This window comes from Faecalimonas sp. (genome assembly GCA_029264305.1).
Classification (GTDB): domain Bacteria; phylum Bacillota; class Clostridia; order Lachnospirales; family Lachnospiraceae; genus Faecalimonas.
Window position 1 is genome coordinate 1 of record JARICA010000011.1, and the last position, 40,702, is coordinate 40,702.

Consider the following 40,702-nt stretch of genomic DNA (forward strand, 5'->3'; position numbering starts at 1 on the left):
GATTAGATATGTATGACTCAGTTCCACCTTTTTCTACATTTGGTAAAAACTATACACGTCGTTTTAAAGATACAGATTTATTTGAACAAATCTTTGGACATATATTAGAGCAGTGCATGAAATATAAACTTGTTGATACATCAACCATTTTTATAGATGCTACACATGTTAAAGCTGTAGCTAATAGCAAAAAAATGCGAAAACCAAAAAAGCAAGTGTTACTGATCCAGAAAGTGGATGGTTTCAGATATACTCAGTATAAAGGAAAAGCGCTAATGAACATGAAAGCAGTGCTTACATTTGCATGCATGAATTTAAAGAAGTTAGCAAAAATGATGAATAGAATGGACTTGAATAGTCAGTTTTTATTCAATGTTAAAAGTTTGTATGTGCAATTTTTCAAAAAACTAAAAATTTATCCCCCAAAAGAAAAGTGGTGTTGGAGCTAACGCTCCAACACCAACTTTGTCTACGCTCTGAATGGAGGAGATATCATATCTCCTCCATTAGTATTATCTCATAAATTCGTTAATAACATGCAAAATTCCATCTGCATCATTAGATTTTGTAATATAGTCAGCGCTCTCTTTTACAAGAGGTTGAGCATTTTCCATGGCAACACCAAGTCCAGCATATTCAATCATTGTCAAATCATTGTAACCGTCTCCACAACAAATCATAGAATCGGCAGTAAGACCGATACTGTTTAGCAATTTTTGTAGAGAATGGGCTTTATCTATACGTTGTGGCATGATTTCTAAGAAAAAAGGCTCTGATAAATAAATATTTAATTGAGAGTGAAAATGTGATTTCACTGTTTCTAAAGCTTTTGCCACTATTTCGTTGTTACCGGTTCCAAGTAATTTGTTTACCGGAAAAGTCACTTCTGATAAAAAATTTGTCGTCTGTCGAATAGGCATTTTATTGATGTTAGACTCCAATTCAGTGAATTGGTTTGTTTTTATACCTGATAAAATATGAGAATCTGTATAAGTAAGTAAATCCATGTCGTAACCTTTGAGTATTTCATAAATAGGCTGTATAGTTTCGACAGGAATTGTCCGGTTGTACAGAATTTTTTTGCTACGACAATCGATAATTTTAGCTCCGTTAAAGGATAAAATATAACTACCGTATTTTTCCAATTGTAGTTCTTTTGCCAGTGGCAAAATGCCGGGGGTTGGGCGGCCAGAGGCAAGAACAACTTTTTTTCCTTTTTCTTGAATATCAATTAAAGCTTGTTTTGTTGGCTCTGTAATTTCTTTTTTTGAATTTGTTAATGTTCCGTCTAAATCTAGAACAAGAATCTGATAGTCCATAATTTCTCCTAGTATAATTTTTGTAAAGCGTCTACAATTTTAGGAAAATCCATACTGTGAGAAGCTTTTACTAATATGGTGTCATCTTTTTTTACGATGCTATGTAATTGTGAAAGAAATTCTTCTTTTGTTGCAAAATAAAGCACTTCACTGTTGGAAGGAACAGATTTTGCACCATGAACAAATTCTTGCGCAAGTGTTCCGATACAACAAATTAGATCAATTCCTTTTTGGGAAGCATATGCGCCAACACCATAATGCAAGGCCTTTTCATCTTCACCAAGTTCACCCATATCACCTAAAATAGCAACTTTACGTCCGAGGCCGTTTGAAAGAACGTCTAAAGAGGCTTTCATAGATACAGGATTAGCATTATAACAATCGTCAATAATAAGAAGATTATCTGTTTCAATTAAATTGTTTCTTCCGGAAACAGGTAGAAGACTTTCAATTCCTTTTTGAATTTCTGTAGTTGTTAACCCAAGAGAATATCCTACACATGCGCCAGCAAGGGCGTTGTAAACCATGTGTTTCCCAGGAAGATGAATAGTTGCTTCTACCGTTCCATTTGGAAGGTGTAATGTACATGAAGTTCCTTTTAAGCCAAGAGACTGTATGTTGTCGGCATAATAAGAATGTTGTTCTGCCAAACCAAAAAATACAGGGTTAACTCCATGTACATTTTCAACTGTAATTAATTTATCATCATCACCATTTAAGAAAATTTGTCCACCATCACGCATAAAATCAAACATTTCTGTTTTGGCACGAAGAACACCGTCACGATCGATTAAATTTTCTAAATGACAAATACCAATATTTGTAATTACACAGATATCTGGACGAGCAACTTTTGCAAGGCGATGCATTTCTCCAAATTCATTGATTCCCATTTCCAAAACAGCAACTTCGTGTTCTTTACGAATATTAAAAATAGTTAGAGGAAGACCGATTTCGTTATTGAAATTTCCTTCTGTTTTTAAAACCGAATATTTTTGCTCGAGCACAGAAGCAATCATTTCTTTTGTACTTGTTTTACCTACACTACCAGTAATTCCAACTACTTTAATATCAAGGGCAAGTCGATAGTATTCAGCAATATCTTTTAATGCCTGTTCACAAGATTCGACTAAAATATAAGAAAAAGGAACATTGCCTAAATCTTTTTCTGATAAAGCACATAGAGCACCATTTTCCATAACTTGTGGAATGAAATTATGTCCATCTACTCTTGCACCTTTTATAGCAATAAAGAGGAAATCTTTTTCAACTTTACGGCTGTCAATAGCAACTCCGTTTACTTCTAAAGAAAGTTTGTTTTTATCTCCGAAATATGTACCGCCACAGGCTGTAGCAATTTCTTGTAAAGACATATATTTCATAGATAGACTCCTTTCTAGTTGTATTTTTCCAATGATTTTTGAATAATAAGTTCGCAAAGATCTCCATAAGAAATACCAGCAGCTTGAGCTTCTTTTGGTAAAAGACTTGCAGAAGTCATTCCAGGAAGACTATTTACTTCAAGACAATATATTTCTCCGTCTTCTGTTAAAAGGAAATCTGCACGGGAATAAACGTCTAATTTTAAGGCAGAAAAAGCTCTTTCAGTTGCTTCCTGCATTCTTTTAGCAACCGTGTCATCAATATGTGCAGGACAGATTTCTTCTGTGCAATCTGCTTGATATTTATTTTTGTAATCGAAGAAATTTGATTTTGGAATAATTTCAATTACTGGAAGTGCTTTTCCATCGATAATTCCTACAGCAAACTCACGTCCTTTGATATATGGTTCGATAATAATTTCATCTTCATATTTAAAAGATTCCTCAACAGCAGTTTTATATTCTGCATCTGTTTGTGGAATGTATACCCCAATACTTGATCCACCTGAACAAGGTTTTACAACAACTGGAAGAGAGAGACCTAGCTCGCAAAGAGATTTATTTTTATTCTCTTTTTTCAACCATGTTCCAGAAGGAGTAGGAACACCAGACATTTTGAAAATCTGCTTTGTGATTCCTTTATCCATTGCTAATGCACTTCCAAGAGAGTTAGGTCCAGTATACTTTATACCAAGGATATCAAAAGTTGCTTGTAATTTTCCGTTTTCACCTATATCGCCATGTAAGCCCATAAATACAATATCTGCCATACGACAAAGTTCTATAACATTTGGTCCTAATAATGATGGAGATTGGTCTGGTCTAGAGGCTTTGATTGCCTGTAAGTCAGGTTCGGTTGTTTTGATACCTTCAGCGATTTCAAGGCCACTGTTTTCTAAAGTAAATACTTCTTCTAATTTATCGGAATCATATTCTAATCCCATAAACGCATCTAAAAGGAACACGTCGTGTCCTCTTTCTTTTAATGTACGGCAGATTCCTGCTCCAGAAGAAAGAGAAACATCTCTTTCTGTACTAAGTCCGCCTGCTAATACGATGATTTTCATAGTGTAATCTCCTTTATTGCTCTTTTAAACTCATTTGATTTAATAAATCTTTTTTCACTGTATATAATTTTTCTGATAAATCCACATAAACGCGATGTGGATAGAAAAGACGTTTGGTTTCATCCCAAAGGGTTTCTTTTTCTTTGCGACAATAGTCAGCAATTTCAATAACAGATGGTGTGTCGTATACACAAGCACCATTAATAAAAATAGGTTTTAACAATTCGCGTACTTCATAGGTACCACCTTTTAATAATGTTTTCTTCCATGTATCTACAGGATCAAAGAGAAGTAAGTCTTCTTGGCAGTCAATTACTTCATCTGCAAAACAGATTAGATCTGCCTTGATTTTTCCAGTTTCTTTTTCATAAATTCGGAAAATAGTTTTATTTCCAGGATTTGTGATTTTCTCTGTATTTTCTGAAAGTTTGATTTTAGGAATAAATTCACCGTCTTTATTACAAATGGCGGCAAGTTTGTAAACTCCACCAAAAGATGGGCAATCTTTTGAAGTAATGAGATGTGTTCCAACACCCCATGAGGTGATTGTTGCACCTTGCATTTTCAAATCATGAATTAAATATTCGTCTAAGTCATTGGAAGCAGAAATATAAGCGTCCTCAAAACCGGCATTATCCAACATTTTTCTTGCCTTTTTAGAAAGGTAGGCAAGATCACCGCTATCTAGACGAATTCCATAATTTTTCAATTCTATACCAGATTCACGCATTTCCTTAAACACACGAATAGCATTTGGAACACCAGATTTCAATGTATCGTAAGTGTCTACAAGAAGACAGCATGTGTTTGGATAAAGATCCGCATATTTCTTAAATGCAGTATATTCATCAGGAAAACTCATAATCCAACTGTGTGCATGAGTTCCACTAATAGCTACGCCAAACTCTTTACCAGCAAGAACATTTGATGTAGCAGAACAACCTCCAATCATTGCAGCTCTTGCACCATAAAGTCCAGCATCAGGGCCTTGCGCACGTCTTAGGCCAAACTCAAGAACTCGGTCAGTCCCAGCAGCAAAAGCCACACGGGCAGTTTTTGTTGCAATAAGAGACTGATGGTTAATAATATTTAAGATAGCTGTTTCAACCAATTGTGCCTCCATGATTGGTGCAATTACTTTGATTAATGGTTCTTTTGGGAAAATGACAGTTCCTTCTGGAATGGCATAGATATTCCCGCTAAAATGAAATCCACTTAGATAATGTAAGAAGTCCTCGCTGAATATATTTAAACTACGGAGATATTCTACATCTTCATAAGAAAAATTCAAGTCTTTGATATATTCGATTACTTGTTCAAGTCCAGCGGCAATAGAGTATCCGTTGTTGCATGGGTTTGAACGGAAAAACATATCAAAAACAACAACGTCATTCGCCCCGCTCTCGAAATATCCTTGCATCATTGTTAATTCATATAAATCAGTTAATAGGGTAAGGTTTCTTGTATTCATTTTTTCTTCCTTTTACCTTCAATCTTATTTTTACAAGTTATTCTATGTATGACAAAGCATACTTGTTTTATTATACCATTAAATAAGTAAAAATGTAATGTTAAATAAAAAAATGCAATACGATGATTGTATTGCATTTTAAAGATAAAGACTTATCGTGCGTGGAAGTGACCCGTTTGTAAGCCTACATAAAACAAATATGAAATTGTAGAAAAGAAAATCATAAATAGAGAAAATAAAGCAAAAATCAATAAGGTTCCAGAACCAAATAATATATTAGAAGTTTCTTTCCCTTTTTCCGCTAAGATACGTTTGAGTATCGGTAAAAGAAAAGAAATAGCTATACAGATAAACCATAGGATGTAAAATGCGGATAGAATAAATAAAGGAATAGAATCTGTATTAATGAACGATATAGGTAATAATGATAAACCAGATAATGTTGAAAAAATCAAACAAAGTGTTAGTGCTACATATAAAATAGCTGAAGTTGTTTTTAGATATTTACGTTGTTTCATTTTATCCCTCCTATTCTTGATTTTTGAATTATATCATAGTTGCATGATTTATGTAATGCTACAATAACATAGCATTTTTTTGGATTGTTTCTTGTATAATATTTTGGCAATATGCTCCGAAATGTTTTTGATCTTCTTTTTCTAAAGACTTGTAGTCAATTGGTTTTCCGTATTCAAGGATAACGTGTGTTTTTTTGATTTTGGGGAATTGGTTTTCAAAAATTGCAGCAGTATTATTCATGGAAATCGGAATTACTGGGCACCCAGTCTTTGTGGCTATTTTTAACGCACCATCTTTAAATGGAAGGATGCTTAATTCTTCTCCTTTGTTTCTTGTTCCCTCAGGGAAAATACAGATGGAAATACCCTGTTTTACATAATCAATAGCAGTAAGAATTGTTTTTAATCCTTCTTTTGGATTATCACGATCAAGAAATAGACAATAAAGATTCTTCATCCAGTTTCTTAAAAGTGGGAATTTTAACATTTCTTTTTTGGCTACATATCCTGTTAAACGTTTACAGCGAGAATAGGTTAATAATATATCGAAAAAGCTTCTATGATTTCCAATAAAAAGTACTGGTTCGTCAGGAATATTTTCTTCTCCGATTACAGTTACCTTAACTCCGGTAATCCAAAGAATGAATTTAAAGGCACCTTGAACAATGCGAAGAGAACTAAAATCTTTGGCTTTTTGATTAAATTTACCAATAATCCATTCTACAATGAGAACAGGAATAAAGAGAACTAAAAATAAAATGACGGTTGTAGAAACCAATAAAAAACGTATCATAACGTAAATCCTTTCTAATATCTTCCATATAAATGGGTTAATTCTAATAATTTTTTAGCAAGTTCATCTGTCAACAGTTCTTTACGATAGCGCCAAGTCCAGTTGTCACTTGCTACACCAGGACAATTCATGCGACCAGATTCGCCGATACCAAGAACGTCTTGTAAAGGAAAAACGGCATAAGCAGAAATTGTTCCAAGACAAGTTCGGATAAAATCAAAGTGAACAGAATTTCCATCTGTATTCATGTAACGACGTACTTTGTCACGCGATACCTCATTGGCTGTTTCGTACCAACCTTTTGTTGTGTTGTTATCATGAGTACCCGTATAACAGATACAGTTTGTTGTAGTAAATTGATGTGGAAGGAAACTACTTTCGGTTTCTGATTCAAAGGCAAATTGTAACACTTTCATTCCCGGAAAATGGAAACGATCACGTAGTCGTTCCACTTCAGGTGTAATCACACCCAAATCTTCTGCGATAATTGGCAAATCTTTTCCAAGTGCTTTTTCTATAGCAAGGAAAAAGTCTTCTTTTGGTCCAGTTTTCCATTTGCCATTGACTGCTGTTTCTTCTCCATAAGGAACTGCCCAATATGCTTCAAATCCACGAAAATGATCGATTCGCAAATAATCAGAAAGTCCGAGTTGATTTTGCACACGGGAAATCCACCATTGAAATCCTGTTTTTTTATGTGCATCCCAGTTATATAGAGGATTCCCCCAAAGTTGTCCTGTCTCTGAAAAATAATCAGGGGGAACTCCAGCAACTTCAGTTGGAAATCCTTTGCTGTCTAATTGAAATAATTCTTGATTCGACCAAACATCAGCACTATCTAGAGAAACAAAAATGGGAATATCTCCGATAATCTTTATTTCTTTTTTATTGGCGTATTCCTTTAATGCATACCATTCTTTGAAGAAAACAAATTGTACAAAACGGTGATAGTTAATTTCTTTTTCAAGAGTAGTTTCTAATTTTGTTAAAAAGAATTTCGAAGGAGAACGATAATCTTCTCCCCAGTCAAGCCAGCACTGTCCGTTGTGAACTTCTTTACAAGCCATGAAAAGTGCGTAATCATCAAGCCAAAAACGATTACTTTTGTAAAAAGAGTCGTATTCTTCCAACAACATTTTATCTGCAGTACAACGATAGTTTGTATAAGCTTGGTGTAAAATTTCTGTTTTCCATAAAATAACATCACCATAATTCACTTTATCAACGTTATTACAAGGACAATTTACTAAATCTTCTTCTGTTAAAAGTCCAAGTTCTTTTAAATGATCTGGACTAATTAACAATGGTTGTCCTGCAAAAGCTGAGAAACTTTGATACGGAGAATCTCCGAATCCGGTTGGCCCAAGTGGAAGTGTTTGCCAAAGATGTTGACCTGATTTCTCTAAAAAATCTATAAAATGATATGCTTCTTCACCTAAATCTCCTATACCATAAGGGGAAGGAAGCGAAGTAGGATGCAATAAAATTCCAGATATACGTGAAGGTGGTTCATATGCTTTTTCCGCTGTTTTAAAAATCATAGTCGATTCCTTTCTATGCTTTTATGTGTTAAAGAATATTATACTAGAGGGCACATAAAAAGACAAGAAAGATAATAAGATATAGAGAGAACGCAAGGAGAGAAGCGGATGAAAAAAGTATTTTTTGGTTTCATCTGTATCTGTATATTCCTTTCATTTACAGGTTGCTGCATACATAAAAGTCAGAGAGAAAATGGAAAGGAAATAAAATTTACTGTTGTAAAAGAAGAAATGATACCGAAAGAATTAAAAACAAAAATAGAGAGGGAAAAAGAAAAGGCATTTAGACTTACATATGAAGATGATGGATTTTTGTATATTGCACAAGGGTATGGGGAAAAACAAACTACTGGCTATAGTGTAAAAGTAAAAAAATGTGAGGAAACAGAAAAAGAAATTTATTTTCACACGAATTTAATTGGACCATCCAAAAAAGAAAAAGTAATAAAAAAGGCAAACAATCCGTATATAGTTGTTCAACTGCAGGTTTCTGGAAAAACGGTTATATTTGAATAGGAGGGATTTTATGGAATTTATGAAAAAGCAGATGCGTATAAACTGCATGGAAAGAGGGATTACTAATCAGTTTTTTGTAGATGATGATTACAATGTTCCTGATGCAAAAAGAGATGTCGCTAAAATTGTGATGAGTAAAGGGGAAGCGAGAGTAGAGAAGATAGAACCACTTGAAAATTATGTTCGTGTAGTGGGAAATGTATATTTTCAAGTGTTATATGTGACTGAAGAAGGGGAAACTAAGTTGACTTCTTTGGATGGAAAATGTCCCTTTGAAGAAATGATATATGTGGAAGAAGAAATGGGAGAGGGAAGATATGCTGTTAGAAATTTGCGAACAGAATTTACGGTATCTATGATTCATTCTCGTAAATTAAGTATTAAAGCTGTGGTAGAATTAGAAATCGGAAAAGAAGTGGAGGAGAACATTTCGTTAACAACGGGAATTGAAAGTGAAGAACCTTTATATAAGAAGAAAAAGAAATATCAATTATTGCAATTACATACAGGCAAACGAGATACATATAGAATTAAAGAAGAAGTGACTCTGCCAGGAACAAAGGAAAATATAGGGGAAATTTTATGGACAGATGTGTCTAATCGAAAATTAGATACGAAGTTGGAGGAAGATGCACTTTGCTTGTTAGGTGAATTAAGTATATTTTGTTTATATGAATCTCCAGAAGGGAAAATGGATTGGATAGAACAGGAAGTTTCTTATGAGGGACGGATAAATAGTCCCGGTGTTGAAATGAATATGTATCACTATATTACTGCAAATTTAGATGAGGTACATATAGAAATGCGAGCAGATGAAGACGGAGAGATGCGTTCCATAGGTGTAGAGGGTACATTAAATTTGAACATTTCTGTTTATGAAGAAGAAGAGGTGGATGTAATTGAAGATGTGTATTCGTTACAGCATGAGTGTGATTTAAAGAGGCAAAAGGTAAGAAGCGAGGAATTAGTTCTTCAAAATCATTCAAAATGTAAATTATCAGAACAATTATCTGTACCAGAATTGCGAGAAGATGTTTTGCAAATTTGTTATAATAGAGGAGAAGTACAGGTCGAAAAAATAGAGAAAGAAGAAAAAGGAATCCAAATAGAAGGAATTTTACATTTGCAATTTTTATATGTGAAAGAAAGTGATGATGTTCCATTTGATACATGGCAAGGAATGATACCATTTTCTTATCTTATTGAATGCGATGATATGAGTGAGGAAACAATATTTGATGTAAATTACGGATTAGAACAGCTATCGGTTTCTATGCTTGGAAGTGGAGAAGTAGAAGTGAAAGCAGTTTTAGCATTTCATAGTTTTATCCGTCATCAATTATGGCAAAATATCATCACAAATATAGAAGAAACTCCATTCGATTTAGAAAAAATCGGAAAAGAACCAGGGATTATTGGATATATCGTTAAAGAGGGAGACGAACTGTGGGATTTGGCAAAGAAATATAGAACGACTGTAGAACGTATTCAGATCGCAAATGGACTGAATGGAAATGAAATAAAAGAGGGAGATAAGATATTGATTTTTAAAGAAAACATGAGTATACTTTAGGTATAATGTATACAAGATACAAAAGCGAATGGAAAGGAGTAGCGCATGGATAAATTGGAATTAAAGGCATTAGCGAAAATAAATTTAGGTCTAGATGTTTTGGGGAAAAGAGAAAATGGTTACCATGATGTACGCATGGTTATGCAGACGATTTATTTGTATGATGATGTTTTTATGCAGAAGACAGAGGAGGAAGGGATTCATTTAGAAACGAATCTTTTTTATCTACCTGTAAATGAAAATAATATTGCATATAAAGCGGCGAAACTACTTATGGATGAATTTAATATTGAAGGAGGCATATCCATTCGATTAAATAAATTTATTCCGGTGTCAGCTGGAATGGCAGGGGGAAGTTCCAACGCAGCGGCAGTTTTATTTGGGATGAACAAAATGTATCAACTTGGACTTTCGCAACAAGAACTTATGGAGCGAGGAGTTAAGTTAGGAGCAGATGTTCCATATTGCATTATGCGTGGAACAGTCTTGGCAGAGGGGATCGGTGAAGAATTAACGCCTCTGCCAGCACTTCCCAAATGCTACGTTTTAATTGCAAAGCCATCTGTTAGTGTTTCAACAAAGACCGTATATGAGAAATTGGATGCACTCAATATTGTGGAGCATCCAAATATCGATGGAATTATAGAAGGTTTAGAGGAACAGGATTTAGATAAGATCGCTTCTAATATGGGAAATGTACTTGAAGAAGTGACAATTGGTGATTATCCGATTATTGAGAAAATTAAAAAAGTAATGAAAGATGCCGGAGCATTAAATGCCATGATGAGTGGAAGTGGACCTACTGTTTTCGGTATTTTCAAAGAAAGAAAGGATGCAAAACAGGCATATATAGAAATTAAAAAGAGAAGGTTGTCAAAACAGGTTTATGTAACTAATGTGCATAATACGAGAGGAAGATAAATAATATGGAAACAAATTTTCAAGTAAATATGAATGAATATTTGCCACTTCGTGATGTGGTGTTTAATACACTGCGTCAGGCAATTTTAAGAGGAGAATTGAAACCAGGAGAAAGACTGATGGAAATTCAGTTAGCAAATAAACTTGGAGTTAGTCGTACTCCAATTCGTGAGGCAATTAGAAAACTAGAATTGGAAGGTCTTGTTTTAATGATTCCAAGAAAAGGTGCGGAAGTTGCTGAAATCACGGAAAAGAGTCTTCGTGATGTTTTGGAAGTGAGAAAAGCACTAGAAGAACTTGCTGTAAAACTTGCATGTGATCGAATGACAAAACAACAGATAGTACAATTAAAGGAAGCGGCAAAAGAGTTTGAACAAACATTAAAAACAAATGATGTAACGAAATTTGCTGAAGCTGACGTAAAGTTTCATGATGTTATTTTTATGGCAACAGATAACCAGCGTTTAATTCAATTGTTAAATAATTTTAGAGAACAAATGTATCGTTTCCGTGTAGAATATTTAAAAAAGAAAAATTTTCATGCTGCTTTAGTTGCGGAGCATGAAGAAATCATTAATCATATTGAACAACATCAAAAAGAAGAGGCTGCAGAAGTTGTATGTCGTCATATTGATAATCAGGTAGAGGCAGTTATTGATACAATACGTACAAAGCAATAAAAATGAATAACTTTTTCTAAAATGGTAACACTCTGTCTAGAAAGAGAGGTTACATAAAATGGAAAAAGAAAGAAAATGGATTTGTGTTGCGATTGCCATGTTGATTGCAGGTATATTAACGGGAATGCTTTTCTATAGACGATGTGTTTTAGTAGAAGCAAAAGTTGAAAAGACACAAGAAAAATTGGCGGAAGAAGTATTGCGATTTCATGTTCTTGCAAATAGTGATAGTAAAGAAGATCAAAAATTGAAGCTGAAAGTAAAAGAAGATATTCTTGTATATTTAAAACAGAAATTGCCAAATGCAAGAAGTGTAGAAGAAGCAAAAAAGTGGACAGGCAGTCACGAAAAAGATTTAGAACAAGTTGCAGAAAAGAGAATTCGAGAAGAAGGTTATTTTTATTCAGTAAAAGCGAAATTAACAGAAAGCTATTTTCCACAAAAAACATATGGGGATGTAACTTTCCCAGCAGGAAAATATGAGGCCCTTCGAATAAAAATAGGAAGAGCAAAAGGACATAATTGGTGGTGTGTACTTTATCCGAATCTTTGTTTTATTGATGCAACAAATGCGATAGTCCCGAAAAAAAGTAAACTGAAATTGAAATCGGTATTAGATGAAGAAGAGTACGAAATGGTAACAGCAACATCAAAGTTTAAGATGAAGTGGTTCTTTTTTGGAAAAAAATAAAAAAGAATAGAGGAGAAATATGACAAAATTTTTGGTAGAACATTTTGTGAAAAGGTACGAGCATGTAGAGGAAATAGAAGTAAGAACAGCATATGGTGTATTATCAAGTATTGTAGGAATTGTATGTAATATTCTTCTGTTTATTGGAAAAGGAAGTATTGGTTTAATGATGCATAGTGTTTCTATTTTAGCCGATGCATTCAATAATCTGTCGGATGCTGGATCGTCTATTATTAGTTTGGTGGGAGTAAAAATGGCAAGTAAACCAGCAGATGAAGAGCATCCATTTGGACATGGTAGAATAGAATATATATCGGCCTTAATTGTATCTTTTCTTGTTGTTCAGGTTGGCTTGACTTTTTTAAAAGATTCTGTTGGAAAGATAATGAATCCAGAACAGCTGAAATTTCAATGGATTTCTATTATTATACTACTTTTCTCGATTGGAATGAAATTGTGGCTTGGAGGATTTAATAGAAAATTAGGTAAAAAGATTAATTCTAAGGTTCTTCAAGCGACAGCTACAGATTCCATGGGGGATGCAATTACAACGTCGGTTACAGTTTTCTCTATTTTCTTTTGGAAAATAACCGGAATAAATATAGATGGAATTGTAGGTTTGCTTGTATCAGGAATTGTTGTTTGGGCAGGTATCAGTATTGCGAAAGATACAGTGGAAGCATTGATTGGACCTGCACCGGATAAAGAAGTATATCGAAAGATCATAGAGTTTGTAGAAGAGTATGAAGGAATTGAGGGGACACATGATTTAATTGTACATAATTATGGACCAGGGAAAAGTATGGCATCTATTCATGCAGAAGTTCCTAATACCGCGGATATTGAGGTTTCCCATGAAGTTGTAGATAAAATTGAGAGAGATGCGCAAAAATATTTGGGTATATTTTTGGTTATTCATATGGATCCAATAGAAATTCGAGACGAAAGTATTTTAGAGATAAAGGAAATGGCAAATACTAAAATAAATGAAATTGATAGTAAAGTATCTATTCATGATTTTCGTGTCGTGGAAGGAAAGCAAAGGATTAATTTGATTTTTGATATGGTTGTTCCGTATGAGTACGATAAAGAAAAACAAAATGAAGTAAGTAATACTTTGAGAAAAGAGTTGCAGAAGGTTGACAATAGATACCAGTGTGTGATACATGTAGAGAAAAGTTATGGAGGAATGTAAAATATTCTCTTCAAGGATAGGTAAAGTATATAACTTTTTTTGGTTGTGGAATTCATAGGAGAAAAGAAATGATGAAATTAGGGAAAAAACAAGTATTGACAGTAGTAAAGAAAGTAGATTTTGGAGTATATTTAGGAGGAGAGGATGAGAGAGTTCTTCTTCCCAAAAAACAAGTTCCAGAAGGAATTGATTTGGGGGATCCGATAGAGGTATTCTTGTATAAAGATTCGGATGACCGTCTTATTGCGACAACAAATGAACCTAAATTGATGCTTGGGGAGCTTGCTGTTTTAACTGTAGTAGATGTGGGAAAATTTGGTGCATTCTTAGACTGGGGCTTAGAAAAAGATTTGTTTTTACCGTTCAAACAACAGACGGCAAAAGTACAAAAAGGAGACAAATGTCTTGTTACATTATATATTGATAAGAGTGAGAGACTTTGTGCGACAATGAAAGTATATGATTTGTTACAAAAAGATTCCCCTTATCAGAAAGATGATATGGTCGAAGGAATTATTTATGATAGAAGTGATGAATTTGGTCTTTTTGTGGCAGTAGATAATTTGTATTCAGCGCGTATTCCAAAGAAAGAAGTGTATGGAAAATTGTCAGTTGGAATGGAAATTAAAGCTCGTGTAACAGCGGTAAAAGCGGACGGAAAACTTGATTTAAGTGTCCGTGAAAAGATTCCAGCACAGATGGATAAAGACGCAGACTTAGTGTGGAAAACGATTTGTTCGTATAATGGAGAACTTCCATTTACAGATAAAGCGGATCCAGAAATTATAAAACGAGAATTGAACTTAAGTAAGAATGCATTCAAGCGTGCAGTTGGACGTCTTTTAAAAGAAGGAAAAATTGAGATTAAAGAAAAAACCATTGCAATTAAAGAAAGATAATGTATAATGAAAACAGACAAGATTGAAAATGAAAGGAGTTTTCGATATGAGAATGAAAATACAGAATATTACAAACATTGAAAAGTTTTTTAGTGTTGTTGATCAGTGTAAAGGTAAAGTAGAATTGGTTACAGGCGAAGGAGATAGACTTAACTTGAAATCAAAACTTTCTCAATATGTTTCTATGGCAAATGTTTTTTCAAACGGAGAGATTCCAGAGTTAGAATTGATTTCATATGAAACAGAAGATACAGATAAATTACTTGACTTCATGATGAAGGGCTAAAAAAGAGCGAATGCTCTTTTTTTTTCTTCTCATATAGGCAAAGAGGTTTTACCAAGAAAGAGGAGAGATATGAAATTTGCACATTTGCATGTCCACACAGAATATAGTTTGTTGGATGGTTCAAATAAAATAAAAGAATATGTAGCTCGGGTGAAAGAACTTGGCATGGACAGTGCGGCAATTACAGACCATGGAGTTATGTTTGGAGTGATTGATTTTTATCGTGCTGCGAAAGCGGAGGGAATTAAGCCTATTTTAGGGTGTGAAGTGTATGTAGCACCACAGTCCAGATTTGATAAAGAGATAGGAACAAGGGAAGATAGGTATTATCATCTTGTATTGCTTGCAGAAAATAACAAAGGATATGAAAATTTAACGAAAATTGTTTCTAAAGCCTTTGTGGAAGGATATTATTATAAGCCACGAGTAGATTATGAACTTTTAGAACAATATCATGAAGGTATTATTGCTTTAAGTGCATGTTTGGCAGGTGAAGTACAGAAAAATTTGTTGCGTGGCATGTATGAGGAAGCTATAAAATCAGCAAAAAGATATGAAAAAATTTTTGGAAAAGGAAATTTCTTTTTAGAATTACAAGATCACGGAATACCAGAACAGGCAACTGTAAATCAAAGATTATTGCGACTTTCTCAAGATACTGGAATTGAATTGGTTGCAACAAATGATGTACATTATACATATGCAGCAGATGAAAAGCCACATGATATTTTACTTTGTATTCAAACAGGGAAAAGGATCCAAGATGAGAAGCGTATGCGCTATGAAGGGGGGCAATATTATGTTAAATCACCAGAAGAGATGGAGAAATTGTTCCCGTATGCTTTAGAAGCGTTAGAAAATACCCAAAAGATTGCAGATAGGTGTAATGTAGAAATAGAATTTGGGGTAACAAAACTTCCAAGGTATGATGTTCCACAAGGATATACTTCATGGGAATATTTAAACAAGTTATGTTTTGAAGGATTAGAGAATCGCTATCAGACAGTGACGGACGAGTTAAAAGAGCGTTTAACATATGAGTTGGGTGTTATTCAGAAAATGGGATATGTAGATTATTTCCTTATTGTGTGGGACTTTATAAAATATGCTAGAGATAATGATATTATGGTCGGTCCAGGTCGAGGCTCTGCAGCAGGAAGTATAGTGTCTTACTGTTTAGGGATAACAGATATTGATCCAATTCGCTATCAATTATTATTTGAGCGTTTTCTTAATCCAGAGCGTGTTTCTATGCCAGATATTGATATTGACTTTTGCTTTGAAAGAAGGCAAGAAGTTATAGATTATGTGGTAAGAAAATATGGAGCAGATCGGGTGGTACAAATTGTCACATTTGGTACAATGGCTGCAAGAGGAGTAATACGTGATGTGGGTAGAGTTATGGATTTACCTTATGCTCTTGTAGATAGTATTGCAAAAATGATACCAACGGAGTTGAATATGACTCTGACAAAGGCACTTTCTGTGAATCCAGAGTTAAAGAAGATTTATGAAGAAGACGTTCAAGTAAAAGAATTAATTGATATGTCCCTTCGTCTTGAAGGACTTCCACGTCACACGTCTATGCATGCAGCAGGAGTAGTAATTAGTCAAAAGCCAGTAGAAGAATATGTTCCTTTATCACTTGGAGCAGACGGTGCTGTTACAACTCAGTTTACTATGACAACTTTAGAAGAATTAGGGTTATTAAAAATGGATTTTTTGGGTCTTCGAACACTTACTGTAATTCAAAATGCAGTAAAACTTGCAGAAAAAAGTAGTGGACACAAAATTGATATGCATAAAATTGATTATAATGATAAAGATGTGTTGGACTCCATTGGTACAGGAAAAACAGATGGTGTGTTCCAATTGGAAAGTGCTGGAATGAAAAACTTTATGAAGGAATTGAAACCACAGAATTTAGAAGATATTATTGCGGGGATTTCTTTATATCGCCCAGGTCCCATGGATTTTATTCCACAATATATTAAAGGGAAAAATGATAAGGATTCTATCACATATGACTGTCCACAGTTGGAACCGATTTTGAAATCTACATATGGATGTATTGTTTATCAGGAACAGGTTATGCAGATTGTTAGAGATCTAGCTGGATATACGTTAGGACGAAGTGACTTGCTTCGACGTGCTATGTCAAAGAAAAAGGCAGATGTTATGGAGAAAGAACGTCAAAATTTCGTTTATGGCAATAAAGAAGAGGGGGTTCCAGGATGTGTAGCAAATGGTATTTCAGAGGAGACAGCAAATAAAATTTATGATGAAATGATAGATTTTGCAAAATATGCGTTTAATAAATCACATGCGGCAGCTTATGCAGTTGTAGCATACCAGACAGCATATTTGAAATATTATTACCCTGTAGAATTTATGGCAGCTTTGATGACTTCGGTTATTGATAATCCAGGGAAAGTTTCAGAATATATTTATGCTAGTAGACAAATGGGAATCCATATTCTACCTCCAGATATTAATGAAGGAGAAGGGGACTTCTCTGTCGATAACGGAAATATTCGATATGGTTTAACTGCTATTAAAAGTATAGGGAGATCGGTTATAGATGCGATTATTAAGGAACGTGAAATTGGAGGACAATATCAAAATTTAAAAAACTTTATTGAGCGTCTTTCTGGAAAAGAAGTGAATAAACGTACGATTGAAAATTTCATTAAAGCAGGAGCGTTTGATAGTTTACCAGGGACAAGAAAGCAGTTGATGATGATTTATATTCAAATTTTAGATCAAGTCAATAAGGATAGAAAATATTCTATGAGTGGACAAATTTCTCTTTTTGACTTAGTTGGGGAAGAAGAAAAAAAGGAATTTGATATTCCACTTCCAGATGTGGATGAATATGAAAAAGAAACCATGCTTGCTTTTGAAAAAGAAGTGTTAGGAGTATATGTAAGTGGACATCCAATGGAAGAATATGAATCGTTATGGAAGAAAAATATTTCTGCTACGACAATGGATTTTCAAGCGAGTGAAGAAACAGGACATTCTAAAGTAAGAGATGGTGCAAAAGAAATTATTGGTGGATTGATTGTTAATAAAACAATTAAATATACAAAAAACAATAAAGTTATGGCTTTTCTTACAATAGAAGATTTACTTGGTACAGTTGAAGTTGTTATTTTCCCAAAAGATTATGAGAAAAATAAATTGTATTTGGAAGAAGATAGCAAAGTTTTTGTAAAAGGAAGAGTTTCTGAAGAAGATGAGAGAGCAAGTAAATTAATTTGTGAGTCTATTGTTCCATTTCAAGAAATAAAAAAAGAATTATGGATTCAATTTCCAAATAAGGAGAACTTTATGCAAGAAGAAGAACAGTTGTATCGTATGATAAATAGCTCAGAAGGGAATGATACAGTTGTAATTTATTGTCAGGCAGAAAAAGCAATTAAAAAACTTCCAATAAACAGAAATGTAGGCATAGATTCTATACTTCTAAGTAGACTGACGAATTATTTTGGAGAAAAAAGGGTAAAAGTGGTAGAAAAAGCCATTGAAAAAACGATATAGGTATTGTAGAATAAAAAAGATAGGAATATCGGATTCGATGAATAAAGTAAAAAACAGATAGATGGAGGAATTGAAGATGGCAAATCACATTAAAACAATCGGAGTTTTAACAAGTGGTGGAGATGCACCGGGAATGAATGCAGCAATTCGTGCGGTTGTAAGAACAGCATTAGGAAAAGGACTTAACGTACAGGGAATCAGACGTGGTTATCACGGACTTTTGAATGAAGAAATCATTAATATGACAGCTCGTGATGTATCGGATATTATTCAGAGAGGTGGAACAGTTCTTCAAACAGCTCGTTGTGCAGAAATGCGTACAGAAGAAGGTCAAAGAAAGGCGGCCGGAATTCTTAAAAAATATGGAATCGAAGGACTTGTTGTTATCGGAGGAGATGGTTCTTTCGCAGGAGCGCAAAAGCTTTCTAACTTAGGAATTAATACAATCGGTATTCCAGGAACAATTGACCTTGATATTGACTGTACAGAATACACAATCGGATTTGATACTGCCGTAAATACAGCTATGGAAGCAATTGATAAGGTACGTGATACATCTACATCACATGAAAGATGTAGCGTTATTGAAGTTATGGGAAGAGATGCAGGTTATCTTGCTTTATGGTGTGGTATTGCTAATGGTGCAGAACAGATTCTTCTTCCAGAAGAACATGACTATGACGAGCAAAAAATCATTGATAACATTGTTGAAAATAGAAAACGTGGGAAAAAACATTATATCATTATTAATGCAGAAGGTATTGGTGATTCTATTAATATGGCGAAGAGAATTGAAGAAGCGACAGGTATGGAAACAAGAGCAACAATTCTTGGACATATGCAACGTGGAGGAAGCCCAACTTGTAAAGATAGAGTGTTTGCTTCTATTATGGGTGCAAAAGCAGTTGATCTTTTATGTGAAGGAAAGACAAATCGTGTTGTAGGATTTAGCCATGGGGAATACATTGATTTTGATATTGATGAAGCATTAAACATGAAAAAAGAAATTCCAGAATATCAATATAAAATTGCAAAAGATTTATCAATTTAAGGAACAGTTAGAAAAGATTGCACTTGGAAAAGGTGCAGTCTTTTTTTCTCCCTTGCAATATGGAGAAAGAATGAGTACAATAAAAAGTAATGACGAAATTTCTGAAAGGGGATTATAAAGTTGGATATAGATTACAGAAAGGATGCACCGATAGGGGTATTTGATTCGGGAGTAGGAGGTCTTACTGTAGTGAGAGAAATCATGCAAAATCTTCCGAATGAAAATTTAGTATATTTTGGGGATACAGCAAGAGTTCCTTATGGAAGTAAATCTGTGGATACAATTATCCGTTTTTCGAAGCAGATTGTTCGATTTTTACAAACGAAGAATGTGAAAGCGATTGTTATTGCCTGTAATACAGTGAGTGCGCTTGCATTAGATATTCTTAGAAAAGAAACAGAAATTCCCATTATTGGTGTAGTGAAACCGGGAGCTAAGGTAGCAGCGAAAGTTACTAAGAATAAGAAAGTTGGAATTATAGGGACAGAAGCCACAGTAAAGAGTGGTGTATATACAAAATTTATACAACAATATCATTCGGATATTGATGTGCTTGCAAAGGCTTGTCCACTATTTGTTCCTCTGGTAGAAGAAGGATTTGTAGATAATCGTATTACATCAGAAGCGATAGATTATTATTTGCATGAGATGAAACAATCGGAAATTGATACATTGATTTTAGGATGTACACATTATCCATTGTTATATAATCGAGTTAAGGCATATATGGGAGAGGATATTTATCTTGTCAATCCAGCTCATGAGACTGCACTGGAACTAAAACAATTATTGAAGGAAAAGAATTTGGATAATACACCAAAAAAAGAAGGCGAAATTCCAATTTACGATTTCTATTCCAGCGATGCTCCCGTACGTTTTAAAGCATTTGCTAATTCGGTTTTACCATATAGTGTGGATTGGATTGAACACATTAATATAGAAGAGTTTTAGGAGAAATTATGACAAAAGAGGTATTGATTAATATAACTGGTATACATACAGATATGATAGAGAGAGGGGAAGAAGATGAACCAATTGCAATCATTACTCCTGCTAACTATTTCAAAAAAAATGGAAAACATTATATCTTATATGATGAAGTTGCAGAGGGTATGCCGGGAGTTACAAAAAATAAAATAAAAATTTCTGGCGAGCATATGATAGAAATTATGAAAAATGGACTTACCAATACACATATGGTATTTGAAAAAGGAAAAAGACATATCACAGGTTATGGAACACCTTTTGGACAACTTGTTATGGGAATTCATACGAAAGATTTGCAAATTTCTGAAACAGAAGAAGAAATCAAAGCAACTATACTTTATCATTTAGAAGTGAATGAAGAGGCGGTTGCTGAATGTAAAATAAAAATAAGTATCACTCCGAAAAGTATGGGAATGAAGGTATAAAAAAATAGATTGCAACACGCAATCTATTTTTCTTTTTTAAATCTTGAGAAAAATCCTTTTTTCTTAACAGGCACTTCAAGACCACCTCTAGCCCCTTTTACTTCAGTAATGTAGATACCACTTACCACAACTTTTACTTCTTTTTTAATCGGTAAAATTGGGAATACAGTTGCATCACACATTAAAGTCATAATTCTTGGTCCGATTTTTGCTTTGACAACCGGAACTTTGGAGCGACGAAGATATTTTGGTGTGTTTTCTAGAACAACTGCTGGGAAACCGGCTTCTTTCAACTTCATTCGTTTTTTGTCAATAATTAGCATGGAAACAGTCTGTGCAGCTGCATCGAGTTTTTCCTGTTGCTCTGCTTGACGTTTTTCTGCTTTTTTACCAAGAAAGTATAACACGACCAAAACGATTGCTAATACAATGATAATACCTAAAAGTATTTTAACTGTTAAACTCACAATAGCCCTCCTGATAATAATTTCTATGTAATTACCTATTTACACTTGTAATATTGTAACATTGATTTTCTTTAAGTGCAAGTCATCTTTAGGGAAAACGGTGAAAAAATAGGGGCTAAAAATAAAAAGATTATGAAGTTATAGAGAAACTCTTTAAAAGAACTAGGATTTGTGGTATAACGAGAAAGTGTAGGTTTTATAGAGCACAAAAATAGAGATGAAGAGGTATGACAATGAAAAAGCAAAGAGTAATTGCGACAATGCTTACACTGTGTCTTGCAGTTTCAGTAGTAGGTTGCGGTAAGAAAGAAATTTCAAATGAATACGTGAAAATTTCACAGTATAAAGGTGTAGAAGTAGAGAAAGTTGCTGTGAAAAAAGCAACAGATGAGGACGTTACAAATTATATTCAAGCAAAGATGGCAGAACAGACAAAAGATGTGACGGGCAGAGAATTAAGAAAAGGTGATTTAGCACAAGTTGAATATACTGGAAAGTTAAAATCTACAGGAAAAGTATTTGACCAAGGGACTCTTACTTTAGGAAACGGTGAACAATATGTAGATGGTTTTGAAGAAGGAATTTATGGACATAAGTTAAATGAGACATTTGATTTACCAATTAAATTTCCAGAAGGATATGGTGGACCACAACAGCCAGAACTTTCAGGTGCAGATGTAATTTTTACAATTAAAATTACAGCAATCAAAGAGAAGGCATACACAGAACTCAATGATGCCTTCGTGAAAGCAGTTTCTAAAAAATCAAAAACAGTTGAAGAATATAAAAAAGAAGTAAAAAAAGAAATAGAGAAATTAAATCAAAAACAGGCAGATGCAGAACTTCGTGATAAAGCATGGAATGAAGTTATGGATAAAGCAGAAATTAAAAAATATCCAGAGAAAAGATTAAAAGAAAAAGAAAAGACAATTGAAGAACAATTTAAGAAACTTGTAAAACAATCATATGGTATTTCATATGAAGATTATTTAAAACAAAGTGGACAGACAGAAGCAGATTTTAAAAAGCAAGTAAAGAGTATGGCAAAAGAATCTTTGAAACCTGCTTTAGTAGCAGAATTAATTGCAAAGGAAGAAGGTCTTGAAATTTCTGATAAAAAAATGAAAGAAGAAATGAAAACTTTTGCGAAAGATAATGGTTATCCTGATGTAGATACTCTTGTTGAGTTAAATGGAAAAGATATGGTAACAGAAGCTATTCTTCAGAATAAAATAATGGAATGGCTTGCTGATAATTGTAAACAAGTTGAAAGTAAAAAAGAAGACAAAAAAGATAAAGAAGATAAGAAAGAAAATAAAAAAGACGAAGAAAAGAAAACAGATAAAAAAAGTAAATAGTCATAATCATAAAAAGCGTAGCGATGTATTGCTACGCTTTTTATATGCGGAAAATATTTGAATAATATGTACTGGAATCGTTTTAATTCTGAAAATAATGTGATATTCTTTTAGTAGAATATATTATTAAGATTGTGGATGATTATAGAAAATAAGTGATTTATCTGAAAAATCATAAAAAATAAAAACCTGTATGAAACAGGTTTTTATCCACACACTGTGGGTCACAAAAAGTGACGATTTGAATAAATTCTTATTTGAACTTATGATGTAAAATTTAGTATGGTACTAAACTTATATTCATATTAAGAGTAAATAATAAAAAAGTCAATAAAAAAATGCGAAAAGGAGAAGAAAATGGAGCAAAAATATTTTTTGGGTTTAGACATGGGGACAGGCTCTCTGGGGTGGGCGGTAACAAATGAAAAGTATGAGGTTTTGAGAAAACATGGAAAAGCTCTTTGGGGAGTTCGATTATTTGAAAGTGCTAATACAGCGGAAGAAAGAAGAGGATTTAGGACGGCACGGAGAAGATTGGATAGGAGAAATTGGAGATTACAGATTCTGCAGGAATTATTTGCAGAGGAGATTACGAAGGTCGATCCAGGATTTTATTTGCGGATGAAAGAAAGCAAATATTATCCAGAAGATAAAAGAGAATTAAACGGAGAATGTCCAGAGCTACCGTATGCGCTGTTTGTTGACGAAAATTTTACAGATAAAGAGTATCATCAGCAATTTCCTACGATTTATCATTTAAGAAAAATGCTGATGACAACGAATGATGTACCAGATATCCGTTTGGTTTATCTGGCATTTCATCATATGATGAAACATAGAGGACACTTTTTACTGCATGGAAATATGAATGAAATTAGAGAATTTCGGACTACATTTTCTCAATTAATAGAAAACATAAAAAACGAGGAGTTAGACTTTGATTTATCTGTAAATGATGAAATCTATTTGGAGATAGAAAGAATTTTAAAGGATAAAAATATTACAAAAAGTACAAAAAAGTCTAAATTGTGGAAAATTCTTGGTGCAAACAAAGCATGTGAAAAGGGAATTTTAAACTTAATAGTTGGAGGAAAAGTAAAATTATCCGATATCTTTCATAATAAAGAATTAGATGATAGCGAAAGACCGTCCATATCATTTGCGGATAGTGGATATGAGGATTATATCGGGATGCTTGAAGCTGAGTTAGGGGAACAATACTATATTATTGAGTCGGCAAAAGCAGTATACGATTGGGCAGTATTGGCTGACATTTTGAAGGATAGTCAGTCGATTTCAGATGCAAAGGTGAAAATCTATGAAAAACATAAAAAAGATCTTGGTTATCTAAAAACGCTTGTGAAGAAGCATATGACAAAAGAGGAATATAATCAGATATTTGTAAAAACAGATGGAAAGCTCAGTAATTATTGTAGTTATGTTGGAATGACAAAGAAAAATGGAGAGAAAATAGATTTAGAGAGTAAACGCTGTAGTAAAGAAGAATTTTATGATTTTCTTAAAAAAACAGTTTTAAAAAGATTAGAGAATGTAGAAGAGAGTATTTATCTAAAAGAGGAGTTAGAAAAAGGCACCTTTCTTCCAAAGCAAGTAAATAAAGACAATGGAGTAATTCCATATCAAATTCATCAATATGAGTTAGAAAAAATTATAGAGAATCTTTCAGATAAAATGTCGATTTTGCGAGAAAAAGGAGAAAAAATCAAGCAATTATTTACGTTTAGAGTTCCTTATTATGTTGGACCGTTAAATGGTGAAAAGTTTTCTTGGGTAGTTAAAAGAAATGATCAAAAAATATATCCATGGAATTTTAGCGAAGTGATAGATATTGAAGAAAGTGCAGAGAAATTTATTCGTCGGATGACAAATAAGTGCACATATTTGTATGGCGAAGATGTTATGCCGAAAGATTCTCTATTATATAGTAAATTTATGGTGTTAAATGAACTTAATAATCTGCGTTTAAATGGAGAAAAAATTTCAACAGAATTAAAGCAAAAAATTTACAAGGAAGTATTTTGTAGATATCGAAAAGTGACACAGAAAAAATTGAAAAAATATTTGTGTATAGAAGGGATCGCGAGTAAAGGAGTAGAAATTTCTGGAATAGACGGAGAATTTAAATCTTCGCTGACAGCTTATCATGATTTTAAAGAAAAATTAACAGGGGTGGAATTAAGTCAACAAGATAAAGAAAATATTATCTTAGATATTGTTTTGTTTGGTGATGATAAAAAACTTCTGAAGAAAAGAATAGAGAAGAAGTTTCCGCATTTGACAGAGACACAGAAAAAATCTATATGTTCCTTGTCATACAAAGGCTGGGGAAGGTTATCTAAGAAATTTTTGGAGGAGATAGAAGCGCCGGCACCAGAAACAGGAGAAGCATGGAATCTTATTACGGCACTATGGGAAACAAACGATAATTTAATGGAACTTCTGAGTAAAAAGTATATATTTGGGGAAGCAATCGAAGCGTTTAATGGTAAGAATGAAAAGACGAAATTAAATTATAAAACAGTGGAAGAATTGTGTGTATCACCAGCGGTAAAACGTCAGATTTGGCAGACATTAAGAGTAGTTAAAGAGATAGAAAAGGTTATGGGAGGAAAGCCACAAAGGGTATTTGTGGAAATGGCAAGAGATAAGCAAGAAAGTAAGCGAACAGAATCGCGTAAGAAACAATTACAAGATTTATACAAGGCTTGTAAAAATGAGGAAAGAGATTGGATTGCAGAACTAGGGAAATATGAAGATCACCAACTTAGAAGTGATAAATTATATTTATATTATACGCAAAAAGGGAAGTGTATGTATTCAGGGGAAGTTATTCCACTAGAAGAGTTGTGGGATAACACAAAATACGATATCGATCATATTTATCCGCAGTCTAAGACAATGGATGACAGTTTAAATAACCGTGTGTTAGTAAAGAAAGAATACAATGCAAATAAGTCAGATGTCTATCCAATTGCTAAGGAAATTAGGGAAGCGAGGTCCTCTTTTTGGAAAAGTCTTTTGGAAGGAGGATTTATTAGTAAAGAGAAATATGATCGTTTAACTCGTAAGGATGACTTTAGTGAAGGAGAGTTGGCAGGGTTTATTGAAAGGCAAATTGTAGAAACACGACAGGGAACAAAAGCGGTGGCGGAGATTTTGAAACAGGCTTTACCAGAAACGGAGATTGTATATGTAAAAGCAAAAACAGTGTCTCAATTTAGGCAATCTTACCAAGAGGATGAGGCGTTTATTAAAGTGCGTGAAATGAATGACTTTCATCATGCAAAGGATGCTTACTTAAATATCGTTGTGGGCAATACATACTTTGTGAAGTTTACAAAAGATGCTGCTTGGTTTATAAGAAAAAATCCAGGACGTACCTATAGTTTGAAGGAAATGTTCACAGGAAAATATGATGTGGAAAGAAATGGGGAAGTTGCATGGAAAGCAGGAAATAAAGGAACCATTGTTACTGTAAAAAAACAGTTGATGAAAAATAATATTCTTGTGACAAGAAAATCCTATGAGGTAAAAGGTGGTTTGTTTGATCAGCAGATCATGAAGAAAGGCAAGGGGCAAATTCCAATCAAAGGAAATGATGATAGGTTATCTAATATAGAAAAATATGGTGGATATAATAAGGCAACAGGAGCCTATTATATGCTAGTAAAATCAAAAGATAAAAAGGAGAATGAAATAAGAACAATAGAGTTTGTTCCGTTGTATATGAAGAATGTGATTGAACAAAGTGACGAAGCAGCTTTAGAATATCTGAGAAAAGAAAGAAATTTGAAAGATCCAGAAATTCTTATAAACAAAATAAAAACAGATACCTTGTTTAAAGTAGATGGATTTCAAATGTGGTTATCAGGACGAACAGGCAAACAACTGATTTTTAAAGGGGCAAATCAGTTGATTTTATCTGGGCAAGATAGCAGGACTTTGAAAAAAGTTGTGAAGTTTAATTTGCGAAGAAAAGAGAATAAGGAGGTAAACATAACGGAAAAAGATGAAATCAATGCAGAGATACTGTTACAGTTGTATGATACATTCTTGTGGAAAATTCAAAATACTATATATGGAAGCAAATTATCTGCACAAGAAAAGACATTGAAAGAAAAGCGTGAGGTATTTCAAAATCTTTCCTTGGAAGAGAAAACATTTGTTCTGTATGAGATTTTACATATGTTCCAGTGCCAAAGCGTTTCATCAAACTTGAAAGCTATAGGAGGTCCAGGTAATGCAGGAATTTTAGTTATGAACAATAACATTACAAAATGCAAACAGATTTCTATTATAAATCAATCCCTAACAGGAATTTATGAACAAGAGATTGATTTATTAAAGGTATAAGTATGAGTTGGCGGACAATTGTTATCTCCAAGCGGGCAAAATTAGACTTACAACTAGGGTATATGGTTGTGCGAAGTGAGGAGATAACAAAAATTGTATTAAGCGAGATTTCAACCATAGTAATCGAATCTACGGCAGTTTCTTTGACAACAAGTTTGTTAGCGGAATTGTCTAAAAGGAAAATAAAAGTTATCTTTTGTGATGAGAAGAGAAATCCATCAGCAGAATTGGTTAGTTATTATGGGAGTCATGATACAAGTTATAAAATACGGAATCAAATTGCTTGGAAAAAATGTACAAAAGAGGCAGTTTGGACAGAAATTGTAACTGATAAAATTAGAAAGCAGAAAGAGTTCCTTGAGGTGCTCGGAAAGGAAGAATCAGAACTATTATCATCATATTTAAAGGAAATAGATTGGAATGATGTCACGAATAGAGAAGGACATGCGGCGAAAGTATATTTTAATGCGGTATTTGGTATGGATTTCACAAGAACAGAAGACAATTTTATCAATGCTGCATTGAATTATGGTTATACCATTATTTTGTCAGCTTTTACAAGAGAAATTGTAGCGAATGGATATTTGACGCAGCTTGGAATTTTTCATGATAATATGTTTAATCAATTTAATTTAGCGTCAGATTTGATGGAACCATTCAGAGTATTAGTTGATCGCGAAGTCCTAAAAATGGATCTCATTCAGTTTGAACATGAGGAAAAAATGCAGTTGGTTAATATCTTAAATCATGAAGTGAAAATAGATAGTAAAATACAATATGTAAATAATGCAATAAAAATCTATTGTAAAAGCATTTTTAATGCCTTAGATGAAAATGATATTTCTTTGATTCGATTTTATAAGGATGAGCTATAGATTTATGAGAGTATTGGTATTTTTTGATTTGCCGGTTGTGAAAAGTGAACATAGGAGAGCTTATGCAAGATTTAGAAAGTTTTTGTTGAAAAATGGATTTATGATGTTACAAGAGTCTGTTTATTGTAAACTTGCTTTAAATGGGACGGCAGCAAGTGCAATCATTAGCAATGTACATAAAAATAAACCAGAGGAAGGAATTATACAATTATTGACAGTAACGGAGAAGCAATATGCTAAGATGGATATCATTGTAGGAGATATTAAAAAAGAAGTTTTAGATAGTGATGAAAGGTTGGTGATTCTATGAAATTAGTTTCTGTTGAGTTAACAGGTGTAGTCTTATCAGATCAATATCAAGTGACAGAATGAATTATAGAATCTCCAGAACTTTTCACACGGTATGTTCAAGAATTGACAGGGCAATGCAATGGAGAGAATGGCAGTTTTGTTTTGTCACAAAATGATAGAATTGTAGAAATGTCAAAGTACATGGAAATTATTTTTAACCCATTAGGTATTGATATTAACAGTAAAAAAATAGTCAATAGATTATATTTGGATTTGGATAAATTGGCAAAGCAAGAAGAGATATATTTTCAAACACAACAAATGAGGAAAGAGCTTGTTGAGTATTTGCTGGAGTTAGAACAAAGAAGTGAGTATATTTTAGAAATTCCACAAGACATCGATATGACGGCAATATTCAAAGCGGTTGGAATTAAACACGAGATAATCGAAGAAAATTACTTGGAAAAATTGATTCGTTATATGAAAGTTGTAGCGCAAGTTTTAGGAATAAAAGTTATAACATTTATTAATCTTAGGAGTTATTTGAATGATGAGCAAATGGAACAATTGTTAAAGGAAGCTATTTACCAAGAAATACAAATTCTTCTTGTGGAAAATCAAGAAAGGACTTGTTTAAAAGATATATTTCGTTATATTATAGATAATGATAAATGTGAAATTTTTTAAATGTTTGAGTACCACATTTTATGGAGATGATGCCATTTCATTTTTGGATTTGAGGTTTGAGAATGATGTAAAAATGTATGGTACTCAAGCAGAAAAAGAATTGCTAAGGTCAATGGTATTGTTTGAGAATGATGTAAAAATGTATGGTACTCAAGCTCAAATCCGTAAGTGTCTATCAGATACCGGTTTGAGAATGATGTAAAAATGTATGGTACTCAAGCTTATAGAACTAAGAATAATATATGTACGGGGTTTGAGAATGATGTAAAAATGTATGGTACTCAAGCGTGCTTCTTAATTCCGTCGAAACCGATGGAGTTTGAGAATGATGTAAAAATGTATGGTACTCAAGCAGATTACCGCTAGGGTCTGCCATTAAGTAGGTTTGAGAATGATGTAAAAATGTATGGTACTCAAGCTAAATTTTCAAGTCTATCTATTATTCCTTAGTTTGAGAATGATGTAAAAATGTATGGTACTCAAGCTATAAGTGTTATTCCTAGTTTAGGAAGTTTGTTTGAGAATGATGTAAAAATGTATGGTACTCAAGCAAAAATAAATGTAGTAAGTGATGCGGCATCGTTTGAGAATGATGTAAAAATGTATGGTACTCAAGCAAAAATGATGTCTGATACAGCACATCAACGGTTTGAGAATGATGTAAAAATGTATGGTACTCAAGCAATTACACGGGAAGCAAGAGAAACCGGCGGTTTGAGAATGATGTAAAAATGTATGGTACTCAAGCTTGATGAGGAATTACCATTTAGTTAGGAGTGTTTGAGAATGATGTAAAAATGTATGGTACTCAAGCATATTTTTTTGCGGCCATTTAATATATCAGGTTTGAGAATGATGTAAAAATGTATGGTACTCAAGCAAGATATCAAGAAGAAGTTCGATAAAAAATTTCGAAATAAAATATATTTTAAAATAGAAGATTTGCAAAAATAATACAAGTATCTGACGAAAGTTGGATACTTGTATTTTATACTTGAATAATATTCTCATAAAGTTATTACCATTTCGTATGTAGGATATAATATGATTTCGCTTGAAGATAATGATATGAAAGATAAGAAAGATAGTAGAATAAAGAAAACAAGGTATCATTTTCAAAATATAGAAAAGTTGTTTTTTGAGAGATGTTGCCGAAATGATATGATATAATTAATTTATATTACGGATTAGTAAATATATAGGAGGTAATGATGGAGTCCAAAAGAGTAGTTCACGATTTTGATTTTATTGGTAGAATTTTAGAAATTCTCCGAATATTACAAGAAGAAACAGATGAGCATACAACAATATCTCAATCTGAAATTCTTAGACTTATGAAGAAACATGATTATCCATGTTCCGCACGAACATTGGCGGATTATCTTAAGGTGATTATGAAGGAATTAAACCCAGAAGATGAAGATGGGTATGTAGATAAAAGATATACTGTCTCTGACTATAGGATTATCCCAAAGGGATTAGAAGAAAAACTACATGCTAGAGATCTTGGCTTAGTTCATGAAGGTTCTAAAAAGCTTCAGTTAAGAGACCTTAGATATAATCAATTGTTTTCTTTTGATGAGATGAATCAAATTGTGGAAGCTATATTATTTGTTAAAAATATTGATTCAGCAAAGAAGGAAGCGTTAATCCAAAAATTGCAAACATTGTCGAGTGTAAATTACCCAAAGTATTCGCCATTTATTAGCGAAACAACAGGAAAAATCAGCAATAGTCTTACTAGTGTTTTTGAGGATTCTAGAATAGATGAAGTAGTTGTGAGAAATAATTTAGAGCTTATTAGGAATGCTATAAAAGCAAATAATGGTAGTGGGAAAAAGATTGCATTTAATTTCAATGGATATGATGAAAATAAAAAGTTGATACCAAGAAAAAATAGAGACGGAAATGATAAGGTGTATATTGTCAGTCCATACCATGTAATTCTTTATAATGGAAAATATTATTTGATTTGTGCTATGGACTTAAACGATAATGTGGCAATTTATCGTATTGATCTTATGTCAAATATTACAGATAAAATAAAACAGATCAAGTTTGACAATCAGAAAATGACATGTGAACCAAGAAAACCGAAGAGACAATTAAGAGATATTCCTTTAGAGTGGAACGATGAAAGCGCATCTGCTTTTCAAACAGAACATTTATATATGTTTTACGGAGAACCTTGTAAGATTCGCTTAAAGATTGATCGAGATAGATATACTTTACTACATGATTATTTCGGAAACAGATATGAGTTTAAAAATCATATTGATGAACAATGGGATGAAGTTGAAGTCAAATGTGTTCCTAAGGCTATGGAATCCTGGGCTATGCAGTGTTCAGATTACGTAGAGGTATTAGGTCCAGAACAATTAAGAAAAGATATTATTGAAAAATGTCAGAGATTGTTGCGTGGATATAATCGAAGTTTGTAATTTTTATGATAGATAAAAGAAAAGATTGGAGAATTAGAATATGATAAAAGAAGATATTTTGAAATGTTATCAACAAAGCAGCTTTTATGATAAGTATAAGGATACCTATGTCTCAGATAAAATACTAAAAGAGTGTTTTGGATGTGAATTAAAATTGCACAGGGTGTATGGATTAAAAACATACGAACAGGTTCTGCAATTAAATAGCAACGTTATGTCAGATGTGTTGAACTTATTTTCCAATCCATTAAACATAAAAGATGAAAAAACATTATGTGATATGATTTATGCTTTCTATATAGATCCTGATGGTTATGATGTTAGAACAATAGGAGGGGTATCTTGTTCAGCTGATGGTTTAATTTCAATAAAGAGAATCTGTAGAAAATATGGTGTATCAGAGGAGGCAATTAGAGAATATAAAAGATATCGGAAAATTCCCATCTTTTTTTTCCCGCAAGAAAGAAATGGAATTAATATGACAAGAGCTTCGGTTTTTGGAGATAAAATTGATGCGACGTTGTTTGACTTAAAAAGAAGATTTGAAGGGCGTTCTTGCAGATTAGATAGCGCATATGATTTGCCAAAAACAAAAAAATGGATAGAAGAAATTGGATCATTTGAGAATTTAGTAAATATTTACGGAATAAAAGGAACTTTTGTTAATGACAATTATGAGGTGTTTGATTTAGAAGAAAGTGATGACAGAGTCATAATGGAATATGCCAATGATTATAGTTGGAATTGGAGTGATGCATATTATCAACATCTAAAATCTAAAATTGATGAATTTATGGAATAAAAAATTAAATATAAAAACATTATCTTTATATGGAAACCGAGGGGGATAAAAATGAAATTTACCTATTAATTTTTATTTTGGCAATATATTGCTGGTTTGCACTTGTATAATACAAAGAGTAAACAAAAGAAATGGAAAATTGTAGGAGGAATTTATAATGGATAATGAAATTAGAAGCTCAATCAAAACAGTTTATGGAATGATTTGGAACGTATTAGCGCTCTATGAAGAAACGAATGGTTATAATTTTATTCCTGGGGAAAAAGATTTTGATATCCAGGATTATATGGAGAAAAAGTTACTAGAAATCCGAGAAACAATCATTATACTTTTGGGGGAGAAAGAAAGAATAAAGAATACATTGTTACGCATCGTTTATGAAACAGAACAGTTTGTTAAATCTTATGAGATACCAGGAGTTGTTACTCGCTGGAAACGAATTAATCCTCAAATTTTATTCTTTGAAGGTGCATTTGATTTGATGGAAACTTGTCCAGATATCTATAAAGAAATCAGTTTGGGGCTTACAGATTTGAGAATGTCATGTTATCCAGATGAGACAATTATTGCTGCGAGAAAGAGATATTTTGCACAAGCAAAAAAATTTTTTGAAGATAAAAACATTCAGTATAGTGAGGCACGCGTGTTTCAGAATGAGTTATTAAGAACGATAACTCTTGTATTCAAAAATGATTTTAAAAAGTATCTTTAAAAGCTGAAGAGGTATAGAAAATATAAGAAAAACAACCGTGTGCTCACAAAAGAGAAAGGCCTAGCATTGGGAAAAGGAGGAAGAGCATGATATATGCAATGTCAGATGTTCATGGTCAGTATGAATTATTTGCTAATAGAGTGAAACAGATAAGACCATTATTACAAGGCAATGATGATAAATTAATTCTTCTAGGAGATTACATTGATCAAGGAAATAAAAGTTTTGCTTGTCTTAAGTTGGCGTTTCAGCTTGAGCAAGAATTTGGGAAAGAGAAAGTAATCGTTCTCAAAGGAAATCATGAAGTTTGGTTTGAAGAATTCCTTTTCCTAAATGAAGATGTATGGCTTGCAGAGGATCAAGATTTTTTAACATCCAAGACTTTTCTGACAAAAGAGCAATTTGAAGAACTTCATGCTTTATCTAATCAAGGGGAACGTATCAGGTATTTAAAAACACGCATCAAAGAAAATCATAAAGAACTTTTATCATGGATGAGAAAACTTAGATTATTTTACGAAACGGATACGCAAATATTTGTTCATGCAGGAGTTGAGGAGGAACTTCCAGAGGAAGAAGTAGAATGGTGCACATTCGGAACCCCTGATTACGTTATGACAGGAAAATTTCCACCTGCAATCGGGCGTTTTTATAAGGATATCATTGCAGGACATGTTTCGGTTTCTTCTTTGGCAAGGGACAAGAACTTTCGGGATATATTTTTTGATGGAGAAAGCCATTATTATATTGATGGTACAGTAGCAAAATTTAAGAGAATTCTTTGTTTGGCATTTGATGAGAATACAAAGAAATACTATCAATTTGAAGAAGATGGCAAGTTTAAAGAAATTTATCTTAACTTAAAAAATAACAGACTTTTCAACAAATAATTACGAACAAACAGAATAAGCCTATATACTCTTGCATAGATTGTAAAAAACAGTTATTTCAAAGGAAATACAGCATATGAAAGAGTATATAGAAAAGCGTGCAGTGGAAATAGCAACGTATATTATTGAACATCAGGCTACAGTAAGACAGACGGCAAAAGAGTTCGGAGTGTCTAAAAGCACTATACAAATAGATGTAACAAAAGATGTGTTTTTGTGAAGGTTGTTTATGAAGTGAGGTAAGATCTTTATGTGCAACATCATGTGTTCAAAAGTTAGGACTTAAGTGAAAAACTTGTGATTATGAGGAAATATAAAAGTAAAAAGTATTCTATGATAAAGTATAAAGGCTTAGAGGAGAATGTCTCTTCTAAGTTTTTTTAATAAGAGAAAAAGTAGTTTAGGAGTTTGTTTTTGAAGTTATAATGAGTATCGTAAAATTTACACCGGAGGGCTATACTTTTATAGGACGATAAAAATCGTCCTTTTAAATTGCAAAAAGGCTATCAAAGAAAGCTAAAAAAATTTTTGATATTTTTTGAAAAACAGTTCCGCTTTACACCCCTGTTTTCTCCTATTAGTGAGGAAGTAATATTTTTATTCACAAACAGATTACATAAGGAAAGGAGGAGAGAAGAATGTCAAGGACTTCAAGAATTACAGCACTTTATGAGCGTTTATCAAGAGATGATGACCTTACTGGCGAGTCGAATTCCATAACCAATCAAAAGAAATACTTGGAAGATTATGCCCGTAGGAACGGTTTCGGTAACATTCGCCATTTTACTGATGATGGTTTTTCGAGTGTAAATTTCAATCGCCCTGGCTTTCAGTCGTTGATTAAAGAAGTAGAAGCTGGCAATGTTGCAACGATCATTGTTAAGGATATGAGCCGCTTAGGGAGAAACTATCTGCAAGTCGGCTTTTATACGGAGGTTCTGTTTCCAGAGAAAGATGTCCGTTTTCTTGCGATAAACAACAGTATTGACAGTGAGAATGCTTCGGATAATGACTTTGCTCCATTCTTGAATATTATGAACGAATGGTATGCGAAAGATACAAGCAATAAAATCAAGGCTGTATTTGATGCTCGTATGAAAGACGGAAAGCGTTGCAGCGGTTCAATCCCTTATGGATATAACCGATTACCAACCGACAAACAGACGCTTGTAGTTGACCCTGTGGCTTCTGAGGTGGTAAAGCGTATCTTTCTGTTTGCTAACGAGGGTAAAAGTCCACGGGAAATTGCAGAAATATTGACCGAAGAAAAGGTTTTGATACCGGCAGCACACGCAAAGAAATATCACCCTGAACAGTATAATGGAATAAAGTTTACAGATCCATATCTTTGGGGCGTATCGTGCATTAGAACCATTTTAAGCAGGCAGGAATATCTTGGACATACTGTTTTAAAAAAGTCCGTCAGTACCAATTTCAAACTACACAAGAGAAAGACTACTGACGAAGATGAGCAGTATGTGTTTTATAACACCCACGAGCCTATCATCTCGCAGGAACTTTGGGACAGCGTTCAGAAGCGAAAGAAACGAGCAAACAGAACAACGGTAAAAGGTACGCATAGCAATCGTTTAAGCGGTTATCTGTACTGTGCGGATTGTGGCAGAAGAATGACCTTGCAAACGCATTACAGTAAAAAAGACCGTTCGGTGCAGTATTCTTACCGTTGCGGTGGGTATGCAAGCAGAGTAAACTCCTGCACTGCCCATTCGATTAGTGCTGATAATGTGGAAGCCTTGATATTATCGGCTGTAAAACGATTATCAAAATTCGTTCTGAATGACGAAGAAGCCTTTGCAAAGGAACTGCAAGCACTTTGGAATGAAAAACAGGAAGAAAAGCCGAAACAAAACCAATCAGAGTTAAAACGCTGTCAGAAACGATATGATGAGCTAACTGCACTTATTCGTGGTTTGTATGAAAATCTTGTGTCAGGATTACTGCCCGAAAGGCAGTACAAGCAACTGATGAAACAGTATGATGATGAACAGGCAGAACTGGAAACGAAGATTGCGGAAATGAAAAACCTACTTACCGAGGAAAAAGTGAATACGGCTGATATTAAGCATTTTATTTCTCTGATACGCAAGTGCAAAGAGCCGACAGAAATCTCGGATTTGATGTTACACGAACTCATAGACAAGATTGTTGTTTATGAAGCTGATGGAGCCGGAAAGGCTCGAACACAAAAGGTTGATATTTATTTTAACTATGTCGGACAGGTCGATATTGCCTATACGGAAGAAGAACTTGCTGAGATAAAGGTACAGGAAGAACAGCAAGAAATGGAACGGTTGGCAAGGCAGCGTAAGCGTGAAAAAGCGTACCGAGAAAATAGAAAAGCTCAAAAAATCGCTGAAAATGGTGGAGAAATCATCAAAACAAAAGTATGTCCTCATTGTGGGAAAGAGTTTACCCCTACAAGCAACCGACAGATTTTCTGCACAAAGGAGTGTTGTAAACAGGCAAGACAGGATAAAGCGAAAGCAGACAGAGAAGCAGAAAAAGGCGATCACTATTACCGTCAGCGTAAATGCGAGGTGTGTGGCAGTCTTTACTGGCCAACACACAGTCAGCAGAAATTCTGTTCCGAGGAATGTCAAAAGGCAAACCACAATAAGAAAACTTTGGAGTTTTACCACAAGAAGCAAAAGGAGAAAGCACTATGCAAAGATTTATCACAGACGAAAGAACAGGTATCCGGTACGAACTTATCGGAGATTATTACTACCCCTGCCTGATAGTAGAAGAACCGCCCAATCTCTCAAAATACGGAAGAATGAGAGCGAAATATTTAATGGAACACAAGGAAGTCTTGTATTTCAATCTGCTGACAAGCGGTAAGTTAAATGAACACCTTGTAGAAATTGATACTTCAGCGTGTAATATGGCGGAGTATCTTACAAAGGAAATGGCAAAAAGACAAGGTGTAACCGAGCAATTAAAAGCAACGGATATGATGAAATGGGTCGGAATGATGAATAATATCCGAGCCTGTGTTGATGAAATTGTACTGAATGATATTGTGTATTCTTAACAGGATACCAGCCGAAAGAGAACTGCTGTCTTAGCTGATGGCAGTTCTTCTTTTTCGGGAAGTATTCAAGAAGTCATAAAGTTGTGAGTATAGTCGAAGTAGTTTGAAGTATTGAAAAAAATGATGACTTTTGTTACAATGTTTAATGGAAGGTTGTATTTTATTAGGAATAACGAAATGAATTTGTAGGTGAGAGTATGAAGAAGAATAGAAAATACAAAAAGATAAAGATAATAATGGTTTTTACAACAGTCTTGTTTATAGCGTTTGTTGCAGTAATTGGATTATATAAAACAGGGATTTATCGTTTTGATTTTTTTAAGGATGTGTATAAAAAAATCGATTTTCAACTGACTACAAATGAGCTTAACATTCCTCAGGACGCTCTTTCGTTTTCTGTTTATGATATTGAACAGGGTGAATATTTATTTTACGAGGGAGATAGCCAATTGCCCACAGTAGCAAGTTTGGCAAAACTATTTGTCATTGACTATGCCTTGACAAAAGTTGACTTGGAAGATGTTATTGAAGTAAATCAAGAGGTATTGGATCTTGTGCCGGCTGGGTCATCTTTAGCAAATCTAAAAGTTGGGAAGTACACAGTAAAAGAAATAATGGAAGCTATGCTTGTTCCTTCGGGAAACGATGCTGCCTATTCGTTGGCATATTATATTGCTAAAAATGAATTAGGAGAGGGCTATACAGCAACGGAATATATAAATTATTTTACGACAGAGCTAAGTGAGTATTTAATTGAAGAAGGCTATTCTAAAACAAATTTGTATAATGATCCGAGCGGGGCATCTATGTCAGCCGATACACATTTGGATGATATTAATCGTGTAGCCTTGAAGCTTTATAATTATGATTTTGTTAAAGAATGTGTAGGGAAAAGCACTTTCTCAATTCAAACTCCACAAGGTGAATTTACTTGGAAAAATACCAATAAGTTTTTAGATAAAAAGTCACCGTACTATAATGAAAATGTAAAAGGAATAAAAACAGGAACTATGGCATCTTCCTATAATATTGTTGTTCTTTATGAAAAAGATGGCAAGGAATATTTGATTACCTGTTTGGCATCGTTATCAGATGAAGGAAGATATAAAGCAGTGCAGTCCGCTATAAATACAATTATTAAATGATGTCGAAATATCTTTTAAGTAAGGCGTTAAAGTGTCGTGGACAAGATAAAGATTAGTTTGGTGAAACAACAATAGTTGAAGTACGAAAAACATCGTAGCAATACGGTGTTTTTTGTTACCCAACCCCCACAATTTCATACATAACCACAGGTTAGTACAAATACCTTGCGTAATTTTTTGAAAGGCTTAGAAAGGAAATTTTTCCTGTTTTTCGCCCCAAGAAATGGCAAAAGCAAGGTTCACTGTATCTTTCCTGTGGTTTTTTATTTTCAGCAGAAAAGGAGCACACAGAACTATGAAAATGACAGAAAATGAAACAAATGTAAATGTACCTCTTGAAATTATTAAGGCAAGCGAAATCGAACCAAAAGAAGTGAAGTGGCTTTGGTATCCGTATATTCCATTCGGTAAGGTAACTTTACTGCAAGGCGATCCGGGCGATGGCAAAAGCAAGTTTATGCTATCGCTCGCTGCCTTGCTCTCAAAGGGAGAACCTCTCCCCTTTTCTGATGAAGAAGAACGAGAGCCGATAACAATCATTTATCAGACAACAGAAGATGACGCAGACGATACGGTAGTCCCCCGATTTAATTCGGCAGGTGGTAACGGAGATAACCTTATCTTTATCAAGGAGGATATGAAGTCTTTGTCCTTTGGGGACAATCGTATTCGTGAAGCGATTGAAAACTACAATGCAAAACTTTTAATTCTCGACCCGATGAGTTCCTATATCGGAGAAAGCTGTTCAATGAACAATGCCAACGAAACACGAGCCGAGTTTAATCATCTGATAGCGGTTGCCAAAGATACAAGCTGTGCAATCGTGATTATCGCCCATATGAACAAGATGAGAGATACAAACCCTCTTTACCGCACCAACGGTTCGATTGACATTGCAGGAGCTGCAAGAAGTATTCTTGCAATCACAAGGACAGCAAACAAGGAAGCACCTGCCGAAAGATATTTGGTGCAGGTAAAATCAAACCTTGCCCCGACAGGTTCGGCAATTCTTTTTGAGGTATCGGAAAGCGGAGTGAATTTTGTTTCGGAACTGGAAATGACGGCGGAAGAAGCTTTTTCTTCTCTTGCCCCTAAAATGGGCAGACCGAGTGAAAAGGAACTCAAGGCAAAGGAGTTTATCTTGGAAATGCTCAAAGACGGAGAAATGCTTGCCAACGATTGCGAAGCAAAACTTGAAGAAGCAGGCTTCAAGAAATCGACTATCAAAAAGGCAAAGAAGAAAGCAGGAGTTGTGTCGCACAAGAAAGGCTTTCTGTGGTATTGGTCTTTGCCGATGGGCGATATGCCGAGAGCATAAAAACAGGTTGTCTGATGAATAGACAGCCTGTTTTTTGTTTGAGGCATGAAAGGGAGGTCAAGGGAGGAAAGCCCTTGCCCACGACATCTTTGCAGACGCAGTCTGAAAGTGTCATAGTGGGTTACACACATTCAAAGAATGTTGTGTAATGGCTTCGCCCTCTCTTTCTCTGCTCTTGGAAAGGAGAATGGAAATGGCAAAAAACACAAAACCCGATATGTCCTGTGCCAGAGTAAAGCAGTATCAATCCTCTGATATTGGCTCGTGCGAAAGGCACAATGAACGAATGAATGAGTCTTATGACAATATCAATGTTGTGCCTGAGCGGATTGATATGAATGTTCATTATAAATCACCTGACGGTAAAAGTTATATGGATATTCTAAGGCAGATGGAAGCCGACGGAAAGGTATCCACAAGAGGACTAAGGCAAGATGCTACTCTCTTTGATGAAATCATCATTGATGTGAATACGATGTACTTTGAGCGAAAAGGCGGTTATGAATATGCAAAAGAGTTTTATGCAGAAGCCTATCGTTTCATTGAAGAAAAGTTTGGGGCAGACAATGTTATCTCTGCTGTAATGCACGCTGATGAAATTAACCGAGCCGCAAGTGATTACTTGGGAAAAGATGTTTACCATTATCATCTGCACGCTGTTGTATTGCCTGTTGTAGAAAAAGAAATCTTATGGAGCAAGCGATGTAAAACTCCCGAACTTCGTGGAACGGTCAAGGAAGTTATCAATCAGATCAGCCACTCAAAGAAGTGGGCATCTGATATTCCCCTTACCGATGATAACGGAAATGCAATTCTACGCAAGAACGGAAAGCCGAAGTATCGTGCTTCATACAGCATACTGCAAGACGAATTGTTTGAGCATATGAGCGAGCGAGGGTTCAAAGGTTTTCAGCGTGGCGAACTTGGCAGCACTTCCGAAAATCTAACTTCCTTGCAGTATCAGATTATGAAAGATAAGGAGCGATTGTCAGCCATTCAAGAAAAAATACAGAGTGAGCAGATAAAGTACAAGCCTGCACACAATGTCTTTCAAACCGTCAATGAGATTGATGAGATGGGGCAAAAAACCATTACAGGCAAAATAGCAATGTCTAAAGATGATTACTCAAAGCTGACCGCTCTTGCAAAAGAAGGGGTAACAAGCCGAGGGGAAATCAGAAACTTGCAGGATAGTGTCAAATACTATCGAGAGCGATATTATGACAGTACGACTGCTTTGGAAACAATGAAAAATCGATATAACGAGCTGAAAGAAAAGTGTAAGCCTTATCTTGAAGCTATGGAGCATTTCCCTGAACTTGTCAAAAGTTTTGTTGATAAGGTCAGGGAACTTTTTATTGTCAAAGAAGCACAGAAACAAGCCGAAAAAGAAGCAACGGAAAAAGCAAGACAGGAGCGTATCAAGGCT

The 40,702-nt window shown here is 34.1% G+C and carries 34 protein-coding genes, 2 pseudogenes and 1 CRISPR repeat array; of the genes and pseudogenes, 28 read left to right on the top strand and 8 right to left on the bottom strand.

Annotated elements, in window-relative coordinates; genetic code table 11:
- Window positions 1–203, top strand: a pseudogene (locus ACY2U7_RS03215) (transposase); the annotation flags it as partial.
- A gap of 309 nt (window positions 204–512) precedes the next feature.
- Here the strand turns inward: ACY2U7_RS03215 and ACY2U7_RS03220 are convergent.
- The 7 genes from ACY2U7_RS03220 to malQ all read right to left on the bottom strand — a co-directional run bounded on the left by ACY2U7_RS03220 (window position 513) and on the right by malQ (window position 8,091).
- A complete protein-coding gene (locus ACY2U7_RS03220; protein ID WP_461811752.1) occupies window positions 513–1,319 on the bottom strand; it encodes a Cof-type HAD-IIB family hydrolase in 807 nt (268 codons plus the stop codon).
- A gap of 8 nt (window positions 1,320–1,327) precedes the next feature.
- A complete protein-coding gene (locus ACY2U7_RS03225; protein WP_461811751.1) occupies window positions 1,328–2,701 on the bottom strand; it encodes a UDP-N-acetylmuramoyl-tripeptide--D-alanyl-D-alanine ligase in 1,374 nt (457 codons plus the stop codon).
- A gap of 14 nt (window positions 2,702–2,715) precedes the next feature.
- Window positions 2,716–3,768 carry a D-alanine--D-alanine ligase family protein gene (locus ACY2U7_RS03230; RefSeq protein WP_461811750.1) on the bottom strand — a complete coding sequence of 351 codons (1,053 nt, stop codon included), beginning with the start codon at window positions 3,766–3,768 and terminating at the stop codon, window positions 2,716–2,718.
- A gap of 13 nt (window positions 3,769–3,781) precedes the next feature.
- Complete coding sequence (locus tag ACY2U7_RS03235) at window positions 3,782–5,239, bottom strand: nicotinate phosphoribosyltransferase (RefSeq protein ID WP_461811749.1); 1,458 nt, start codon at window positions 5,237–5,239, stop codon at window positions 3,782–3,784.
- Window positions 5,240–5,391: 152 nt separating this feature from the next.
- Complete coding sequence (locus ACY2U7_RS03240; RefSeq protein WP_461811748.1) at window positions 5,392–5,757, bottom strand: hypothetical protein; 366 nt, start codon at window positions 5,755–5,757, stop codon at window positions 5,392–5,394.
- Between the two features lie 58 nt (window positions 5,758–5,815).
- A complete protein-coding gene (locus tag ACY2U7_RS03245) occupies window positions 5,816–6,550 on the bottom strand; it encodes a lysophospholipid acyltransferase family protein (RefSeq protein WP_461815840.1) in 735 nt (244 codons plus the stop codon).
- 14 nt (window positions 6,551–6,564) lie between these two features.
- Window positions 6,565–8,091 carry a 4-alpha-glucanotransferase gene (malQ, locus tag ACY2U7_RS03250; protein WP_461815841.1) on the bottom strand — a complete coding sequence of 509 codons (1,527 nt, stop codon included), beginning with the start codon at window positions 8,089–8,091 and terminating at the stop codon, window positions 6,565–6,567.
- A 108-nt stretch (window positions 8,092–8,199) separates the two neighbouring features.
- Here malQ and ACY2U7_RS03255 point away from each other — a divergent pair, with 108 nt between their 5' ends.
- The 12 genes from ACY2U7_RS03255 (at window position 8,200) to ACY2U7_RS03310 (ending at window position 20,858) form a co-directional block, all read left to right on the top strand.
- Complete coding sequence (locus tag ACY2U7_RS03255; protein ID WP_461811745.1) at window positions 8,200–8,607, top strand: protease complex subunit PrcB family protein; 408 nt, start codon at window positions 8,200–8,202, stop codon at window positions 8,605–8,607.
- A 10-nt stretch (window positions 8,608–8,617) separates the two neighbouring features.
- Window positions 8,618–10,180, top strand: coding sequence for a DUF3794 and LysM peptidoglycan-binding domain-containing protein (locus ACY2U7_RS03260; protein WP_461815842.1), 1,563 nt, complete (start codon window positions 8,618–8,620; stop codon window positions 10,178–10,180).
- A 45-nt stretch (window positions 10,181–10,225) separates the two neighbouring features.
- Window positions 10,226–11,101: a 4-(cytidine 5'-diphospho)-2-C-methyl-D-erythritol kinase gene (gene ispE / locus ACY2U7_RS03265; protein WP_461811743.1), complete on the top strand. Its 876-nt coding sequence runs from the start codon at window positions 10,226–10,228 to the stop codon at window positions 11,099–11,101.
- A 5-nt stretch (window positions 11,102–11,106) separates the two neighbouring features.
- Window positions 11,107–11,781 carry a GntR family transcriptional regulator gene (locus ACY2U7_RS03270; protein WP_461811742.1) on the top strand — a complete coding sequence of 225 codons (675 nt, stop codon included), beginning with the start codon at window positions 11,107–11,109 and terminating at the stop codon, window positions 11,779–11,781.
- 58 nt (window positions 11,782–11,839) lie between these two features.
- Entirely contained in the window at window positions 11,840–12,472 is a 633-nt protein-coding gene (gene spoIIR / locus ACY2U7_RS03275; protein ID WP_461811741.1) for a stage II sporulation protein R, read from the top strand.
- Between the two features lie 19 nt (window positions 12,473–12,491).
- Window positions 12,492–13,667 carry a cation diffusion facilitator family transporter gene (locus ACY2U7_RS03280; protein ID WP_461811740.1) on the top strand — a complete coding sequence of 392 codons (1,176 nt, stop codon included), beginning with the start codon at window positions 12,492–12,494 and terminating at the stop codon, window positions 13,665–13,667.
- Between the two features lie 71 nt (window positions 13,668–13,738).
- Window positions 13,739–14,566, top strand: coding sequence for a CvfB family protein (locus ACY2U7_RS03285; protein WP_461815855.1), 828 nt, complete (start codon window positions 13,739–13,741; stop codon window positions 14,564–14,566).
- Between the two features lie 52 nt (window positions 14,567–14,618).
- Window positions 14,619–14,852, top strand: a complete 234-nt coding sequence (locus tag ACY2U7_RS03290) for a polya polymerase (protein ID WP_461811765.1) — start codon at window positions 14,619–14,621, stop codon at window positions 14,850–14,852.
- Between the two features lie 69 nt (window positions 14,853–14,921).
- Window positions 14,922–18,395, top strand: a complete 3,474-nt coding sequence (locus ACY2U7_RS03295; protein WP_461811739.1) for a DNA polymerase III subunit alpha — start codon at window positions 14,922–14,924, stop codon at window positions 18,393–18,395.
- A gap of 76 nt (window positions 18,396–18,471) precedes the next feature.
- The gene (gene pfkA / locus ACY2U7_RS03300; RefSeq protein WP_459638968.1) at window positions 18,472–19,446 is read left to right on the top strand and encodes a 6-phosphofructokinase; all 975 of its coding nucleotides are present in this window, start codon (window positions 18,472–18,474) and stop codon (window positions 19,444–19,446) included.
- A 120-nt stretch (window positions 19,447–19,566) separates the two neighbouring features.
- A complete protein-coding gene (gene murI / locus ACY2U7_RS03305) occupies window positions 19,567–20,397 on the top strand; it encodes a glutamate racemase (RefSeq protein WP_461811738.1) in 831 nt (276 codons plus the stop codon).
- Window positions 20,398–20,405: 8 nt separating this feature from the next.
- On the top strand, window positions 20,406–20,858 hold the full coding sequence (locus ACY2U7_RS03310; protein ID WP_461811737.1) for a YwiB family protein: 453 nt from the start codon (window positions 20,406–20,408) through the stop codon (window positions 20,856–20,858).
- 23 nt (window positions 20,859–20,881) lie between these two features.
- On the opposite strand, the gene ACY2U7_RS03315 is transcribed toward ACY2U7_RS03310, so the two are convergent.
- On the bottom strand, window positions 20,882–21,325 hold the full coding sequence (locus ACY2U7_RS03315; protein WP_461811736.1) for a hypothetical protein: 444 nt from the start codon (window positions 21,323–21,325) through the stop codon (window positions 20,882–20,884).
- 233 nt (window positions 21,326–21,558) lie between these two features.
- Between ACY2U7_RS03315 and ACY2U7_RS03320 the strand changes: the two genes are divergently transcribed.
- From ACY2U7_RS03320 to ACY2U7_RS03390, 15 genes and pseudogenes are all read left to right on the top strand, one after another.
- Window positions 21,559–22,683 (top strand): FKBP-type peptidyl-prolyl cis-trans isomerase, encoded by a 1,125-nt coding sequence (locus tag ACY2U7_RS03320; RefSeq protein WP_461815843.1) that lies wholly within the window; start codon window positions 21,559–21,561, stop codon window positions 22,681–22,683.
- Window positions 22,684–23,040: 357 nt separating this feature from the next.
- The gene (gene cas9, locus ACY2U7_RS03325; protein ID WP_461815844.1) at window positions 23,041–27,057 is read left to right on the top strand and encodes a type II CRISPR RNA-guided endonuclease Cas9; all 4,017 of its coding nucleotides are present in this window, start codon (window positions 23,041–23,043) and stop codon (window positions 27,055–27,057) included.
- Window positions 27,058–27,059: 2 nt separating this feature from the next.
- Complete coding sequence (gene cas1 / locus ACY2U7_RS03330; RefSeq protein WP_461815845.1) at window positions 27,060–27,932, top strand: type II CRISPR-associated endonuclease Cas1; 873 nt, start codon at window positions 27,060–27,062, stop codon at window positions 27,930–27,932.
- Between the two features lie 4 nt (window positions 27,933–27,936).
- Window positions 27,937–28,242 (top strand): CRISPR-associated endonuclease Cas2, encoded by a 306-nt coding sequence (gene cas2, locus ACY2U7_RS03335; RefSeq protein WP_461815846.1) that lies wholly within the window; start codon window positions 27,937–27,939, stop codon window positions 28,240–28,242.
- A 65-nt stretch (window positions 28,243–28,307) separates the two neighbouring features.
- Window positions 28,308–28,910, top strand: a complete 603-nt coding sequence (gene csn2, locus ACY2U7_RS03340) for a type II-A CRISPR-associated protein Csn2 (RefSeq protein WP_461815856.1) — start codon at window positions 28,308–28,310, stop codon at window positions 28,908–28,910.
- 54 nt (window positions 28,911–28,964) lie between these two features.
- A CRISPR array of direct repeats spans window positions 28,965–29,790; the repeat unit is 36 nt; unit sequence GTTTGAGAATGATGTAAAAATGTATGGTACTCAAGC.
- Window positions 29,791–30,121: 331 nt separating this feature from the next.
- Complete coding sequence (locus ACY2U7_RS03345; RefSeq protein WP_461815847.1) at window positions 30,122–31,351, top strand: WYL domain-containing protein; 1,230 nt, start codon at window positions 30,122–30,124, stop codon at window positions 31,349–31,351.
- A gap of 40 nt (window positions 31,352–31,391) precedes the next feature.
- Window positions 31,392–32,153, top strand: a complete 762-nt coding sequence (locus ACY2U7_RS03350) for a hypothetical protein (protein ID WP_461815848.1) — start codon at window positions 31,392–31,394, stop codon at window positions 32,151–32,153.
- 157 nt (window positions 32,154–32,310) lie between these two features.
- The gene (locus ACY2U7_RS03355; protein WP_461815849.1) at window positions 32,311–32,865 is read left to right on the top strand and encodes a hypothetical protein; all 555 of its coding nucleotides are present in this window, start codon (window positions 32,311–32,313) and stop codon (window positions 32,863–32,865) included.
- Window positions 32,866–32,951: 86 nt separating this feature from the next.
- On the top strand, window positions 32,952–33,755 hold the full coding sequence (locus ACY2U7_RS03360) for a metallophosphoesterase (RefSeq protein WP_461815850.1): 804 nt from the start codon (window positions 32,952–32,954) through the stop codon (window positions 33,753–33,755).
- A 76-nt stretch (window positions 33,756–33,831) separates the two neighbouring features.
- Window positions 33,832–33,957: pseudogene (locus tag ACY2U7_RS03365) on the top strand (sporulation transcriptional regulator SpoIIID); the annotation flags it as partial.
- Window positions 33,958–34,393: 436 nt separating this feature from the next.
- Window positions 34,394–36,514 carry a recombinase family protein gene (locus ACY2U7_RS03370; protein WP_461815851.1) on the top strand — a complete coding sequence of 707 codons (2,121 nt, stop codon included), beginning with the start codon at window positions 34,394–34,396 and terminating at the stop codon, window positions 36,512–36,514.
- On the top strand, window positions 36,514–36,810 hold the full coding sequence (locus ACY2U7_RS03375) for a TnpV protein (RefSeq protein ID WP_461815857.1): 297 nt from the start codon (window positions 36,514–36,516) through the stop codon (window positions 36,808–36,810). Before ACY2U7_RS03370 ends, ACY2U7_RS03375 begins: the two co-directional genes overlap by 1 nt.
- Window positions 36,811–37,007: 197 nt before the next feature.
- Entirely contained in the window at window positions 37,008–37,955 is a 948-nt protein-coding gene (locus ACY2U7_RS03380; RefSeq protein ID WP_461815852.1) for a serine hydrolase, read from the top strand.
- Between the two features lie 295 nt (window positions 37,956–38,250).
- Window positions 38,251–39,273, top strand: coding sequence for an AAA family ATPase (locus ACY2U7_RS03385; RefSeq protein WP_461815853.1), 1,023 nt, complete (start codon window positions 38,251–38,253; stop codon window positions 39,271–39,273).
- 193 nt (window positions 39,274–39,466) lie between these two features.
- The coding region (locus tag ACY2U7_RS03390) for a plasmid recombination protein (RefSeq protein WP_461815854.1) at window positions 39,467–40,702 on the top strand (1,236 nt) is incomplete at its 3' end.

What these genes read in the sequence shown, in the direction of transcription:
- cas2 (WP_461815846.1), top strand. Translation starts at nt 27,937, where the DNA reads ATGAGAGTATTGGTATTTTTTGATTTGCCGGTTGTGAAAAGTGAACAT.
- ACY2U7_RS03290 (WP_461811765.1), top strand. Translation starts at nt 14,619, where the DNA reads ATGAAAATACAGAATATTACAAACATTGAAAAGTTTTTTAGTGTTGTT.
- ACY2U7_RS03255 (WP_461811745.1), top strand. Translation starts at nt 8,200, where the DNA reads ATGAAAAAAGTATTTTTTGGTTTCATCTGTATCTGTATATTCCTTTCA.
- ACY2U7_RS03295 (WP_461811739.1), top strand. Translation starts at nt 14,922, where the DNA reads ATGAAATTTGCACATTTGCATGTCCACACAGAATATAGTTTGTTGGAT.
- ACY2U7_RS03320 (WP_461815843.1), top strand. Translation starts at nt 21,559, where the DNA reads ATGAAAAAGCAAAGAGTAATTGCGACAATGCTTACACTGTGTCTTGCA.
- ACY2U7_RS03310 (WP_461811737.1), top strand. Translation starts at nt 20,406, where the DNA reads ATGACAAAAGAGGTATTGATTAATATAACTGGTATACATACAGATATG.
- cas1 (WP_461815845.1), top strand. Translation starts at nt 27,060, where the DNA reads ATGAGTTGGCGGACAATTGTTATCTCCAAGCGGGCAAAATTAGACTTA.
- ACY2U7_RS03270 (WP_461811742.1), top strand. Translation starts at nt 11,107, where the DNA reads ATGGAAACAAATTTTCAAGTAAATATGAATGAATATTTGCCACTTCGT.
- ACY2U7_RS03360 (WP_461815850.1), top strand. Translation starts at nt 32,952, where the DNA reads ATGATATATGCAATGTCAGATGTTCATGGTCAGTATGAATTATTTGCT.
- ACY2U7_RS03385 (WP_461815853.1), top strand. Translation starts at nt 38,251, where the DNA reads ATGAAAATGACAGAAAATGAAACAAATGTAAATGTACCTCTTGAAATT.
- malQ (WP_461815841.1), bottom strand. Translation starts at nt 8,091, where the DNA reads ATGATTTTTAAAACAGCGGAAAAAGCATATGAACCACCTTCACGTATA.
- ACY2U7_RS03380 (WP_461815852.1), top strand. Translation starts at nt 37,008, where the DNA reads ATGAAGAAGAATAGAAAATACAAAAAGATAAAGATAATAATGGTTTTT.
- ACY2U7_RS03225 (WP_461811751.1), bottom strand. Translation starts at nt 2,701, where the DNA reads ATGAAATATATGTCTTTACAAGAAATTGCTACAGCCTGTGGCGGTACA.
- ACY2U7_RS03345 (WP_461815847.1), top strand. Translation starts at nt 30,122, where the DNA reads ATGGAGTCCAAAAGAGTAGTTCACGATTTTGATTTTATTGGTAGAATT.
- ACY2U7_RS03350 (WP_461815848.1), top strand. Translation starts at nt 31,392, where the DNA reads ATGATAAAAGAAGATATTTTGAAATGTTATCAACAAAGCAGCTTTTAT.
- ACY2U7_RS03355 (WP_461815849.1), top strand. Translation starts at nt 32,311, where the DNA reads ATGGATAATGAAATTAGAAGCTCAATCAAAACAGTTTATGGAATGATT.
- ACY2U7_RS03235 (WP_461811749.1), bottom strand. Translation starts at nt 5,239, where the DNA reads ATGAATACAAGAAACCTTACCCTATTAACTGATTTATATGAATTAACA.
- spoIIR (WP_461811741.1), top strand. Translation starts at nt 11,840, where the DNA reads ATGGAAAAAGAAAGAAAATGGATTTGTGTTGCGATTGCCATGTTGATT.
- ACY2U7_RS03240 (WP_461811748.1), bottom strand. Translation starts at nt 5,757, where the DNA reads ATGAAACAACGTAAATATCTAAAAACAACTTCAGCTATTTTATATGTA.
- ACY2U7_RS03260 (WP_461815842.1), top strand. Translation starts at nt 8,618, where the DNA reads ATGGAATTTATGAAAAAGCAGATGCGTATAAACTGCATGGAAAGAGGG.
- pfkA (WP_459638968.1), top strand. Translation starts at nt 18,472, where the DNA reads ATGGCAAATCACATTAAAACAATCGGAGTTTTAACAAGTGGTGGAGAT.
- ACY2U7_RS03220 (WP_461811752.1), bottom strand. Translation starts at nt 1,319, where the DNA reads ATGGACTATCAGATTCTTGTTCTAGATTTAGACGGAACATTAACAAAT.
- cas9 (WP_461815844.1), top strand. Translation starts at nt 23,041, where the DNA reads ATGGAGCAAAAATATTTTTTGGGTTTAGACATGGGGACAGGCTCTCTG.
- ACY2U7_RS03280 (WP_461811740.1), top strand. Translation starts at nt 12,492, where the DNA reads ATGACAAAATTTTTGGTAGAACATTTTGTGAAAAGGTACGAGCATGTA.
- ACY2U7_RS03245 (WP_461815840.1), bottom strand. Translation starts at nt 6,550, where the DNA reads ATGATACGTTTTTTATTGGTTTCTACAACCGTCATTTTATTTTTAGTT.
- ACY2U7_RS03230 (WP_461811750.1), bottom strand. Translation starts at nt 3,768, where the DNA reads ATGAAAATCATCGTATTAGCAGGCGGACTTAGTACAGAAAGAGATGTT.
- ispE (WP_461811743.1), top strand. Translation starts at nt 10,226, where the DNA reads ATGGATAAATTGGAATTAAAGGCATTAGCGAAAATAAATTTAGGTCTA.
- ACY2U7_RS03370 (WP_461815851.1), top strand. Translation starts at nt 34,394, where the DNA reads ATGTCAAGGACTTCAAGAATTACAGCACTTTATGAGCGTTTATCAAGA.
- ACY2U7_RS03285 (WP_461815855.1), top strand. Translation starts at nt 13,739, where the DNA reads ATGAAATTAGGGAAAAAACAAGTATTGACAGTAGTAAAGAAAGTAGAT.